Annotated in this window: 44 protein-coding genes and 2 pseudogenes (1 of these 46 cut by a window edge); 27 read left to right on the top strand and 19 right to left on the bottom strand. The window is 72.8% G+C overall.

Annotated elements, in window-relative coordinates; translation table 11 throughout:
• Window positions 1-434 precede the first annotated feature (434 nt).
• The 3 genes from AB0B01_RS06215 to AB0B01_RS06205 form a co-directional block, all read right to left on the bottom strand.
• A complete protein-coding gene (locus tag AB0B01_RS06215; protein ID WP_361713437.1) occupies window positions 435-578 on the bottom strand; it encodes a putative leader peptide in 144 nt (47 codons plus the stop codon).
• An 89-nt stretch (window positions 579-667) separates the two neighbouring features.
• Window positions 668-1,126 (bottom strand): Rrf2 family transcriptional regulator, encoded by a 459-nt coding sequence (locus tag AB0B01_RS06210; protein WP_361713435.1) that lies wholly within the window; start codon window positions 1,124-1,126, stop codon window positions 668-670.
• Between the two features lie 128 nt (window positions 1,127-1,254).
• Complete coding sequence (locus AB0B01_RS06205) at window positions 1,255-2,466, bottom strand: acyl-CoA dehydrogenase (protein WP_361713433.1); 1,212 nt, start codon at window positions 2,464-2,466, stop codon at window positions 1,255-1,257.
• Between the two features lie 582 nt (window positions 2,467-3,048).
• Here AB0B01_RS06205 and AB0B01_RS06200 point away from each other — a divergent pair.
• The 9 genes and pseudogenes from AB0B01_RS06200 to AB0B01_RS06160 all read left to right on the top strand — a co-directional run.
• Window positions 3,049-4,002 (top strand): amino acid ABC transporter permease, encoded by a 954-nt coding sequence (locus tag AB0B01_RS06200; protein WP_361713431.1) that lies wholly within the window; start codon window positions 3,049-3,051, stop codon window positions 4,000-4,002.
• A complete protein-coding gene (locus tag AB0B01_RS06195) occupies window positions 3,999-4,775 on the top strand; it encodes an amino acid ABC transporter ATP-binding protein (protein ID WP_361713429.1) in 777 nt (258 codons plus the stop codon). Before AB0B01_RS06200 ends, AB0B01_RS06195 begins: the two co-directional genes overlap by 4 nt.
• A gap of 49 nt (window positions 4,776-4,824) precedes the next feature.
• Window positions 4,825-5,841, top strand: coding sequence for a transporter substrate-binding domain-containing protein (locus AB0B01_RS06190; protein ID WP_361713427.1), 1,017 nt, complete (start codon window positions 4,825-4,827; stop codon window positions 5,839-5,841).
• A gap of 3 nt (window positions 5,842-5,844) precedes the next feature.
• A pseudogene (locus AB0B01_RS06185) lies at window positions 5,845-5,978 on the top strand (GNAT family N-acetyltransferase); the annotation flags it as partial.
• A 204-nt stretch (window positions 5,979-6,182) separates the two neighbouring features.
• Window positions 6,183-7,397, top strand: a complete 1,215-nt coding sequence (locus AB0B01_RS06180; protein ID WP_361713426.1) for an LLM class flavin-dependent oxidoreductase — start codon at window positions 6,183-6,185, stop codon at window positions 7,395-7,397.
• Window positions 7,398-7,420: 23 nt separating this feature from the next.
• Window positions 7,421-8,800 (top strand): NtaA/DmoA family FMN-dependent monooxygenase, encoded by a 1,380-nt coding sequence (locus AB0B01_RS06175; RefSeq protein WP_361713424.1) that lies wholly within the window; start codon window positions 7,421-7,423, stop codon window positions 8,798-8,800.
• Window positions 8,797-9,864 carry an LLM class flavin-dependent oxidoreductase gene (locus tag AB0B01_RS06170; RefSeq protein WP_361713422.1) on the top strand — a complete coding sequence of 356 codons (1,068 nt, stop codon included), beginning with the start codon at window positions 8,797-8,799 and terminating at the stop codon, window positions 9,862-9,864. The genes AB0B01_RS06175 and AB0B01_RS06170 overlap by 4 nt, the downstream gene beginning before the upstream one ends.
• Before the next feature lie 11 nt (window positions 9,865-9,875).
• A complete protein-coding gene (locus AB0B01_RS06165) occupies window positions 9,876-11,018 on the top strand; it encodes an LLM class flavin-dependent oxidoreductase (RefSeq protein ID WP_361713420.1) in 1,143 nt (380 codons plus the stop codon).
• 23 nt (window positions 11,019-11,041) lie between these two features.
• Window positions 11,042-11,296, top strand: a pseudogene (locus AB0B01_RS06160) (NPCBM/NEW2 domain-containing protein); the annotation flags it as partial.
• A gap of 73 nt (window positions 11,297-11,369) precedes the next feature.
• On the opposite strand, the gene AB0B01_RS06155 reads toward AB0B01_RS06160, so the two are convergent.
• Both AB0B01_RS06155 and AB0B01_RS06150 read right to left on the bottom strand, forming a co-directional pair.
• Entirely contained in the window at window positions 11,370-12,068 is a 699-nt protein-coding gene (locus tag AB0B01_RS06155; protein WP_361713418.1) for a sigma-70 family RNA polymerase sigma factor, read from the bottom strand.
• 144 nt (window positions 12,069-12,212) lie between these two features.
• Window positions 12,213-12,890, bottom strand: a complete 678-nt coding sequence (locus AB0B01_RS06150; protein WP_361713416.1) for a hypothetical protein — start codon at window positions 12,888-12,890, stop codon at window positions 12,213-12,215.
• A gap of 265 nt (window positions 12,891-13,155) precedes the next feature.
• Between AB0B01_RS06150 and AB0B01_RS06145 the strand changes: the two genes are divergently transcribed.
• Both AB0B01_RS06145 and AB0B01_RS06140 read left to right on the top strand, forming a co-directional pair.
• Window positions 13,156-14,355 (top strand): MFS transporter, encoded by a 1,200-nt coding sequence (locus AB0B01_RS06145; RefSeq protein ID WP_361713414.1) that lies wholly within the window; start codon window positions 13,156-13,158, stop codon window positions 14,353-14,355.
• Window positions 14,352-15,440 (top strand): sugar ABC transporter permease, encoded by a 1,089-nt coding sequence (locus AB0B01_RS06140; RefSeq protein ID WP_361713412.1) that lies wholly within the window; start codon window positions 14,352-14,354, stop codon window positions 15,438-15,440. Before AB0B01_RS06145 ends, AB0B01_RS06140 begins: the two co-directional genes overlap by 4 nt.
• Here AB0B01_RS06140 and AB0B01_RS06135 read toward each other — a convergent pair.
• Window positions 15,427-16,635 carry an acyl-CoA dehydrogenase family protein gene (locus AB0B01_RS06135; RefSeq protein ID WP_361713410.1) on the bottom strand — a complete coding sequence of 403 codons (1,209 nt, stop codon included), beginning with the start codon at window positions 16,633-16,635 and terminating at the stop codon, window positions 15,427-15,429. The genes AB0B01_RS06140 and AB0B01_RS06135 overlap by 14 nt on opposite strands.
• A 148-nt stretch (window positions 16,636-16,783) precedes the next feature.
• On the opposite strand from AB0B01_RS06135, the gene AB0B01_RS06130 reads away from it, so the two are divergent.
• Both AB0B01_RS06130 and AB0B01_RS06125 read left to right on the top strand, forming a co-directional pair.
• Window positions 16,784-18,562 (top strand): CoA transferase, encoded by a 1,779-nt coding sequence (locus AB0B01_RS06130; RefSeq protein WP_361713408.1) that lies wholly within the window; start codon window positions 16,784-16,786, stop codon window positions 18,560-18,562.
• Complete coding sequence (locus tag AB0B01_RS06125) at window positions 18,559-20,238, top strand: class I adenylate-forming enzyme family protein (protein WP_361713407.1); 1,680 nt, start codon at window positions 18,559-18,561, stop codon at window positions 20,236-20,238. The genes AB0B01_RS06130 and AB0B01_RS06125 overlap by 4 nt, the downstream gene beginning before the upstream one ends.
• A 61-nt stretch (window positions 20,239-20,299) precedes the next feature.
• Here AB0B01_RS06125 and AB0B01_RS06120 read toward each other — a convergent pair whose 3' ends face one another.
• The 3 genes from AB0B01_RS06120 to AB0B01_RS06110 are packed head-to-tail and all read right to left on the bottom strand — an operon-like array spanning window position 20,300 to window position 22,571.
• The gene (locus tag AB0B01_RS06120) at window positions 20,300-21,115 is read right to left on the bottom strand and encodes a zinc ABC transporter substrate-binding protein (RefSeq protein WP_361713405.1); all 816 of its coding nucleotides are present in this window, start codon (window positions 21,113-21,115) and stop codon (window positions 20,300-20,302) included.
• A complete protein-coding gene (locus AB0B01_RS06115; RefSeq protein WP_361713403.1) occupies window positions 21,073-21,939 on the bottom strand; it encodes a metal ABC transporter permease in 867 nt (288 codons plus the stop codon). Before AB0B01_RS06115 ends, AB0B01_RS06120 begins: the two co-directional genes overlap by 43 nt.
• Window positions 21,936-22,571, bottom strand: coding sequence for an ATP-binding cassette domain-containing protein (locus tag AB0B01_RS06110; protein WP_361713401.1), 636 nt, complete (start codon window positions 22,569-22,571; stop codon window positions 21,936-21,938). Before AB0B01_RS06110 ends, AB0B01_RS06115 begins: the two co-directional genes overlap by 4 nt.
• Before the next feature lie 205 nt (window positions 22,572-22,776).
• On the opposite strand from AB0B01_RS06110, the gene AB0B01_RS06105 reads away from it, so the two are divergent.
• The 4 genes from AB0B01_RS06105 to AB0B01_RS06090 all read left to right on the top strand — a co-directional run bounded on the left by AB0B01_RS06105 (window position 22,777) and on the right by AB0B01_RS06090 (window position 25,932).
• Window positions 22,777-23,205 (top strand): hypothetical protein, encoded by a 429-nt coding sequence (locus tag AB0B01_RS06105; protein WP_361713399.1) that lies wholly within the window; start codon window positions 22,777-22,779, stop codon window positions 23,203-23,205.
• Between the two features lie 3 nt (window positions 23,206-23,208).
• The gene (locus tag AB0B01_RS06100; RefSeq protein ID WP_361713397.1) at window positions 23,209-24,927 is read left to right on the top strand and encodes an alpha/beta hydrolase; all 1,719 of its coding nucleotides are present in this window, start codon (window positions 23,209-23,211) and stop codon (window positions 24,925-24,927) included.
• Window positions 24,924-25,538: a hypothetical protein gene (locus AB0B01_RS06095; RefSeq protein WP_361713395.1), complete on the top strand. Its 615-nt coding sequence runs from the start codon at window positions 24,924-24,926 to the stop codon at window positions 25,536-25,538. The genes AB0B01_RS06100 and AB0B01_RS06095 overlap by 4 nt, the downstream gene beginning before the upstream one ends.
• 211 nt (window positions 25,539-25,749) lie before the next feature.
• On the top strand, window positions 25,750-25,932 hold the full coding sequence (locus AB0B01_RS06090) for a hypothetical protein (protein ID WP_361713394.1): 183 nt from the start codon (window positions 25,750-25,752) through the stop codon (window positions 25,930-25,932).
• Here AB0B01_RS06090 and AB0B01_RS06085 read toward each other — a convergent pair.
• Together AB0B01_RS06085 and AB0B01_RS06080 are read right to left on the bottom strand one after the other, a co-directional pair.
• Window positions 25,926-26,387: an SAM-dependent methyltransferase gene (locus AB0B01_RS06085; RefSeq protein ID WP_361713392.1), complete on the bottom strand. Its 462-nt coding sequence runs from the start codon at window positions 26,385-26,387 to the stop codon at window positions 25,926-25,928. The genes AB0B01_RS06090 and AB0B01_RS06085 overlap by 7 nt on opposite strands.
• Before the next feature lie 15 nt (window positions 26,388-26,402).
• Window positions 26,403-27,191 carry a hypothetical protein gene (locus AB0B01_RS06080; protein ID WP_361713390.1) on the bottom strand — a complete coding sequence of 263 codons (789 nt, stop codon included), beginning with the start codon at window positions 27,189-27,191 and terminating at the stop codon, window positions 26,403-26,405.
• A gap of 136 nt (window positions 27,192-27,327) precedes the next feature.
• On the opposite strand from AB0B01_RS06080, the gene AB0B01_RS06075 reads away from it, so the two are divergent.
• Entirely contained in the window at window positions 27,328-28,242 is a 915-nt protein-coding gene (locus AB0B01_RS06075) for an oxygenase MpaB family protein (protein WP_361713388.1), read from the top strand.
• Window positions 28,243-28,261: 19 nt separating this feature from the next.
• Here the strand turns inward: AB0B01_RS06075 and AB0B01_RS06070 are convergent, their stop codons facing one another.
• The gene (locus AB0B01_RS06070) at window positions 28,262-28,861 is read right to left on the bottom strand and encodes a methyltransferase domain-containing protein (protein ID WP_361713386.1); all 600 of its coding nucleotides are present in this window, start codon (window positions 28,859-28,861) and stop codon (window positions 28,262-28,264) included.
• A 186-nt stretch (window positions 28,862-29,047) separates the two neighbouring features.
• Between AB0B01_RS06070 and AB0B01_RS06065 the strand changes: the two genes are divergently transcribed.
• The 7 genes from AB0B01_RS06065 to AB0B01_RS06035 all read left to right on the top strand — a co-directional run bounded on the left by AB0B01_RS06065 (window position 29,048) and on the right by AB0B01_RS06035 (window position 35,468).
• On the top strand, window positions 29,048-29,839 hold the full coding sequence (locus tag AB0B01_RS06065; RefSeq protein WP_361713384.1) for an MHYT domain-containing protein: 792 nt from the start codon (window positions 29,048-29,050) through the stop codon (window positions 29,837-29,839).
• Window positions 29,840-29,871: 32 nt separating this feature from the next.
• Entirely contained in the window at window positions 29,872-32,526 is a 2,655-nt protein-coding gene (locus tag AB0B01_RS06060) for a nitrate- and nitrite sensing domain-containing protein (RefSeq protein WP_361713382.1), read from the top strand.
• Window positions 32,523-32,969, top strand: coding sequence for a roadblock/LC7 domain-containing protein (locus tag AB0B01_RS06055; protein ID WP_361713381.1), 447 nt, complete (start codon window positions 32,523-32,525; stop codon window positions 32,967-32,969). Before AB0B01_RS06060 ends, AB0B01_RS06055 begins: the two co-directional genes overlap by 4 nt.
• Before the next feature lie 16 nt (window positions 32,970-32,985).
• The gene (locus AB0B01_RS06050) at window positions 32,986-33,366 is read left to right on the top strand and encodes a DUF742 domain-containing protein (protein ID WP_361713379.1); all 381 of its coding nucleotides are present in this window, start codon (window positions 32,986-32,988) and stop codon (window positions 33,364-33,366) included.
• On the top strand, window positions 33,366-33,995 hold the full coding sequence (locus AB0B01_RS06045) for an ATP/GTP-binding protein (RefSeq protein WP_361713377.1): 630 nt from the start codon (window positions 33,366-33,368) through the stop codon (window positions 33,993-33,995). Before AB0B01_RS06050 ends, AB0B01_RS06045 begins: the two co-directional genes overlap by 1 nt.
• A gap of 146 nt (window positions 33,996-34,141) precedes the next feature.
• The gene (locus AB0B01_RS06040; RefSeq protein WP_361713376.1) at window positions 34,142-34,540 is read left to right on the top strand and encodes a roadblock/LC7 domain-containing protein; all 399 of its coding nucleotides are present in this window, start codon (window positions 34,142-34,144) and stop codon (window positions 34,538-34,540) included.
• Between the two features lie 115 nt (window positions 34,541-34,655).
• A complete protein-coding gene (locus AB0B01_RS06035) occupies window positions 34,656-35,468 on the top strand; it encodes a DUF6397 family protein (protein WP_361713374.1) in 813 nt (270 codons plus the stop codon).
• On the opposite strand, the gene AB0B01_RS06030 is transcribed toward AB0B01_RS06035, so the two are convergent.
• The 3 genes from AB0B01_RS06030 to AB0B01_RS06020 all read right to left on the bottom strand — a co-directional run bounded on the left by AB0B01_RS06030 (window position 35,432) and on the right by AB0B01_RS06020 (window position 39,358).
• Entirely contained in the window at window positions 35,432-35,833 is a 402-nt protein-coding gene (locus tag AB0B01_RS06030) for a YchJ family protein (RefSeq protein WP_361713372.1), read from the bottom strand. The genes AB0B01_RS06035 and AB0B01_RS06030 overlap by 37 nt on opposite strands.
• 8 nt (window positions 35,834-35,841) lie before the next feature.
• Window positions 35,842-36,756 carry an acyl-CoA thioesterase II gene (locus AB0B01_RS06025; protein WP_361713370.1) on the bottom strand — a complete coding sequence of 305 codons (915 nt, stop codon included), beginning with the start codon at window positions 36,754-36,756 and terminating at the stop codon, window positions 35,842-35,844.
• A 79-nt stretch (window positions 36,757-36,835) separates the two neighbouring features.
• Entirely contained in the window at window positions 36,836-39,358 is a 2,523-nt protein-coding gene (locus tag AB0B01_RS06020) for a DUF3516 domain-containing protein (protein WP_361713368.1), read from the bottom strand.
• Window positions 39,359-39,502: 144 nt separating this feature from the next.
• Between AB0B01_RS06020 and AB0B01_RS06015 the strand changes: the two genes are divergently transcribed.
• Window positions 39,503-40,294 carry a metal-dependent hydrolase gene (locus AB0B01_RS06015; protein WP_361713366.1) on the top strand — a complete coding sequence of 264 codons (792 nt, stop codon included), beginning with the start codon at window positions 39,503-39,505 and terminating at the stop codon, window positions 40,292-40,294.
• 56 nt (window positions 40,295-40,350) lie between these two features.
• Here AB0B01_RS06015 and AB0B01_RS06010 read toward each other — a convergent pair whose 3' ends face one another.
• From AB0B01_RS06010 to AB0B01_RS05995, 4 genes are all read right to left on the bottom strand, one after another.
• A complete protein-coding gene (locus AB0B01_RS06010; protein ID WP_361713364.1) occupies window positions 40,351-42,132 on the bottom strand; it encodes an ABC transporter ATP-binding protein in 1,782 nt (593 codons plus the stop codon).
• Window positions 42,129-43,967: an ABC transporter ATP-binding protein gene (locus tag AB0B01_RS06005; RefSeq protein ID WP_361713362.1), complete on the bottom strand. Its 1,839-nt coding sequence runs from the start codon at window positions 43,965-43,967 to the stop codon at window positions 42,129-42,131. Before AB0B01_RS06005 ends, AB0B01_RS06010 begins: the two co-directional genes overlap by 4 nt.
• Window positions 43,968-44,070: 103 nt before the next feature.
• Window positions 44,071-47,094, bottom strand: a complete 3,024-nt coding sequence (locus tag AB0B01_RS06000; protein WP_361713360.1) for an FAD-binding and (Fe-S)-binding domain-containing protein — start codon at window positions 47,092-47,094, stop codon at window positions 44,071-44,073.
• A gap of 57 nt (window positions 47,095-47,151) precedes the next feature.
• Entirely contained in the window at window positions 47,152-47,613 is a 462-nt protein-coding gene (locus AB0B01_RS05995; RefSeq protein ID WP_361713358.1) for a MarR family transcriptional regulator, read from the bottom strand.
• Between the two features lie 86 nt (window positions 47,614-47,699).
• Between AB0B01_RS05995 and AB0B01_RS05990 the strand changes: the two genes are divergently transcribed.
• A protein-coding gene (locus AB0B01_RS05990; protein ID WP_361713356.1) for an ABC transporter ATP-binding protein crosses the window boundary here: on the top strand, window positions 47,700-48,994 show its 5' portion. It continues 577 nt past the right edge of the window; 1,295 of the gene's 1,872 nt are visible here — the first part of the coding sequence; its start codon is at window positions 47,700-47,702; the stop codon falls past the right edge of the window.

Here is a 48,994-nt window from a genome sequence, read left to right as displayed (position 1 = left end):
ATACGGACCTCGGAGGCGGAGAGCTTCCTGCCCTCGGCGGCGGGAACGGCGGACGCCTTCGAGTCGTCCTTCACGGCCTCGGAACCGTAGCCGCAGGCGGTGAGCAGCAGGGGAAGCGCTGCTGTGACGGCGATGGTGCGCAGGGTGGTGAGCGGTCTTGCGGCAAACACGGGGTGGCCTTTCACGGGATGGTGTTCAGGGAGGAACGGAGCGGGGCGACGCGAAGCCAATCGGCACACACGGCACACACGGCACCCGCTCGCGGCCTTCGGCGGCGGGACCGCGATCTGGCCGAGGAACGGAGAGGTGTAGGACGCCCGCGCTCGACGGCACGCGGTCGGTGAGGTCGGCCCAAGGGCCCGCTCGGCCGACGGAAAGCGGACCGGGACAGCGCTCAGTGGCGCACTACGCGGAGCCGGGCCCGGCGAAGGGTGTCAGCCGAGCTGACAGATGGCGCTGGACGTACGGACCAGGTCGATGTGGCGGCGGGAGGTCAGAGGCAGTATCCGGCCTGCGTGGTGCGGTGTTCGCACGGCCACCTCCCCGATTCCTAGTTTTCCCACCTGGTTGGTAGGCATCTTGGCAGAGGCGGACACTCGCCCCAAAGGACTGACCGCATGCTGGACGAGGATGTCTTGCTATGTAAGATCCCAGATGGGGGCAGGGATCAGGGATTGCTCCAGGCCCCGGGGGTATCCGCCAGTGCCGATACGGCAGAGGGCAGGCGGGAAGAAGCGACGTCGGCGAGTGATACGCCGTCGAGGATCTCGCGCACGTTGGCGCGCAGTGCGATCCACAGGGGGAGGAGCGACTCGGCGGGGCCGGTGTAGGACAGGTCCGGTGGGCGGACCCCGCGTACCGAGACGAGCGGGCCGTCCACGACGCGGATGACATCCGCGATGCTGATGGACTGGGCGGGCTTGGCCAGCCGGTAGCCGCCGTTGCCGCCGCGCTGGCTGAGCACGAGGCCGCCTCGGCGCATGTCGTTCAGGATGCCCTCAAGGAACTTGTGCGGGATGTCCTGAGCCTCGGCAATGGCTTCGGCCTTCACCGGCCCGCCATCCTGTGACGCGGCGAGCTGCAGCGCGGCACGTACCGCATAGTCCGCCCTGGCTGAGATCCGCATGGGGCCATTATCCGGCATGGATTCGGCCGGCGTCGGTCGTGGTGGCCGCAGGCTGCCGGGTGGGTGGCCGCGCCCGGCGGCCGAGGGGCTCAGGTCGCGGATCCGCGACCTGAGCGGTGCCCCGGGGGTCAGTGGAAGGTCGCCGCCACCGTGCGGTGGGAGCCGTTGAGGTAGTGCTCACCGATGGAGCGCAGGCGGTGCGCGGCCGGGCGGTGGGCTGTCAGGACCCGGGCGTTGCGCCAGAACCGGTCCAGGCCGGGGGCGTCGGCGAGTTCCAGCACCCGGGCGGTGATGTGCAGGGTGGCCTTCGACATCACGGCCTCGGCCGTGGCGACCAGGGCGGCGACGCCCGCGGGTACCTCGGCATCGAGCTGCGCACCCGTGGTGAGGGCCTGCGCCATCACCTCCGTCGCCCGGTCGACCACGGCGGTGGCCGTCTGGGCGGCGGAGGCGAGTTCCCCGTACGTCAGGAAGAGGTCCGGGTCCTCCCCGGGCAGCCGGTGTGCGCGGCCACCCCTGCTGAGATCGCGGGCTTCGGTGAGGGCGCCCTCGGCGATGCCGAGGCCGACGTGGCACAGGGCGAGTCGGAGCGCCGGCTCCGCGAGCGCGGTGAAGGGAGCCGTCGACTCCTCGTCCTGCGGCCGGCGGCCCAGGACCTGCACCGGCGTGAGGGTGACCCTGTCCAGGACGACCTCGCCCGCACCGGCGACCCGCTGTCCGAGGCGATCGCGGGCGGGTACGACGGTCACGCCCTGCGCGCCGGGTGGGATCCGTACGACCAGGGCGTCACCGGTCGCGGCGCAGACGGCGTCCACCACGATCTGGTCGGCTTCGGCCACCGCCGTGTCCAGGGACCGGCGCCCGTTCAGCAGGTAGCCGGTGGCGCGCGGCCTCAGTGTGAGGTCCGGTCCCTCGGTGTGGCCGTGGGGTGCGGGAGTGCGGACCGCCCCGGTCCACAGCCACCGCTCGCGCACCGACTCCTCTTCGAGGGCGGTCGCCTGCTCGTGACTCGCGTAGAAGCGTCCGCCCCAGGCGTGTACGTAGTGGCGGGCGAGTAGCTCGCCGACCGAGCTGTCCGCTGTGGCGATCTCCCGTATGACGGCGCATCCGGTACGCCAGTCCGCCCCGCGGCCGGGCCCGGGCGGGGTGAGGGCCGCCGGCAGGCCGGCTTCGCGCAGCCGGGCCGTCTCGTCGGTCGGCGGCCTGCCCGCCTGATCACGGACGATGGCGTCCGCGGCCAGGTCGTCCGCCACGTCGCGGGCGGTACGCAGGAGCGCGCGGCGCCGCTCGTCGGCGGATCGGAGTCCGGAGGGGCTGGGTGTCGTCCGCGTGGGCGTCACCGGCAGGTCCCGGTGCCGCTGTGGGGCGCGGGGGCTGGTCGGACAGCGGTGCCATGGGGCATGGCGGTGGTCATGTCGGCTACTCCGGAACGTCGTTGGGGTGGCTTCGGCCGGTTTACCGAATCCCCACCTTTCCTATCGGATTGATAGGGATACTCGCCCGAAGCGGCCTTCCCTGCAAGAGCGTGACCGGATGGTGGACCACCCGATCTCGGGATGAAAGACGCTGCAGGTGAGCGGCCGGTCTGGACGCGGATCCAGACTGACTCACCGTCAGAAGTGCGGCAGCGCGGCAGCTTCTACCTCCTGGCCCTCATCCGGAGGCGCGGGTGTGTACTCCGCCGACCCCTTTCCCCGGCTGTGCCCCGGCTGTGAACGAAAGCCGGTTCATTTCACCGGAAGGCGTTGTGTGTACGGCGGATGAAATTGCCGCAGGATTCTGCGCATACCGATATCAGGCCCGTTGACAGCCCTTCTTCGGGCTGCCTAGCTTACGCCGCAGATCACGACATCAGCGGCCCTCCACCCGGCATGACGGCTGCTTTTCGATTCCTCGATTCGTCGAATGCGGCTGGAGTTCCCATGACCGAATCGCTTGTCCTCACCGCGCCCCCGAGGCCGCCGACGGCGGCGGAGCGGGCCCTCCCGCTCCGTCGGCACGGGCGGTGGATCGCCACCGCCGTCGTGCTGGTGCTCGTCTCCCAGACCGCCCACGGGCTGCTGACCAATCCCTTCTACCAATGGGACCGTTTCGCCTACTGGTTCGTCCGGCCGGCCATCCTGGAGGGCCTGTTCATCACCCTCCAGGTGGCCGCGTACAGCGCGGTCCTGGGCCTCGCGGGAGGCATCCTGCTCGCCCTCGGCCGGCTTTCCGCGAACCCCGTACTCCGGTCGGTGAGCTGGACGTACATCTGGCTGCTGCGCTCCGTGCCGCTGATCGTGGTCCTGCTCTTCCTCTACAACCTCAGTGCCCTCTACCCCACCTTGAGCATCGGAGTGCCCTTCGGGCCCGCCTTCTTCACCTTCGACGAGTCGCGGCCGGCCAGCGACATCGTGGTGGCGGTCGTGGGACTGAGCCTGAGCGAAGCGGCGTACGCGGCCGAGGTGGTTCGGGCGGGGCTGCTCTCCGTCGACCAGGGCCAGCACGAGGCGGCGGCCGCGCTGGGACTGCCCAAGCGGTACCAGTTCGCCCGGATCGTCTTCCCCCAGGCGCTGCGCTCCATCGTCCCTGCCTACGTCAACCAGCTGATCGGGCTGGTCAAAGCCACCTCGCTGGTCTTCTACGTATCGCTGCTCGACCTCTTCGGCACGGTGCAGAGCCTCGGCAGCACCTACTCCGGCGACGTGGTGCCGCTGCTGCTGGTGGCCACCTTCTGGTACGTGGTCCTCACCAGCGTCCTCTCGGTCGTCCAGTTCTACGTCGAGCGGTACTGCGCGCGCGGCGCGCTGCGCACCGCGGCGCCCACCCCCCTGCAGCGGGCCCGGACGGGGCTGCGCGATCTCCGGGACCGCTTCCGGAAGGAGACGGCGCGATGACCACCTCCCTGCGGGCCGCCGCGATCGAGGTCCACGACGTGCACAAGTGGTACGGCCGACAGCAGGTACTCGACGGGGTGAGCCTGACCCTGCGACCGGGTACGGTCACCGCGATCCTCGGCCGCTCCGGCTCCGGCAAGTCCACCCTGCTGCGGGTCATCAACCGCCTGGAGAAGCCCGATGCCGGCTACGTCAGCGTGGGCGGCGAGCTGATCGGCGTCACGCGGCACCGGGGGCGGCTGAGGGAGCTGAGCGAACGAGCCATCCTCACCCAGCGGGGGCGGATCGGCTTCGTCTTCCAGAACTTCAACCTCTTCCCCCACCTGACCGTGCTGGACAACGTCGCAGCGGCCCCGGTGGCCACCGGCAGGATGCCGCAGCCGCAGGCCCGTGCCCTGGCACGCGAACTCCTGGCGCGTGTCGGGCTCGGCGACCGGACCGGCGCCTACCCGCGACAGCTGTCCGGCGGCCAGCAGCAGCGCGTGGCCATCGCCCGCGCCCTGGCGCTGCGGCCCGGAGTCATCCTCTTCGACGAACCCACCTCCGCGCTCGACCCCGAACTCGTCGGCGAGGTGCTGTCCGTGATCAAGGACCTGGCCACCGGCGGCACCACGCTGGTCATCGTCACGCACGAGATCGGCTTCGCCCGCGAGGTGGCCGACGAGGTCGTCTTCCTCGACGGCGGCCGCATCGTCGAACAGGGCCCGCCCGCGCACGTACTGGACCGGCCTGCCCATCCCCGTACGCGGGAGTTCCTGAGCAAGGTGCTCTGACTACGCCCTGCCCCGCCCCACCAGCCCTTCCGAACCGAAAAGGAACACCATGCAACGCCGACGCTCCCTGCGCACCAGATTCGTCCGCGGCCTCGGCGCCGCCACCGCCACCGTGGCGCTCGCCTCCGGCCTCACCGCGTGCGGGGGCGACGCCGAGGCCACCGGACCGGACTCGGGCAAGGTCACCGTCGGCGCGGTGTCCAACGGCGCCGCCCGGCAGACCGAGCTGTCCGTCCCGGTGGTCGAGTCCCTGCGCGCCCAGCTGCCCGCGGAAGTCCGCGGGCGCGGTGAACTCCTCATCGGGGTCGGCGCGCTGCCCGCCGGTTTCCCGCCGCTGGCGTACGTCGGCACCGACCAGAAGACCCTGACGGGCACGGAACCGGACCTCGGCCGCCTGGTGGCCGCGACGCTCGGGCTCAAGCCGGTGGTGAAGAACTCCACCTGGGAGAATCTCTTCGTCGGCATCGACGGCGGCAAGGTGGACGTGGCCTTCACGAACGTCACGGTCACGGAGGAGCGCAAGAAGAAGTACGAGTTCGCCTCCTACCGGCAGGACAACCTGGCCTTCGAGGCGCTGAAGGACAGCCCCTGGAACTTCGGCGGCGACTACCGCAACCTCGCCGGCAAGACGGTCGCGGTCAGCTCGGGCACCAACCAGGAGAAGATCCTGCTGGAGTGGCAGAGGAAGCTCCAGGCAGAGGGCAAGGACATCACCGTCAAGTACTTCCCGGACGCCAACAGCACCTACCTGGCCCTCAGCGGCAAGAAGATCGACCTCAGCTTCGGCCCGAACCCGTCCATCGCCTACCACATCACCCAGACGGCGAGCGGCAGTGCACCCACCCGCAACGCGGGCTCCTTCTCCGGCGCGGGCGAGTCGCTCCAGGGCCTGATCGCAGCGACCGCGAAGAAGGACAGCGGACTCGCCAGGCCGGTGGCAGAGGCGATCAACCATCTGATCAAGAACGGCCAGTACGCGCAGCTGCTCGCCGCCTGGAACCTGTCCAACGAGGCCGTCACCACCTCGGAGGTCAACCCGCCGGGCCTGCCGGTGACCAACTCCTGAAGCCGGCACCGGGGCCGGCTGATCGCGATGGCCGGGGAACGGCTGCGGCCGCCGGCCGGACCGGGACCAGCGCGGTGTGCACCCATCCGGACCACCGGGGGAGGGGGCTGGCGACGCGGCTGGTCCGCGCCGTCGCCCGTCCTTCATGGCGGTCCGCGTGCCCGGCAACACCGCTGCCAACTCCTCTTAATATTCCGGTCATTGTATGGCACCGCTATCGGGCGTAGCGTTTCGAGGAGAAATTGGTGACGGGCCTCTTCCCCACCCTCTCGTACGCCCTCACATTCGCGACGCGCATCGGCCTCCTTTTCGCCCGGCCGGTCAGGAAGGCGTAATTCGACGTGTCCTCATCCCCCTCCGCATCCACATTCACATCAGCGTCCTCCGAACCGCTGCACCTCGCCGTCGCGCTCGACGGCGCCGGCTGGCACCCTTCCGCCTGGCGCGAGCCGGGTGCCCGGCCCGGCGAACTCTTCACGGCCCGCTACTGGGCCGATGTCGTGGCCGAGGCCGAAGCCGGACTGCTCGACTTCGTCACCTTCGAGGACTCCCTCGCCCTCCAGTCGTCCTCGGCGGACGGACCCGACCGGCGCACGGACCAGGTCCGCGGGCGGCTGGACGCGGTACTCACCGCCGCCCGCGTCGCGCCGCTGACCCGGCACATCGGACTGGTCCCGACCGTGACCGCCAGCCACACGGAGCCCTTCCACATATCCAAGGCGATCGCCACCCTGGACCACGTCAGCCGCGGACGTGCGGGCCTGCGCATCCAGGTGTCGCAACTGGCCCACGAGACACGCCACTTCGGACGTCGGGCGGTCCCGCTTCCCGTGGCGGAGTCCTACGAGGAGGCCGCCGACCACATCGAGGTGATCCGGCGGCTGTGGGACAGCTGGGACGATGACGCCGAGATCCGGGACGTGGCCACCGGCCGGTTCGTCGACCGCGACAAGCTGCACTACATCGACTTCGAGGGCCGTCACTTCAGTGTCAGGGGCCCCTCGATCACTCCCCGCCCGCCGCAGGGGCAGCCCGTCGTCACCGCGGCCGGCGCGCACGGCGACGGCAGCGCGGCGTACGGCCTCATCGCCCGGTCCACCGATGTCGGGTACATCGCCGTGCGCGACGCAGAGGGCGCCCGCGCCGCGGTCACGGAGATCCGGCGGGCCCGGGAATCCGCCGGGCTCGCGGCGCAGCCGCTGCATCTCTTCGCGGACCTCACCGTGTTCCTGGACGAGGACGCCCCGGCGGCCGAAGCGCGCCGCAGCCGCCTGGACGCACGCGCGGGCGCCTCGTACAGCAGTGACACGGCGATCTTCACCGGGACCACGGCGCAGCTGGCGAACCTGCTCCAGGACTGGCGGACGGCCGGCCTGTCGGGGTTCCGGCTGCGGCCGGGCGCACTCGCCGACGACCTGCCCGCGATCACCCGCGGGCTCGTACCGGAACTCCAGCGACGCGGGGTCTTCCGCCGCGCGTACGAGGCGGACACCCTGCGCGGACTGCTGGGCCTGGAGCGCCCGGCCGGCCGCTATGCCGCCCACCCCGCCGCCTGATCCCGGACCCGTAAGGACCCGTCATGAGTAGCAAACCGCTCAAGCAGATCCATCTCGCGGCCCACTTCCCGGGCGTCAACAACACCACCGTGTGGAGCGATCCGGCGGCCGGCAGCCACATCGACTTCGACTCCTTCGTCCACTTCGCGCAGACCGCCGAACGCGCCAAGTTCGACTTCCTCTTCCTGGCCGAGGGGCTGCGGCTGCGCGAACAGGGCGGAAAAATATACGACTTGGATGTCGTCGGCCGTCCCGACACCTTTACGGTGCTCGCCGCTCTGGCGGCCGTCACCGAGCGCCTCGGGCTCACCGGAACGATCAACTCCACCTTCAACGAGCCCTACGAGGTGGCCCGCCAGTTCGCCTCGCTGGACCACCTGTCCGAGGGGCGGGCTGCCTGGAACGTGGTCACCTCCTGGGACGCGTTCACCGGCGAGAACTTCCGGCGCGGCGGATTCCTGCCGCGCGAGGAGCGCTACTCCCGCGCGAAGGAGTTCCTGGCCACCGCGACCGAGCTGTTCGACTCCTGGGACGGCACCGAGATCCTCGCCGCCCCCGATTCGGGCGCCTTCCTGCGGGACGCGCGGCCCGGGGCCTTCGCCCACCAGGGGCAGCACTTCGACATCGAGGGCCACTTCAACGTGCCGCGCAGCCCGCAAGGCCGGCCGGTGATCTTCCAGGCGGGCGACTCCGACGAGGGCCGCGAGTTCGCCGCCTCCTCCGCCGACGCGATCTTCGGCCGGTACGGGACGCTCGACGAGGGCCGGGCGTTCTACGCCGACGTCAAGCGCCGGCTGGCCGCTTACGGGCGCAGCCACGACGAGTTGAAGATCCTGCCTGCCGCCACCTTCGTCCTCGACGACACCGACGCCGAGGCACACGAGCTCGCCCACGAGGTGCGCCGCCTCCAGGTCAGCGGGCAGACCGCGATCAAGTACCTGGAGCACGTCTGGAACCGGGACCTGTCCGGCTACGACCCGGGCGGCCCGCTGCCCGACATCGATCCGGTGACCGGTGAGAACACCGTCGCCCTCGGGCGGGCGAGCGTCCGCCAGTTCCGCGACCCGCTCGAAACCGCCCGGCAGTGGCGCGCGCTCGCCGAGGCCAAGAACCTCTCGATCCGGGAGCTGGTCATCGCCACCACCTCCGGCCAGACCTTCGTGGGCTCCGCGGCCACCGTCGCCGAGCAGATCGACACGCTGGTGCAGGCGGACGCGGCCGACGGCTTCATCCTGGTCCCCCACATCACCCCGGGCGGACTGGACGTCTTCGCCGACACCGTCGTCCCGCTGCTGCAGGAACGGGGGGTCTTCCGCACCGAGTACGCCGGCACCACCCTGCGCGACCACCTCGGGCTCGCGGTGCCCCAGGTGCCTTCCGGCAGGCAGGCCGCGGCCTCGTGAAGTTCCTCGCCATCACCCTGATCACGGACTCCGCGGACCCGGTGACGGGGGCCCCCACACCCACCCGTGAGCGCTTCCGCGAGGTGGTCGCCGCCGCGCTGCTCGCGGAGGAGCTCGGCTTCGACGGCTTCGGGGTCGGCGAGCGCCACGAGCGGCCGTTCCTGTCGTCCTCGCCGCCCGTGGTGCTCAGCCACATCGCCGCGCTGACCCGCCGTATCCGGCTGTTCACCGCCGTGACCACCCTGAGCCTGCTGGACCCGGTGCGGGCGTACGAGGACTACGCGACGCTCGACCACCTCTCCGACGGCCGCCTGGAGCTGATGATCGGCAAGGGCAAGGGCAACGGCTCGGCCCAGCGCGAGCTGTTCCACGTGACCCCCGAGGACCAGTGGGAGCGCAACGCCGAGGGCTACGAGCTGTTCCGGCGCATCTGGCGCGAGGACAAAGTGAGCGCCGAGCCGCGCTTCCGCCCCCCGCTGGCCGGCGCCGAGGTACTGCCGAGACCCTTCCAGCCGGCCCTGCGGGTCTGGCACGGCAGTGCAACCAGCAGGGAGTCCGTCGATCTCGCCGCGCGCTACGGAGACCCGCTCTTCTCGGCGAACGTCACCCACCCGATCGGTCCGTACGCCGAACTGATCCGCCACTACCGGGAGCGCTGGGAGCACTACGGGCACGATCCGGCGCACGCCGTCGTCGGCGCGGGGACGGCCGGCTACCACGCGGCCCCCACCTCGCAGCAGGCAGTGGCGGCGTACCGGCCTGCGTTCGCCCGGTACCTCGCCTTGCACAAGCAGCAGGGGGTGGATCCCGTCTTCCCGACACTGGAGGACTTCGTCGAGCGGAGCTCGGCACTGATCGGCAGCCCCCAGCAGGTGATCGAGAAGGTCCACCGCTACCACGAGGCCTTCGGCCACACGGCGCTGCACCTCCAGGCGGAGCCGGGCGGCCTCACCCCCGCGGAGCACCGCGCCTCCCTCGAACTCTTCCAGTCCCGGATCGCCCCGGTGCTGCGCCGCGAGATACCCGACCCCTCCTTCCCCGACCCCTCCTTCCCCGACCTGTAAGGAGCCCGGCCATGTCCGGCATCCCCCTCGGGGTCCTCGACCTCGTCCCGGTCCCGTCCGGTTCGACCGCTGCCGAGGCCCTGCACCACAGCATCGATCTCGCCCGGCAGACGGAGGCGTTCGGGTACGCCCGCTACTGGTTCGCCGAGCACCACCTCAATCCGGGGGTGGCCGGGACCTCCCCGGCGGTCGTGCTCGCGCTGACCGCCTCCGCGACCTCGACCATCCGGCTCGGCTCCGGCGCCGTCCAGCTCGGGCACCGCACCGCGCTGTCCACGGTCGAGGAGTTCGGCCTGATCGACGCGCTGCACCCCGGGCGCCTGGACCTGGGCCTGGGCCGCTCGGCCGGCCGTCCGCAGCAGGGGACTTCGCAGACCCCTCCGTTCGAGGGGTACACCCCGAACGGGTTGCTCATTCCGGCCCGGTTCTCCTTCGCGCACCTGCTGGGTCATCCGCGGGTCGCGCTCCAGCAGAGGCTGCTGAACCTGCCCGGTGCCCAGCCGCAGGACTACGCCGAACAGGTCGACGACGTCCTCGCGCTGCTGCGGGGCGAGTACCGCTCCCCGGAGGGGGTGGAGGCCCATGCCGTCCCGGGCGAGGGGGCCGACGTACAAGTGTGGATCCTGGGCAGCAGCGGCGGTGTCAGCGCCGAGACAGCCGGCCGCAACGGGCTGCGGTTCGCAGCCAATTACCACGTCAGCCCCGCTTCGGTGCTGGAGGCGGCCGAGGGCTACCGGGCCGCCTTCAAACCGTCCGTCGAGCTCGACCGGCCGTACCTGACGGTGTCCGCCGACGTCGTCGTCGCCGAGGACGACGCGACCGCCCGCGAACTGGCCACCGGGTACGCCCCCTGGGTGCGCAGCATCCGTACCGCCGAGGGCGCCATCCCCTTCCCCACGCCCGCCGAGGCGCGCGCCCTGCCCTGGACCGAGGCGGACCGGAAACTGGTCGCCGACCGGGTGGAGACCCAGTTCGTCGGATCGCCGCGGACCGTCGCCGATCACCTGGACCGGCTCCAAGCGGCCACCGGGGCCGACGAGTTGCTGATCACCACCATGACGCACGACCATGCGGACCGGGTCCGCTCCTACCGCCTGCTGGCCGAGGAGTGGCAGCGCCGCTCAGGCACCGGCCGAGCCGTCACAGGCTTTTGATGCCACGTGCATGGACCTCCACGGTGCCGGCGGCGCCGGTCGCCGACGCCTACCTGAGCGATCTCGCGTGGGTCTCGGCCACCAACGGCTGGGGTCCGGTGGAACGCGACCGGTCCAACGGGTGAAGCGCGGCCGGGGACGGCACGCCGATCTGGTCCGGCGGAGTGACCTACGCCAAGGGCCTCGGCGTCCACGCACCCTCCGAGATCGTCTACCACCTCGGCGGAACGGCGGACCGTTTCACCGCGCTCGTCGGCATCGACGACTTCTCGACGAGCCCGGCCGCCGTGGAGGTGCCGCGCGGGAGGGGCCGGGGGACGGGCCGCCCCTCCCGCTGCGGGGACCGCCTCGTCAGGCGAGCAATGCGACGGGCCGGGGGGCCGGGCCTCCCTCGGATTCGGTGCACCGGCGCTGCGGCGGTGCCGGATGGTCCCCGTGGGCGGAAGCCTCCGTGTCCGTGAGGAGCGCCACGAGTGACGTGCGGGCGCGGGCGACCCGGGAGCGGACCGTGCCCACCGGGCAGCCGATGGCCTCGGCTGCTTCGGCGTAGGGCAGGCCGAGCAGCTGGGTGAGGACGAAGGCGTCCCGGCGTTCGGCCGGGATCGTCGCGAGGAGTTCTGCGAGGGCGATGCCGTCTTCGAAGCCGGGAACTCCCTGCGGCTGGGTCTGCTCGGCTGCGGTCTGCCAGTCGTGGCGGTCCGACAGCCGGGGCCGGGCGGCCGAGCGGCGGAGGCTGTCCACGACGGTGCGGCGGGCGATGGAGAGCAGCCAGGTGCGGGCGGAGGAGCGGCCCTCGAAGCGGGGCAGGGCGGCGAGGGCCCGGAGGAAGACGTCCTGGGCGAGGTCGTCGGCCGCCTGTGCGTCGGCGCTCAGGAAGGCGACGTACCGCCAGACGTCGCGGTGGAGGGCGCGTACGAAACGGTCCGTCTTCTCGGGGTCTCCGTCGCGGGCGGCCAGCGCGAGGCGGGTCACCGCCGCATCGCTGTCGGAGGTGTGCCGGGTCGACCGTCGGTCGGAGGCGGACTGCTGGGTGGTCAGGGCAGGGGTCATCGCCACAAGGTCCTTACGGAAGGGGTTTCCGGCGCAGCGCGAAGCGGTTCGGTGAGCCGGTGACGGGGTGTACGGCCTGCCGGAGGGCACGGCCGATGCCCGAGGCGTCGAAGAGGCTCCGGTGCGCGCTCGGGGAACCAGCTGTCAGAGGACAGCGGTTACCGCAGGCGGACCCCTTGAGGTGATGGCGTGGACGAGGAGCAGCTGCCGCAGCGGGTGGCTTCGACGCGCGCGGCGTACGGGGCCGGGCGGCCGGTGCGGGACCGGTGCAGGGGCGAAAAGCAGGCGCAGGGGCGTGCAGAACCACGCGGCGAGAACGCGCAGGAGCCGGAAGGCAGTCTGCTCGCCGTAGGCGAGCCACAGACCGGCGAGCACGGCCGCCAGCAAGTGGGCTGCCAGCATCCCGGACGGTGACATCCCGGACATCTCGTGGCCGCTCGGCAGGACGGCGCCGGCGGTACCGGCCGAGCCGTCCGTCATGCCGTGCATGCCGGTCATGTCGTGCATGCCGTGGTGGGCGTGAACTGCCGTGTCCGCCAAGGCGGTCGTCGCCGTGGTGCCGGGGGGCGGCTGGGACGCCGTTCCGTCCGGCAGGGCGGGGTGCGCGAGGGACTGGACCAGGGAGAAGGCCGCGTGCAGCGCGGCCTGGACGGTCACGGCCGCCGCCGTGACGGCGAGCAGGCCGCGCTCCCGGCCGGCGAGGGACCAGGCCGCTGCTCCCGCACACGGGAAGGCGACGGCCATGGCCCACCAGGGGACGGACATGCCCGACATGGCGATGTGGCCGAGGGACGCGAGCAGCACACAGACGGCTGCGAACATCGCAGCCCGAACGGCTCGGGAACATCGGCCTGGCGTCATGGCGGGGCTCATCCTCGCATCACCTTCGCGAGCAGAGCACGAGGGTGCGCACGATCTGAGCATTTCCGGCCGTCCCCTATGCCACGCCTGTATCGGCCGCCCCGTGTGGCGCAGAACACAGCTGGGGGCGGGGAACCGGACCGGGCCTCCGTCCGACTGACTGCTCGATCTGACGGGTGTTCAACACCAGGGAAACGAGGGAGCGGTGGCGGCGGTGGAGCGGCCTGTGACAGGTGAGGCGAGGAAGGCGGACTCCCGCGCGGACCGGGGGCTGACCGCGCTGCTCACCTGCGCGATGGCGTTCTCGATGCTGCAGTTGTTCCTGCTGGGCGCGCTCGGCCCGCGTCTCGTGGGGGAGTTGGGCATCTCGCCCACCGTGCTCGGGCTCACGACGGCGATCGGCTTCGGGACGGCCGCCGTGCTCTCACCTGCCGGTGGGCGGATCGTGGACCGGATGGGCCCGCGGCGCTCGCTGGTCGCTCTACTGTTCGTGTCTGCCGTGGCGCTCGCGCTGATAGGGGCCGCGCCCGGCGCCGGACTGCTGCTGGGTGCGGTCGCCCTGGGCGGCGTACCGCAGGCGCTGGCCAACCCGGCCACGAACAAGGCCGTCCTCGCCGCCGTCCCACCGGCCCGGCGGGGCGCGGTGACCGGCATGAAGCAGTCCGGCGTGCAGCTGGGGGCGTTCGCGGCCGGGCTGCCGCTCGTGGCACTCGCGGGCCGGCTGGGTTGGCGGGGCGCCGTGTGGACGGCCGCCGGAGCGGCGCTGGCGGCCGGCTGGTGGGCGCTGCGCTCGCTGCCGGCCGACCCTCCGCCCCCGCACGGTGCCGGGCCCCGCGCCTCGTTCGTCCCGCGCGGAGCGGTGGCCTGGCTCGCGGTCTTCTCGATGTTCCTGGGCTGCGGCATCGCCTCGGTGAACACCTATCTGGCCCTGTTCGGTGCGCAGGAGCTGGGGATGGGCCCGACGGCGGCCGGCGCCCTGGTGGCGGTGCTCGGTGTGACGGGCATCGCCGGCCGGGTCGGCTGGTCGAAGGCGGCCCGGCCCGGGCGTGCGGAGTGGCTGCCCGGGTGGCTCGCCTGCGGCGCCTTCGGTGCGGCGGTGCTGCTCCTGGCGGCGGTGGCGGCGAGCCCGCTGGTGTGGGTCGGTGCAGCCGCCGTCGGGGTGTTCGCCGTCTCCGGGAACGCCGTCACGATGGTGCTCGTCATGCAGCGGGCCGCGCCCGGCCGGGCGGGCCAGGACTCGGCGCTGACCGCCGCCGGCTTCTTCGCCGGTTTCGCGGTGGGGCCGCCGCTGTTCGGACTGCCGGCGGAGAGCGGCCGGTACGGGGCCGGCTGGGCGGTGGTGGCGGTGGAGTTCGCGGCGGCGGCCGCGATCGCGTTCGTCTGGGCCGTACGGGACCGCCGTGCACGGTCGGGGGCGGCGAAGTGACGTCGCAGGACTGGGCCGGCCGCGGTCTCGCGGCGGTCGTCGATCGGGTCGGAGTGACCGCGGCGGAGGTGGGCGCCCGATTTCCCTTGTACGCCGACCCCGGTGACGGGACGTGGACGACGACCGGCCGCGGCTCCTGGGCCGGAGGCTTCTGGGCCGGGCTGCTGTGGTTGCGGGCCCGGCGCACCGGCGAGGAGGCGGATCGGCAGGCGGCCGCCGCGTGCACGGCCCGGCTGGCGCCGTGGGTGGAGGCGGATACCGCCGCCCGAGGTCTGATCTTCTGGTACGGCACCGCGCTGGCCGAGGACGACACCGATGCCGTGGCCCTGCGGGAGCGCGCCGCCGGCGCCTGCCTGGCAGCCTACGAGCCCGAGCCCGGCATGGTGCCGTGGGGCGGCGCCTTCGGGGGGCCCCGCATGCTGGCCCGGGTGGACGGCGTGCCGGGGATGGTGCCCCTGCTGGCCGGAGCCGGATCCGAGGGAGCGGCTGTCGCCGCCGCCCATCTGCACCGGCACCTCGACTTCTGTCTCGGCGAGGGCCCCGTTCAGGGCCAGTGGTCGTACCCGGCCTGGAGTTTCGACAGCGCGACCGGATGGGAGCCCCGCGCGGACCCGCCCGAGGACTGGAGCCGAGGGCATGCCTGGCTGCTGCTGGCGGTGTCGGACGCGCTGCTCCGCCCCGAAGCCCTCGTGGGGCAGGAGTGGTTCGCGGAGGCGGCCGAGCGGATGCTCGCCGAGGGGGAGTTCCTGACCGGCCCACTGGTGGCGCCGGCCGAGACGGCCCGGCCGCAGGGGCCGCTCGACACCTCGGCCGCCGCGATCACCGCGGTCGCCCTGCTGAAGCTCGCCCGGGTGCCCGGGCCGAGGGCGGCGGCGTGCTCGGACCGGGCCGTGGCGATCCTGCGTCGCCTGGCCGAGGCGCATCTGTCCGGCGGGGAGGCGGGCCGGCCCGCCGGGATGCTGCTGGACGGCTGCTATGACGCCGGCCGGGGTCTGGCCGTGCGGCACGAGCTCGTCTGGGGCGACTTCTTTCTCGCGCTGGGACTGGCCGAGCTGGCCGGCGCCGTCGACCTCACCCGCGTGTAGCTGCCTGCGGACCGTACCCGCGCAGGACCCGGCGGGCCACGGAGGTGATGTGCAGCTCGTCCGGCCCGTCGAGGATGCGGGCCGCGCGCCCGGTGCGGAACAGGGCGGGCAGCGGCGTATCCGGTCCGAGTCCGGCGGCGCCGTGGACCTGGATGGCGGAGTCCGTGACCTGCTGCAGCATGCGTGCGGCGGCGACCTTGGCGAGACCGACCTCGACGCGGGCGTCCCGTCCCGCGTCGATCAGCGCGACCGCCTCGTGGACGAGGGGGCGGGTCGTACGCAGGGCGAGCAGGGCGTCGAAGACGTGCTGCTGGACCAGCTGGTGATCGGCGAGCGGCCCGCGGGAACCGGTTCGGGTGGCGGCGCGCTCGCCCATGATGTCGAAGGCGCGCTGGGCCTGCCCGAGCCAGCGCAGACAGCGCAGCGTCCGCCCGAGCTGCAGCCGCTCCGCGGCGATCGTGAGCGCGTGGCCCGGCTCGCCGACGATGTGGTCGGCCGGCACCGTGACCCGGTCGAGTGCGATCTCGTACTGACCCGTTGCGCCGAACACGGGGAGTGCGCGGACGACACGGAATCCGGTGGAGCAGGTGGGTACGAGCAGCAGGGACAGGCCCTCGCGGTCGCCTGCGGACCCGGAGGTCCGGGCCAGTACGGTGACCAGATCGGCGTCGGCGGCCCCCGAGGTGAACCACTTTCGGCCCGTGAGGCGCCACCTGCCGTCCGCCTGGCGCTCGGCCCTGGTGGCGGTCAGGAACGGGTCGGTGCCGGGCGCATCCGGCTCGGTCATGGCGTAGCAGGTGCGTATCTCGCCCGCGACCAGGGCCTTCAGATACGCGTCACGTATGCGCGGGGTGCCGTGGCGGGCCAGCATCGTCACGTCGAGCAGGGGAGCCGAGCCGAGCGCGGCCGGGCCGTGGTCGCTCGCGCCCTCGGCCTCGGCCACCTCCGCGTAGGCGCGCAGCGGCAGGCCGCCGCCGCCCAGCTCGGCCGGGAGGGGAAGGGCCCACAGGCCCGCGCCCTTCGCCTCCTCGCGCAAGCCGCCGAGCGCCGCGGCCGCGGCCTCGCCACCGGCGTCGAGGACCGTCTCGTACGGGATCACCCGGGACCGTACGAACTCCGTTACCGCTCCCCGCAACGCGGGCGCGACGGTGCCCTGTTGGGAGGTCCCCGGCTCGGTTCCGGTGTGCTGCACCACTGCTCATTCCTCCAGCTGCCCGGGAACCCGGGGGAACTCTTGTCCGACTGTCTGTCCGTAGAAGGGGTCGGGCGCCGAGGCTTCCGGGTTCCCGCCCTGTGAACACCACCCCGGCAGCGGCCACCGCCGCTCCAGGAGGAGGAGAGGCATGACGTCACCGCCCACCACACGGACGGTCGGGCCGCTCGACACGCTCCGGTTCCGCACCTCGGGACCCGAGGAGATCACCGGAGTCGTCGACGAGCACCTGCGGCTGCTCGGCGCCGAGGGGGAGGGGCACGGTCCTGCCGACGGCGGCCCCGCCGGACGCATTGCGCTGAGCGGAGGCGGTTTCCGGCCGGCGCAGGCGCACACCGCGTGGGCGGACCCGGCGAGCGCCCTCACCGACGAGGCGACCGTGCAGGCGGCCGTCGGCATCATGGCCGTCCACGGCCGCCGCGACGGCCGTCCGCGCGGCCTGGCCGCGGACTACGCGGCCACCGCCACCGGCGTGCTGACCGTACAAGGGCTCCTTGCGGGCCTGGTCGGACAGGCTCGCGGCGGCCCTGCGGCGCAGGTGACGACCCGCGCCGACCGGGCCGGGCTTCTCGCCGTGTCCCAATACCTGGCAGCGGCCGGGGCCGAGGAGGCGGAGGCGGCCGAACTCGCTCCCGGCGGACCGCCCTTCACCTCCGCCGACGGCGTCCTCTTCGAACTGGAGACTCTCGATCCCGGCGCCTGGGCCGCCTTCTGGCGGGAGCTCGAAGCCCCGGCCGAGGCGATACGGGCGGGCTGGCGCCCCTTCCAGTTCCGGTACGCCACCGCCTGCGCCCCCTTCCCGCAGGCCCTGCACACGGTGACCCTCGCCCACCCCTGGGAACGGCTCCGTCGGGCGGCCGACGCCTCCGGCGCCGAAGTCTGCGCCCTGCGTGCCCTGGCCGACCGTGTTGCGGAGCACGACGGCGCCGGCCCGTGGGCGCTGAGCCCGATGCGGCCCGGCCGCTCGGACTCCGCGCAGGCCCCGTCCGCCGACCGGCCGCTGGCCGGGCTGACCGTGTTGGAGGCCGGCCGCCGCATCCAGGCCCCGCTCGCCGCCCACCTGCTGGGGCTGCTCGGCGCCGAGGTGGTCCGGATCGAGCCGCCGGGCGGCGACCCGCTGCGCGGGATGCCGCCCACCTGCTCCGGGACCTCCGCCCGCTGGCTGGCCCTCAACCGGGGCAAGAAGGCGGTCGAGATCGACATCAAGGCCGCCGCGGACCGCCGCAGGCTCCGGGAGCTGGCAGCCGAGGCGGACGTCTTCCTGCACAACTGGGCGCCCGGCAAGGCCGCAGAGCTGGGCCTTGACGCCGATGATCTCGCCGCCGTCAACCCGGCGCTGGTGTACGCGTACACCAGCGGCTGGGCCGACCGGCTGGCCGACGCCCCCCTGGGTACGGACTTCATGGTCCAGGCCCGCACCGGCACCGGGGAGGCCGCACGCCCGGAGGGGGAGCCGCCCGCGCCGTCGCTGATGACCCTCCTCGACGTGCTCGGCGGACTCCTCGGCGCCGAGGCCGTGCTCGCCGGGCTGCTCCTGCGCGAGCGAAGCGGGCACGGCGTACGGGTGGACTCCTCCCTGCTCGGCGCGGCGGACACCCTCACCGCGCCGGCCCTGCGGAGGGTGCGCCAGGGGCGGAACCCCCGGCGGCCGGCGGGCTTTCGGCACCCGCTGCCCACCGCCGACGGCTGGGTCGCCCCCAGTGATGCCTGCGCGGCGGCCGCGGGCGCGTACGACCTGCGGGAGCTGCGCACCGAGGATGCCCTCGACCTGCTGCGCGGTCACGGCCTGACGGCGACCCGCGTCACCACCGACCTCTCCGACCTGCACCACGACCCGCGCTTCGCCGGCTCGATCAGCCGCGACGCGCACGGCGCCCCCGCAGTCCCCGACCCCTGGAGCTTTGCGTGACCGTCGCCCTGCACGACCTGCTGCCCGCCGACCTCCGCCGCTCCTGGGTGGTGGACGGAACCTGCCCCGACCTCGACCTGTACAGCCTGTACCGGGCCCGGCAGATCGCCGACCTGCACCGCACGGCCGTCCTCGATGCCAAGGGCGCCCTCTGTTACACCGCCCTGGACCGCAAGGTCCGCTGTCTGGCCGCCGGCCTGAGAGGGCTCGGCATAGGACCCGGTGACGTGGTCGGCGTACAGCTCCCCAACAACCGGGGCGCCGTCATCGCCGACCTGGCGCTCGCCGCCCTCGGCGCGGTCGCACTGCCCTTCCCGGTCGGGCGCGGCAGCCTGGAGGCCGAGCGCCTGCTGCGCCGTGCCGAGGCCGCGGCAGTCATCGCCGCCACCGAGCACCGCGGCGCCCACCCGGCGGCCGACCTGCGCACGCTCTCGGCGGCGCTGCCCGCGCTGCGGCACGTGGTGGCCGCCGGGCTGGGCACCGCGCCCGAAGGAACGATTCCGCTCGCGCAGCTGCTCCGCACCGAGCCGACGGGATTCGTACCAGCCCGCCCCGACCCCGACTCCGCCGCGCGCATCCTGGTCTCCTCCGGTTCCGAGGCGGAGCCGAAGATGGTCGCGTACTCGCACAACGCGCTCGCCGGCGGCCGGGGCAACTTCCTCGCCTCGCTCATCCCTGACGGCACCTCGCCGCGCTGCCTGTTCCTGGTCCCGCTCGCGTCGGCCTTCGGCTCGAACGGCACGGCGGTGACCCTGGCCCGGCACGGCGGAACCCTCGTCCTGCTCGACCACTTCACCCCGGAGGCGGCCATCGCCGCGATCCGCGAGCACGAGCCCACCCATGTCCTCGGTGTACCGACCATGGTCCGGATGATGCTCCAGCGGCTGGAGGAGACCGGGGAGAAGCTGCCCGCACCCACCGCCCTGGTCCTCGGAGGGGCGCCGCTCGACGAGACGACGGCGGCCGCGGCGGCGGAGGCGTTCGGCTGCCCGGTGGTCAACCTCTACGGCTCGGCCGACGGGGTCAACTGCCACACGGGCCTGGAGAACGTGCTTCCGCCCACGGACGCTTCGGGTGTCGTGGCCGGACGTCCGGACCCGCGGGTGGCCGAGATCCGCATCGCCGACCCGGACACGCACGAGGCCCTGCCGGACGGCGCGGTGGGGGAGATCCTCTCGCGCGGACCGATGACCCCGCTGTGCTACGTCGGCTCCCCGCACCTCGACGCCCGCTATCGGACCGTCGACGGCTGGGTGAGGACGGGCGACCTGGGGTACCTCGACGCGGACGGCATCCTGCACGTGGTCGGCCGCCTGAAGGACATCGTGATCCGCGGCGGCGCCAACATCAGCCCTGCCGAGGTGGAACGCGAACTCACCGCCCACCCGCAGATCCGGGACGTGGTCTGCGTCGGCGTCCCCGACCCGCTGATGGGCGAGCGGCTGGCCGTCTGCGTGGTACCCAGGGGCGGCGACGCACCCACCCTCGTCTCGCTCGGGCGCTTCCTCGCCGAGCGCGGGCTGGAGCCGCGCAAGCACCCCGAGCGGCTCCTGGTCGTCGACGCGCTGCCGCTCACGGCGGCGGGCAAGCCCGACCGGGCGGCCCTGGTCGAGCGGGTGACCGCGAGCCTCGCGCAGGGCGGGCCTCGACCGGCCCCGCTCGCCCAGGCCGGATGACGAACGGGGCCCGGGCAGCAGCTGCCCGGGCCCCGCAGCACGCCCCGCGGCGCCGCCCGGCTCAGGAGGCGCCCATGGCCTTCTTCAGCTCGGCGGCCGCGTTGCGGTACACCGGCAGCAGGTCGAGGTCCTCGCCCGGGTAGTTGACGATCTTCACCTGCTTCGCGCCCGCGTCGGGCAGCACGGTCCCGGTCGACATGTGGGCGTTGTCCAGGACGAACGCGGGCTTCTTCGCGGAGAGTCCGGCAAGCTGCGCCGGAGTGACGGGCTCGGGCCCGTAAGCGCCCACCACCGTGGCGCCGGCCAGCTTCGCCGACCAGGCGGTGAAGACCTGGGTCACCACGGAGGGGCTCTTGCCCCCGGGCCAGGCCGCCTGGAGCTCCTTGTTCAGCTTCGCGTACTCGGCGTCGAAGCCGGTCCTCCACTGCGCGGCGGCGTCCTCGGTGCCGAAGAGCTTGCCCAGCTTCGCGATCTCGGCGCCCACCTTCTCGGGGTCGTTGTCGAGGTTCACCTCGACCAGTTCGGCCTTGGATCCCGCGGCCTCCTTGATCTTGGCAGCGTACGGCTCGAAGGGCGCGTAGAGCACGAAGTCCGCTTTGGCCACGGCCGCGAGGTCGGAGGGCTTCGGGTCGTAGTCGGGAGCGTGGTGCACGGACTGCGGCACGATGACCTTGACGTCCTCGGCGCCGGCTGCCTTGGCGAAGGCGCCTTCCCAGGTCGTGGTCACGACCACGACGGGCTTTCCGTCGTGCGGCTGCTTGCCGTCGTGGCCGTCCTTGCCGGCGCCGGTCGACGCGTCGTTCCCGCAGCCGGCGGTCAGGAGCAGAGCCGCGCTCAGTGCGAAGAGGGAAGGGATGCGGACGCGGGTGCGCGCCATGAGCTGGTTCTCCGTTCGGGTGTGAAGTGCACGGCGAGGACAACGAGCCCCGCCGTCAGGACGAGGACCGGGCCGGGCGGCCAATCCAGCCACAGGGCCAGAAGGAATCCCGTCAGGTTGACGGTGATGCCGATGCCGACCGCCCAGAGGGTGATCGACTTGAGCGAGCTGCCGAGCCTGCGGGCCGCGAGCGCGGGCAGCAGGGTCAGGGCGTCGACCAGCAGGGCGCCGGTCAGCTTGATCGCCCCGGCGACCGCGATCGCGACCAGCACCAGGAGCGCTGCGGTCAGGGCCCGCACCGGCACCCCCGAGCACTGGGCCAGCTCGCGGTCGTACAGCAGCAGACCGATCTCGCGCCGCCGCCACCAGAACAGGCCCGGGACGACGGCGGCCAGGACCCCGAGGACGACCAGGTCCGCGGTGCCGACCGACAGGATCGACCCCCACAGCAGCGCGAAGGCGCCGGAGGCGTTGACCCCCGACACGGCGAGGAGGAGCAGCGCGGCCGCGATCGCCAGGCTCATCAGCAGGCCCATCGCGCCGGACAGGCCGTCCGGCGTCCGGGCCAGCGGGGCGACTCCCGCACCGGCGAGGGCGCACGCGACCAGGGCGCACAGCATCGGGTCGAGCCCGGTCAGCAGGCCGACCGCGATGCCGAGCAGGGCCACGTGCATCATCGCGAACCGCACCGGCATGATGTCCAGCCCGACGATGACCACCCCGATCACGGGCAGTCCGATCGCGGCCAGCAGCAGGGCGATGCCGGCCCGCTGCACCGGCACGAGCTGCAGGAGTGCGCCGAGGTCGGCGGTGGCGAGCGTCATCGGACCTCCCGCAATCGGCCCGCGGCCATCTCCAGTACGCGGTCGCAGCGTTCCGCGAGGATACGGTCGTGCGTCACCACCACCAGCGTCACCGGGAGCGAGGTGAGGACGTCCGCCGCCTCCGCCTGCCCGTCGAAGTCGAGGGCAGCGGTGGGCTCGTCGGCCAGCAGCACCTGCGCTCCGGCGGCCACGCAGCCGATCGCCCTGGCCAGGTACATCCGCTGCAACTGGCCGCCCGAGAGGGTGTGCAGGGGCCGTCCGGTCAGTGCCCCGACGCCCAGCCGCGCCGCCGCTTCAGCGGCTTCCCCGGGTGCGGTGCTGCCGGCCAGCAGCTCGGAACCGAGGAGCGGGAACCGTCCGGCCGCCGGCTTCTGCGGGATCCAGGCACAGGCCCGCCGCCGCCAGGCCCACTCCGCGGGCGACCGGGTGTCCCGTCCGCCGACCAGGATCGAGCCCGACACCTGCCGGTGGAGTCCCAGCACGGCCCGCAACAGCGTGGTCTTGCCCGAACCGTTGGTCCCGGTCAGGGCGACCCGCTCGCCGGCCGCGATCTCCAGATCCACGCCGGCGACCGCCTCCACCCGGCCGTGCCGGCAGGCCACCTCCCGCATGCGTACGTCCAGCCCGCCCATCACACGTTCCTCAATCGTCCGTAGCAGCTCGGAGCGGGCGCCGCGCCCGCCCCCCGCGTCGCAGTAGTCGGATGACGAGCCCGACGAGTTCCCCCGGATCACGGATCGGTTCGTGCTCCTGGATTGAGTACGCGTACTCATGGCCGGCCCGAATCCGCCTTGTAGCCTGCCGGAAAGAAGATCAGCAAGCGGAGGGGCGAACGGCATGTCCACACCGATCGGTGGTCCCACACGGGGCTTCTGGATCACGCCAGGCGAAGTCCAGAAGGCCGGCGACTCGGCCCGCAAGGTGGCCAAGGACATCCCCGACGAGATCAAGACCCTGTACAAGCCGACGGACGCGGCGGTGGCGGGTCTCGCCGGTTTCGAGACCGCCAAGGCGATCGACGACTGCCTGGAGGCGTGGGCGAAGGCGCTGCGCTCGCTGGCGGGCCTGGTGGAAGGGGCGGCGGACGCGGTCGGCTCGTCCGGTACGAGCTTCGCCCGGGAGGACCACGAGCGCGGGCGGTCCTTCCTGGGCCTCGCCCCGTACACGCCGTACGCGCCGGGCGTCACGGCCCCGGGGGCACATGGCCCGTACGCCCCGTACACCCCGGGGGTGACCCTCCCCCCGGTGTCGAACGGAGGGCACTGACAGATGCGGGTCTCGGAACTCCGCGACGCCAAACCGCTCCTGCTGACGGACGCGGGTGACGCCTGGGACAAGCTGGCGGAGAAGTTCGCCACGCACACCGCCGACTGCGGCAAATATCTGCACCAGCCCCTCCAGCAGGGCAACTGGGGCGGGATCGCCGCCGAGTCCGCCGCCGACCGGCTCGCCCGGATACAGCGCGACCTGATCGTGGCCAAACAGGAACTCGACGCCGTGGGTACGGTGTTGAGGGCCTGCGGCGAGGAGTTCGCGGCGCAGCAGGGCAAGCTCGCGGACGCCGTGGCGGACGCGACGGGGGCCGGGTACCACGTCGCGGACGACGGCAAGGTCACCGCGCCGAGCGTCGACACCGGCGGGATGAAGCCCGGCGACGTGGCGATGATGCAGCGCGACCAGGCGACCCGCGCGCAGGGGTACGCCGACCGCATCGGCGACGCCCTGGCGGCGGCGCAGAAGGCGGACAAGGAGTACGCGGCGGCGATCAAGCTCTTCACCGACGCGGCCAACCGCTGCGCGAAGGGCGACTGGAGCACGGGCATGCTGGAGCTGGCCAAGGCGGACGAGGTCAACCGCGAGCTGCTGCACGAGCTCGGCATGCCGGACAAGAACGGTTCCCCCGCCGCCGTACAGGCGTGGTGGACGCAGCTGTCCCCCAGCCTCCAGGCCGAGCTGATCCAGGACTACCCCCAGGAGATCGGCAACCGCGACGGCATCCCGGCCGCCGACCGAGACCGGGCCAACCGGACGTACCTGCCGATGCTGCTCAACAGGCTGGAGGCGGAGTACGCAGGAGCGGACGGGGACGAGGCGAAGGCGCTCAAGGACAAGATCGAAGGACTGCAGGGCATCAGGAAGCAGCTGTCGGCGGACGGCGAGCCGCGCCCGTACCTGCTGGGCATCGGCTCGGAGGGCAAGGGCCGGGCGATAGTCTCCTTCGGCAACCCGGACACCTCGAAGAACGTCTCCGCGTACGTGCCGGGGCTCAACACCAAGCTGAGCGGCCACTTCGCGTCGTCGGACGTGGACCGGGCCCGGAACGTGGCGACCATGGCGAACAAGATGTACCCCGACACCACGACCGCCTCGGTGGTGTGGCTCGGCTACGACTGCCCGCAGCTCGACAGCTTCTCGTGGTCGGCGACGGACGTGATGAGCAAGGACGATGCCAAGGCGGGAGCTCCGGCGTACGACAAGTTCCTGAGCGGCATCAGGGCCACTCACGAGTCCGGCTCGCCGCATGTGACGGCCATCGGCCACTCGTACGGCTCGCTCACGGTGGGCCAGGCGACGCAGCAGCCCGGCGGTATCCCGGCGGACGACGTGGTCCTGGTCGGCAGCCCCGGCGTGGGTGTGAACAAGGCGTCCGACCTGGGGGTGGGGGCGAACCACGTGTACGTGGGCGCGGCGGAGAACGACCAGGTCACCTACCTCCCGTCGCCGAACCTCCTGGAGTACGTGGCACCGGGAAGCGAGTACGGACCGAAGAAGAACTGGTTCGGTACGGACCCCGCGGACAACCACTTCGGCGGCCACCACTTCGCCGTGGCCCCGGGCAAGGACACGGGCCTGACGGGCCTGGCGACGGGTGACCTCCCCGCGCACTCGCTCTACTTCGACCCCGACGCGGGCGGCGACTCCCTCTCCAACATCGCGAGCGTGGTGACCGGCCACGGCGACCGCATCACGACGGCGAGGCCCCGATGAGGCGGGCACGGGTGGTGGCGTGCGCGGTGCTGATGACGGCGCTGGCGGCGTGCGGGTCTGGCGGGGCCGGGGGCGGGCAGACGAAGAGCGGCGACCAGCAGGTACGGCAGACGCAGAAGGCATCGAAGATGGACATGCAGCAGGCGGGCGAGGGCTCGGAAAAGATCCTGGACGACACGCTGGCGGCGATCCAGCCGCCTGTCGAGTGGGTGTACGGCGCTCCCCTGCAGGAGGCGTGCAGCACCGACCTCAACGAGCCGACGGGCAGGACGACGGTCACCCGCAGCCGCAACATCATGACCGTGGTCTCCCCGCACCGCCGCGGCAGCCTCCTGGGCGTGGTCCAGCGCCACTGGGAGCAGCAGGGCTTCAAGGTCACGAGCGTGCGGAACGACGAGTCGATGCCATGGGTCCGCGCGAGCCGCCCGGACGGCTTCACCGTGTCGCTGCAGGTGGGGAGTGTGGGGAACGTGTTCATCAGCGCGAGTTTTGCGTGCGCGCAGGACTCGGCCATGACGTATCCGGCGGGGACGCCGGGCCGGCCCGGGGGGCCTCGGGCGGAGGAGCTCCGGCCTCGGGAGCGGTCGGAGTTCTGGTCGGCGGAGGAGTGAGGCAGCCGCGTCAGACCTCGACGTCTCGACGTGGTGACGCGACTGCCTCACCGAGCGGCGGTGCAAGCGCGCGACGAGACGTCGGCCGGTCGGCGCCGGAACGCGCCCCGGCCCGGTGCGCGGGGCGGACCCGGTGGACGCGTCCGGGAACGCGGCGGAGCGCTCGCGCGTTGAGGGGGTAGCGGTCGACTAAGGGTGGAGGTGTCCGCAGATGTCCAAGCGCGGGAAGGTGGCGGTTGCCGGAGTCGCGGCAGCCATCGTGTTGTTCTGGGCGGTCGGTTTCTGGGCTGGTCTGCTGGTCCTCATCGGAGTGCCGCTGGGTGCCTATCTGCTGCTGGACTCCTCCCAGCGGCGCCGACTGCGGGGCATATCGAGGAAGCAGCTGGGTCAGTAGTAGTCGCGCATCAGCGCCGTCGCCCACTCCGGCTGGCGGTGTTCGCCCCGCGGGCCGAACTCGGCCATGTACGGCTTCAGGTCCAGGACCGGGGTGCCGTCGACTGCATCCAGACCCTCCACGTGCACGTCGAGGCCGTCCACCTTCACCACCCGGCACCGCGAGAGGCCCAGCCGGTTCGGCCGGTTCTTGCCGCGCTGGGCGAAGATCCCGACCAGCGGCCACTCCTCGTTCCCGCGGGGGTGGCGGGCGCCCGTCTCGATCTTCTCCACGGGCACCCGGTCGAAGTGGTACACCACCTCGACGTGCGAGAAGTCGGCCAGCCCGTACAGTGCCTCCGGGCCGAACCGCTCCCCGTCCAGGCGGATCACGGCCGTCTCCCGTCCCCAGTCGTCGTCGACGACCTCGGCGCGCCCTCCGACCACCACACCCACCGGCTCGGATTGCACCAGCATCACGTCCCCCTCGTGTCAGGCCGGGCGCACGGCGACGCGGTCCAGCGCCGCCAGCAGCTCCTGAAGTTCCGGTAGCCCATGATCCCCCACGCGGGGCACGGGGAGAACCTCCCCCGGCTCCTCGTCGAGCAGGACGAAGGCCGCGTCGTCGGTCCGGGCCACCAGCGACCATCCGGGCCCGTCCACCCGCAGCGTCCGCGCGCCCTCTGCCGCGAAGGAAGAACGCACCCGCCCGGGCGGCGGCGGGCTCTGCGTGTACTCCACCGCTTCCTTCAGCGCCCGCGCGAGCCCCGGGTGCGCCGCGGCCGCCGCCCCGCCGTCCGTCGCGACGCGCTCCCGCCAGTCGGACCACTCCCGGGCGATCTGATCCGCGCCCATCCGCCGCTGTACGGCACCCCACACCTCCGCGGAGGGCGGCGCCAGCGGCACCCGGCCGGTCCCGTCGGCACCCTGCTCGGGGTCGTGCGGTTCCGGGATGCCCGGCGTGGCCACCGACAGGTCCAGCGGCCAGCCCGCCAGCGAGACCACGATGGTCCGCTCGTCGGGGGACAGGTCGTAGTCCATTCCGCAGTCCCAGGAGGCGATCGCCGCGGCCACGAGCGAGACGTCGTCGACGACGACCGTCCAGCGCGCCCCCTCCTCGTCCTGGCCCAGCACCAGCCCGTAGCCGTCCGGCGCCGGCGGTACGCCCAGCAGCGCGCAGGCCTCGGGGAAGTCGTCACCGAGGATGCCCGGAAACTGGGCGGGGGTCAGCAGCACGGCGGTCAGCACGTAGAGCGAGCCGCCGCCCTCATCGTCGGACACGTAGCCTCCCGGTCGCTCTGTCGTCGGCGCACCCTAACCAGCGGGTAACCCCTGCGTCGAGAGCCTGCGGCCGGCGATTTCCAAGGCCGCTACCTGCACGTAGAGTTGGGGACCCGCCACAGAAAGGGACACCCCGGTGCAGCGTTACGACCGGCTGAGGGAGATCCTCCGGCTCGATCCCGACGAAGATTTCCTCACCATCTACCGGCTCACCGCCACCTGTGAATTCCCCTGGGACTTCACCCGGGCCCTGGAACTCGCACTCTTCCGGACCTATGCCGTCCCCAGCATCGGCCGCCTGCTGGCCGAGACCGCCGAGTTCACCGAGCGCCCGCAGAAGCGCTACGACGACACGGCGCTGCTGCTCGACGCCGTCGTGGAGCACGGCTTCGAGAGCGAGACCGCGCGGACGGCGATCCGCCGCATCAACCAGATGCACCGCAGCTACGACATCGGCAACGAGGACATGCGCTACGTCTTGTGCACGTTCGTGGTGATTCCGGCGCGCTGGCTGGATGCGTACGGCTGGCGTCCGATGACCCGCCACGAGCGCCGGGCCTCGGCGAACTACTACGCCACACTCGGCCGACACATGGGCATCAAGGACATTCCGGGCTCCTACGAGGAGTTCGAGGAGACGCTGAACGCCTACGAGCAGTCCCACTTCGGCTGGGACGAGGGCGGCCGCAAGGTCGCCGACTCCACCCTCGGCCTGATGGCCTCCTGGTACCCGGCCCCGCTCGCCCCCGCCGTCCGCGGCGCGAGCCTCGCCCTGCTCGACGAGCCGCTGCTGGACGCCTTCCGCTTCGAGCGCCCCCACCCGCAGGTCCGGCGGCTCGTCCGGGGAGCCCTGCGGCTGCGCGGCCGCGCGGTGCGGCTCCTGCCACCGCGCAGGGCCCCGCACTACGCCCGCCAGAACCCGGAGATCAAGGGTTACCCCCACGGCTACGACGTGGGCGAGCTCGGCACCTTCCCCGTGCCCGGCCCGGGGGGATGCCCCGTGCCGCACCCCCGCCGGCCTGCCGGGGCCGAGGCTCAGCCCCCGATGTGATCCGGGGGGCCGGCGCGCGTCAGGCCTGACGGACCGCGAGCGCCAGGAAGCGGGTGTCCTCGTCGGCGTACGAGGTCATCCGCCAGCCCGAACCGGCCAGCAACGGGCCGAGGTTGTGCTCCGCCCGCATGTCGTCCGGCGTCAGCGCGCGGCCGTGCCGGGCCGCCAGGGCCGCCCGCCCGATCGGATGGAACAGCGCGAGCCGGCCGCCCGGGCGCACCACGCGGGCCAGCTCCCCGAGGTTCGCCTCCGGGTCCGGCAGGTGGGCGATCAGACCCGCCGCGAACACCGCGTCGAGCACCCCGTCGCGCAGTGGCAGCCGGGCGACATCGGCCAGCAGCAGCGCGCCGTCGGCGCCGCGCCCGGCCTGCTGCGCGGCGGACAGCATCTGCGCGGTGAGGTCGGCGCCGAGCACCGTACCGGTCGGGCCGACGGCGGCCCGCAGGGCGGCCAGCGCCCGCCCGGTCCCGCACCCCGCGTCGAGCACCCGGTCCCCGGGCCGCAGCCCGAACTCGCCCACGGCGCGCTGGAAGGCCGGCCCGTCGTCGGGGAACTTCCGGTCCCAGTCGGCGGCGCGCGCCCCGAAGAAGTCCTGCACGTGCGTGTGGTCCTCGCTCATGTGGACATGATCCCCCACCGCGCCGCCGCTTCACCGGGCCCGTCCGCCCCACGCGTGGGGACCGTGGGCAAGGTGGCACGCGGCGTGATCGAAGGCGAACGTATCTCTGTCATATTCCAGCAGTTCCAGCGTCTTTCGAAATGCGCCCCTTGTTCGTGGCCTCACCCGGACTAGCGTCCCGGGGCCATGGGACACCTCGACCACGCGGCCTACGGCTGGCTGACCCCCGTACTCTCCTACGTGATGGCATCGATAGGTGCCGCCCTCGGCCTGCGCTGCACCGTACGCGCGCTCGCCGCCACCGGCTCCTCGCGCCGCAACTGGCTCCTCACGGCGGCCTCCGCCATCGGCACCGGCATCTGGACGATGCACTTCGTCGCCATGCTCGGCTTCGACGTCACCGGCACCGAGATCCACTACAACGTGCCGCTGACCATCCTCAGCCTGCTCGTCGCCGTACTGGTCGTCGGCTCCGGTGTCTTCGCCGTCGGCTACGGCAGGAACCGCGGCCGCGCCCTCTTCCTCGGCGGCCTCACCACGGGCCTCGGCGTCGCGAGCATGCACTACCTCGGCATGGCCGCCCTGCGCCTGCACGGCAGGATCACCTACGCACCGCTCACCGTCGGCCTCTCGGTCGCCATCGCGGTGGTCGCGGCCACCGCCGCCCTCTGGGCCGCGCTCAACATCAAGTCACCGGTCGCCGTCGCCGTGGCCTCCCTCGTCATGGGCGCCGCCGTCAGCAGCATGCACTACACCGGGATGATGGCCGTCGCGGTCCGCGTCACGCCGTCCGACCACGCACTGCCCGGCGCGACCGCCATGCAGTTCATCTTCCCGCTCGCGGTCGGGCTCGGCTCCTACCTCTTCATCACCTCGGCCTTCGTCGCGCTCTCCCCGACCGCCGACGAACGCGCCGCCTCCGCCTCGGCCGCCCGGCACCTGGGTGAGCAGGCCGCGCCGCCCCTGCCCGCCCGCTGACGCCCGACCAGGACCGCAGGAACGAGGAGCCCATGCGCATTCCCCGCAGACAACCGGCAGCGGCGGCGCCGCAACTGCCCGCGCCGCCGGTACGCGGGCGCCGGGCCCACGCCGGACCGCCCGCCGACGAAGCACGGGCGGCAGAGCAGGACACCGCGGCATGGGAGAGCGCGGTCGGGCAGGACGCGGCGCGGGGGAGCGGGCACGCGCCACCCGCGCCCGGCGGCGCCCCCGCACCCGGCCCGCGGCGGGGACTGCGTCCCCGGACCGTCCGCGCAAAGATCGTCTCCCTGCTGATGGTGCCGGTGGTCTCGCTGCTCGCCCTCTGGGGCTTCGCCACCGTCAGCACCGCCCAGGACATCGCCCGGCTCAGCCGGGTCCAGCGGGTCGACGCCCAGGTCCGCACCCCCGTCGTCGCCGCCGTCACCGAGCTCCAAGCCGAACGGCGCGCGGCCCTGCGCCACCTGGCCGACCCCGCTGCCGGCCAGGACGGCGCTCTGGATCAGCAGTCGCGCCGCACCGATGCGGCCGTGGCGCGGCTGCGCCTCGGCGACCGCCACACCGTGGCCGAATCCGGCGACTACCGCAGCGACGTCGTCGTCCGCCTCGACGCCTTCGTCGCCGCCGCCGAGGGGCTGGGATCCGCCCGCAAGGAGATCGCGGACCGCCGCGCCACCCCCGACGCGGCCTACGAGACGTACACGCACGTCCTCGACACCGCCCTGGCCGTCAGCGGCTCCCTCGCCGGCGGTGAGCGGGCCGAACTCGGCCCCGACGCCCGTGTCCTGCTCGAATTCGCCCGCGCCGGCGAACTGCTCGCGCGGGAGGACGCGCTGCTGACGGTACCGGGCCCGCGCACCGCCGAAACGCTTCGGCGTCTCACCGCGGTCATCGAGACCCGCCGCGCCCTCGTCGCGAGCTCCACCGCCGACCTGCCCACCGCCCAGCAGGACGCCTGGCAGTCCGTCGCCAAGAGCGCCGCCTATGCCGAGCTCACCGCCGCCGAGGACCGGGTGCAGGCCGCCGGAGCCGCCAAGGACGTCCGCGGTGCACCCGCGGGATGGGACGCCGCGTACACCGGCATCAGCAGCTCGATCCGGGAGATCGAGCAGGCGGCGCACACCGCGGCGGTCTCCCGCAGCGACTCCTTCGCCCGGGGCGCGCTCAGCCCGGCCGGAGCCGCCGTGCTGCTGGGCCTGGCCGCCGTCGCCGCCTCCCTCGTCATCTCCGTACGCATCGGGCGCGCCCTCCTCGTCGAGCTCGTCTCGCTGCGCAACACCGCGCTGGAGATCGCCCACCGCAAACTCCCGCACGCCATGGACCGGCTGCGCGCAGGCCAGGAGATCGACGTCGATGCCGAGACCCCGCCGGGACCGGCTGCCGACGACGAGATCACCCAGGTCGGCGAGGCGCTGGCGACCGTCCACCGGGCGGCCCTCGGCGCCGCCGTCGAGAGGGCCGAGCTGGCCAGCGGAGTCAGCGGGGTCTTCGTCAACCTCGCCCGGCGCAGCCAAGTCCTGGTGCACAAGCAGCTCACCCTGCTCGACTCGATGGAGCGGCGCGCCGACGACCCCGGCGAGCTCGGCGACCTGTTCCGCCTCGACCACCTCACGACGCGGATGCGCCGGCACGCCGAGAGCCTGATCATCCTGTCGGGCGCGGCCCCGGGGCGGGCCTGGCGGATGCCGGTGCCGCTGACCAATGTCGTACGCGCCGCCGTGTCGGAGATCGAGGACTATCCGCGGATCGAGGTCCGGCAACTGGCCGAGGCGGCGGTCATCGGCGGCGCCGTCGCCGACCTCACGCACCTGCTCGCCGAACTCATCGAGAACGGCGCCCAGTTCTCACCGCCGCACACCAAGGTCCACGTCAGCGGCGAGCCCGTCGGCGCCGGATACGTGCTGGAGGTCGAGGACCGGGGGCTCGGCATGGGCCCCGAATCCCTCCACGAGGCCAACCGGCGCATCGAACAGTCCGAGGCGCTCGACCTCTTCGACAGCGACCGGCTCGGACTGTTCGTGGTCAGCCGCCTCGCCGCCCGGCACGGGGTGAAGGTGCACCTGCGCCCGTCACCGTACGGGGGCACGACCGCGGTGGTGCTGCTGCCGAACTCCCTGCTCCAGGGCGTGTTGGCGGCCTCCTCCCCGGGAACCGCAGGCGCATCGGGCGCATCAGGCGCATCCGGCACGTTCGGCACGGTGGTCACACCGGGCGCAGCGGCGGCTCCGGCGCAGCCCCCTGAACCGGTCGCGACGCCGAAGCAGCAGCCGCGCGCGCCGGGAGCCGTACCTGCGCCCGCGCCCGTGCCCGCGCCGGCGCCCGTACCTGCGCCCGCGCCCGTGATGACGGTCGTACGGGAGGAGCAGCCCCGCCCGGCCTCCGTGGCACCGCTGCGGCCGCGCGGCTCAGGCGGCGCCGCTCCCCGTACCCCCTCGGGGCCGGCACGGGCACCGGCAGAGGCAGCGGCCGCCGAACTTCCGCGCCGCGTACGGCAGGCCAGTCTGGTCCCGCAGCTGCGCGAGGCTCCCGCCGCCGAAGAGCCGGCGGGCTCACACCTCCCCGGGGCCGACGCGCCGGGGCGCAGCCCGGAACAGGCCCGGGACCGTATGGCGGCCTACCGGGCCGGCTGGGTCCGCGGGGCCCAGGAGAACTCCGCCCACGCAGGCGGCGAAGGAGAGCAGCGATGATCGAACACCACAGAAGCAGCAGCCTCGACGGCGGGCGCCGGTCCGGCGAACTGGACTGGCTGCTGGACGACCTGGTGGTCCGGGTCCGCGAGGTCCGGCACGCCGTGGTCCTGTCCAACGACGGGCTGGCGGTGGGCGCGTCCAGCGCGCTCAGCCGTGAGGACGCGGAACACCTGGCGGCCGTCGCCTCCGGCTTCCACAGTCTGGCGAAGGGCGCGGGCCGGCACTTCCACGCCGGGGGCGTGCGCCAGACGATGGTGGAGATGGACGAGGGCTTCCTCTTCGTCGCGGCCGCCGGGGACGGTTCGTGCCTGGCCGTGCTCAGCGCAGCCAGCGCCGACATCGGGCTGATCGCCTATGAGATGGCCCGGCTGGTGAAGCGGGTCGGGGAGCACCTCTACACCCCGCCCCGGTTCGCGGCGCAGCCGCCGGCCGCGGGCTGAGGCGGCGGTCCGGCACATGGAAGGCCAGTGGTACGACGCCGACGCGGGCCCGCTCGTCCGCCCGTACGCGATGACGGGCGGACGGACGAAGCCGGGACCCCACGGTGTCCGGTTCGACCTGATCGCGCTGGTCGTCGTGGATCCGGGGGGCACGGACCCCGCGGCGGAGTCGCTGCTCGGCCCCGAGCACCGGGCGCTGCTCGGGCTCTGCCGGTCCGAGACCCAGTCGGTGGCGGAACTCGCCGCCGATGCGGACCTGCCCGTGGGCGTGGTGCGGGTGCTGCTCGGGGACCTGCTGGAGGCGGGGCACGTCAAGGTGAGCCGGCCGGTGCCGCCCGCCCGGTTGCCGGACGAGCGGATTCTGCGTGAAGTCATCGAGGGATTGCGAGCGCTGTGATGGGACACGAGGACGGAACCGGGGCCGGAGCGGACGGTGAACTGGCTTCTCTCGCGCTGAAGATTCTCGTGGCGGGCGGCTTCGGCGTCGGCAAGACCACGCTGGTCGGCGCGGTCAGCGAGATCCGGCCGCTGCGGACGGAGGAACTGCTCAGCGAGGCGGGCGAGACGGTCGACGACACGGACGGGGTGGCGCAGAAGACGACCACGACCGTGGCCATGGACTTCGGGCGGATCACCATCCGGTCCGGGCTGGCGCTCTACCTGTTCGGTACGCCGGGCCAGGACCGGTTCTGGTTCCTGTGGGACGAGCTGTCCCAGGGCGCGCTGGGGGCGGTCGTGCTCGCCGACACCCGGCGGCTGGAGGACTGCTTTCCGGCGGTGGACTACTTCGAGCACCGCCGGATCCCCTTCGTGGTCGCCGTCAACTGCTTCAGGGGCGCGCGCGGTTACGGCGCGCACGAGGTGGCGCGGGCGCTGGACCTGGAGCACGGGACACCGGTGGTGCTGTGCGACGCACGGGACAAGGACTCGGGGAAGGAAGTGCTGATCAGGCTGGTCGAGTACGCAGGCAGGGTGCACACGGCCCGACTTCTGGACTCGGTGGAGCCGCAGGCCGGTCCGGTGTGAACCGGGCCGCGCACGGCTCTTGCGCCATCTTCCTCGCCACGAGGACATCACCTTGCCCCAAAGCCGCTGGTGGGGAAGGCTGGCGGGCACTACTACGCGGGGTGGGGCGCGGCCACGGAGGCGGCGTCGACGGGGAGGGGCTCGACATGGCATTGGACAAGCAGCTCGACTGGCTCCTGGACGACCTCACGCGCCGGGTCCAGCAGGTCCGGCATGCGGTGGTGCTGTCCAACGACGGCCTGGTGACGGGCGCGAGCGCCGGGCTGGCCCGGGAGGACGCGGAGCATCTGGCGGCCGTGGCGGCGGGTCTGCAGAGCCTGGCGAAGGGATCGGGACGGCACTTCCGGGCCGGCGAGGTACGCCAGACCATGGTCGAGTACGACGAAGGCGTCCTGTTCGTCATGGCGGCGGGCGCGGGGAGCAGCCTGTGCGTCCTCAGCGCCGACGAGGCGGACATCGGGCAGGTCGCCTACGAGATGACGCTGCTGGTCAACCGGGTCGGCGAGCACCTGGGCGTGGCGGAACGACGGATCACCGGAGGCTGAGTCCAGGGTGCCCGGCAGAGTTATCCACAGGCCTGGCCGGCTGTCGTAGCACTGAGTTACGGTCTTTACACAGAGTGATCGCGATCGCGGTCGCCACGCGTGGGGGAGGACCGTCATGAAGGTTGCAGTCGAAGCCGCTCAGGCCGTACGGGTGGAAGTGCCATCGCAGCGGATCGTGGGCGGGGCCCGGGCCGCCGGGGAACTGGGGCTCAGCCGGAGCGAGTTCGCCCGGGCCGTTCAGTTGGGGCTCGTACGTCCCGAGCCGTCGGTGCGCGGCGCAGGCGCAGCCTATGCGCAGGCCGAGCTGGACCGGGTCACATCCGCCGAGGGCTTTCCGCAGGCACTGCGGGCGCAGGTCGAGACCGTCGCCGGAGCGGAGGCCGCGGGAGGTGTACTGGGCATCAGCCCCGGCCGGTTCACCCGGCTGGCCCGGTGCGGACACCTCACCCCGGTCGGCTACCGGATCAACCGGTACCGGGCGGTGGTGTGGCTCTATCTCGCCGAGGAGCTGAGGCAGTTCGCCGCCCGGGAGCCCGGCATGCTGCGGGGGAGTGCGCCCCCGGGGGACCGGGAGCTGATGGAGGCCAAGGCGGATCTGCGCCCGCGGGCGTGGCGCGCCCGGCATGTGGGGCTGTTGCTGAGACGAACCGCCGACCCCTGGGAGCGGGCTGCCGTTCTGGCCTCGGTGCTCCCGGAGGACGAGGTGTGCGAGGCAGTGCCCGACCCGGCGGAGCGGACCGTGCTCGCCGCGCTCGCTCCGCCCCCGCCGTACGGGCACCCGCAGATTCCGGCCGCGGCGGCCGTGGCGGTCCGGCTGCTGCGGGCCGGGCCGCCGGACGAGATCGACTGGTACCGCACCAGTCTGGACTTCGCGCTCAGCGGGGCCCGGGGTCAGTCGAAGTCGACGGGGGAGAGGGGGCCGACGTAGACCCAGGCCCCGCCCTCCCGCGTGAAGCTGCTGTGCTCGTGCAGGGAACCGGTGTGCCCGCCCTCGCGGTAGTGCGCCCGGAACTCCACCGAACCCTCCGTGTCGAACATCCCGCCGCGCTCGGCGGCGAGGATCTCCAGTCGCAGCCAGCGCTGTCCGGGATCCAGGTCGAGCCGGCCGGGCCGGGTGTCCGGGTGCCAGGAGCGCAGCAGGTAGGCGGTGTCGCCGACGGCGAAGGCGCTGAAGCGGGAGCGCATCAGCAGCTCGGCGGTGGGCGCCTGGCGCTCACCGGAGTGGAAGCGGCCGCAGCACTGCGGGTAGGCGGCGGGCAGCCCGCAGGGACAGGGGAGGGCCGGGGAGGTCATGGATGCGCTCAGTTCTCCGGGTTCGGTTCGGCCGACGGGGATGCGGCCGGGGGGTGGGGATACGGGCGGAAGAGGCCTTCCTGGACCACGGAGACCAGGAGCCTGCCCTCCAGGTCGTAGATGCGGCCCCGGGCCAGGCCCCGGCCGCCGTGCGCGATGGGTGACTCCTGGTCGTACAGGAACCACTCGTCCGCGCGGAACGGCCGGTGGAACCACATCGCGTGGTCCAGGGAGGCCATGTCGAAGCCGCGCACGCCCCACAGCGGTTCCACGGGGATGCGCACGGCGTCGAGGAGGGTCATGTCACTGGCGTAGGTGAGGGCGCAGGTGTGCACGAGCGGGTCGTCGCCCAGCGGCCCGACCGCTCGCATCCACACCGCGCTGCGCGGATCGGCGTCCTTGAGCTCCTCGGGGGTCCAGCGGAGCCGGTCCGCGTACCGGATGTCGAACGGCTGGCGGCGGGCCATCCGCTCCAGGGCCTCGGGCAGCGCGCCCAAGTGCTCGCGGATCTCGTCGACGACCTTCGGGAGCGTGTCCGGGTGGGGGAAGTCGAGGCGAGGAGGCAGCTGGTGTTCGATGCTGCCCTCCTCCGGATGGTGGAAGGAGGCGGTCAAATTGAAGATCGTTTTGCCCTGCTGGACCGCGGTGACGCGCCGGGTGGTGAAGGACCGCCCGTCGCGCACCCGTTCCACCTGGTACACGATCGGCACCCCGGGGATGCCGGGGCGCAGGAAGTACGCGTGCAGGGAGTGGACCGGGCGGTCGCTCTCGGTGGTGCGGCCGGCGGCCACCAGGGCCTGGCCGGCGACCTGCCCGCCGAAGACCCGCTGGAGGGATTCCTGCGGGCTGGCGCCGCGGAAGATGTTGACCTCGATCTGCTCCAGGTCGAGCAGATCGACCAGTCTCTCGGCGGGGTTCGTCATCAGGGGTTCTCCACTGTCGGGCCCGGCAGGGCGGGTCGCTGGCGGGTGGGGCGCTCTCCCGGACGGAGTCCGGGAGAGCTCAGAGCGCGCCGAGTTCGCCGACCGAGGTCAGCCGGATGACCGCCCGGCCCTCCTCGTCGGACGCGGCGAGGTCGACCTCGGCACTGATGCCCCAGCCATGGTCCCCGGCCGGGTCCGCGAAGGTCTGGCGGACGCGCCACAGACCGTGGGCCGGGTCCTCCTCGATCTGCAGCAGCTTCGGGCCGCGCGCGTCGGGGCCCGTGCCCAGGTCGTCGTACTCGTCCCAGTAGGCGTCCATGGCCTCGCCCCACGCGTCGGCGTCCCAGCCCGACTCGCCGTCCAGCTCGCCCAGCTCGTCGATGCGGTCCAGGGCGGCCAGTTCCACCCGGCGGAACATGGCGTTGCGGACCAGGACGCGGAAGGCGCGCGCGTTCGCGGTGACCGGCTTGACCTGGTCGGCCTTCTCCTGGGCTTCCTCCGCCGTCTCCACCTCCGGGTTCGCCAGCTGCTCCCACTCGTCGAGGAGGCTGGAGTCGACCTGGCGGACGAGCTCGCCCAGCCAGGCGATGAGGTCCTGGAGGTCCTCGGACTTCAAGTCGTCCGGGATGGTGTGGTCGAGCGCCTTGTACGCACTGGCCAGGTAGCGCAGCACGATGCCCTCGGTGCGGGCGAGCTCATAGAAGGAGGTGAACTCGGTGAAGGTCATCGCGCGTTCGTACATGTCGCGGATGATCGACTTCGGGGAGACCGGGTGGTCGCCGACCCACGGGTGGCTCTTGCGGTACACGTCGTAGGCGTGCAGGAGGAGCTCTTCGAGCGGCTTGGGATAGGTGACGTCCTGGAGCCGTTCCATCCGCTCCTCGTACTCGACGCCGTCGGCCTTCATCGCGCCCACGGCGATGCCGCGTTCCTTGTTCTGCTGGGCCGCCAGGATCTGGCGAGGGTCGTCCAGCGTGGACTCCACGACCGAGACCATGTCGAGCGCGTAGGAGGGGGACTCGGGGTCGAGCAGGTCGAAGGAGGCCAGGGCGAAGGTGGACAGCGGCTGGTTCAGTGCGAAGTCCTGCTGGAGGTCGACCGTGAGCCGGACGGTGCGGCCCTCCGCGTCCGGGGTGTCGAGCTTCTCCACCACGCCGCCGTCCAGCAGCGAGCGGTAGATGGCGATCGCCCGGCGGATGTGGCGCAGCTGTGCCTTGCGCGGCTCGTGGTTGTCCTCAAGCAGGTGCCGCATCGCCTGGAAGGCATCGCCCGGCCGGGCGATGACCGACAGCAGCATGATGTTGGTGACCTTGAAGCGGGAGGTGAGCGGCTCCGGGTCGGCGGCGATCAGCTTCTCGAAGGTGGTGTCCGACCAGGCGACGAAGCCCTCGGGAGCCTTCTTGCGCACCACCTTGCGGCGCTTCTTCGGGTCGTCACCCGCCTTCGCGAGCGCCTTCTCGTTCTCGATGACGTGCTCGGGTGCCTGGGCGACCACGAAGCCCGCCGTGTCGAAGCCGGCGCGTCCGGCCCGGCCGGCGATCTGGTGGAACTCACGGGCGCGCAGCGTCCGCACCCGGTTGCCGTCGTACTTGGTGAGCGCGGTGAACAGCACCGTGCGGATCGGGACGTTGACGCCGACGCCGAGGGTGTCGGTACCGCAGATCACCTTCAGCAGCCCCGCCTGGGCCAGCTTCTCCACCAACCGCCGGTACTTGGGCAGCATGCCCGCGTGGTGCACGCCGATACCGTGCCGCACGTAGCGCGAGAGGTTCTGGCCGAACTTGGTGGTGAAACGGAAGTTGCCGATCAGCTCCGCGATCTTGTCCTTCTCCTCGCGGGTGCACATGTTGATGCTCATCAGCGACTGCGCCCGTTCGACCGCTTGGGCCTGGGTGAAGTGCACGATGTAGACCGGAGCCTGCCGGGTCTCCAGCAGCTCGGTGATGGTGTCCGTAATGGGCGTGGTGACGTACTCGTACGACAGCGGGACGGGCCGGGTCGCGGAGCGGACCACCGAGGTCGGGCGGCCGGTGCGCCGGGTCAGGTCCTCCTCGAACCGCTTCACGTCGCCGAGGGTCGCGGACATCAGGACGAACTGTGCCTGCGGGAGCTCCAGCAGCGGGATCTGCCAGGCCCAGCCGCGGTCCGGCTCCGCATAGAAGTGGAACTCGTCCATCACGACCTGGCCGATGTCGGCGTACTTGCCGTCGCGCAGGGCGATGGAGGCCAGCACCTCCGCGGTGCAGCAGATCACCGGGGCGTCGGCATTGACCGAGGCGTCGCCGGTCAGCATGCCGACGTTCTCCGTGCCGAACAGCTTGCACAGGTCGAAGAACTTCTCCGAGACCAGCGCCTTGATCGGCGCGGTGTAGAAGGTGACCTTGTCCTGGGCGAGCGCGGTGAAGTGCGCGCCGGCCGCGACCAGGCTCTTGCCGGAGCCGGTCGGAGTGGACAGGATCACGTTCGCTCCGGAGACGACCTCGATCAGCGCCTCCTCCTGAGCCGGGTACAGGGTGATGCCCTGATCCTCCGCCCACGAGGAGAAAGCCTCGAAGAGGGCGTCGGGGTCGGCGTCGGGCGGGAGCTGATCAATGAGGGTCACACCCCCCATCTTGCCTGGCTTCCCCCCGGATGAGGGAACCGGCGGAAGGATCGAAGATCATCGCCGGTACGCTGTGCCGTTGACCGGGCCCGATCGACACCGTCAACGGGGCCCGAACACCACATGACTGGGCGGGGAACGACCATGATGGGTCCGGCGCACTCACTGTCCGGGGCGGCAGCCTGGCTGGGGGTCGGAGCGGCCGCCGCGGCCGCCGGGCACCCGATGCCCTGGCCGGTCCTCGTCGTCGGCGCGCTCATCTGCGCCGGCGCGGCCCTCGCGCCCGACCTCGACCACAAGTCGGCGACGATCTCGCGCGCCTTCGGGCCGCTGTCCCGCGGACTGTGCGAGGTGGTCGACAAGATCTCCTACGCCGTCTACAAGGCCACCCGGGCCCCGAAGGACGCCCGCCGCAGCGGCGGCCACCGCACGCTGACGCACACCTGGCTATGGGCCGTCCTCATCGGTGCCGGCTCCTCCGTGCTCGCGGCCACCACCGACCGCTGGGGCGTGCTCGTCCTGCTCTTCGTGCACCTGGTGCTCGCCGTCGAAGGCCTGCTGTGGCGGGCCGCCCGGATGTCCAGCGACGTGCTCGTCTGGCTGCTCGGCGCCACCAGCGCCTGGATCCTGGCCGGCGTCCTCGACCAGCCGGGCAACGGCGCCGGCTGGCTCTTCACCGGTCCCGGCCAGGAGTACCTGTGGCTGGGCCTGCCCGTCGTCCTCGGCGCCCTGGTCCACGACATCGGCGACGCCCTGACGGTTTCCGGCTGCCCGATCCTGTGGCCCGTACCGATCGCGGGGAAGCGCTGGTACCCCATCGGTCCGCCGAAGGGAATGCGCTTCCGCGCGGGCAGCTGGGTGGAGCTCAAGCTCCTGATGCCCGTGTTCATGCTGCTCGGCGGCGTGGGCGGCGCCTCCGCCCTCGGGTTCATCTAGCCCGGGGGAATCCAGGCGCCGCCCGCGTCCCGCCCGCCCGACCGCCGGTCCTGCCGTCAGCCGTGCCAGGACCGCCACAGGGCCGCGTACGCCCCGTCCGCGGCGACCAGCTCGTCGTGCGAGCCCAGCTCGCTGATCCGGCCGCCCTCGACGACCGCGATCACGTCCGCGTCGTGCGCCGTGTGCAGGCGGTGGGCGATGGCGATGACCGTACGGCCGTCGAGCACCCGGGCCAGCGAGCGCTCCAGGTGCCGGGCGGCGCGCGGGTCCAGCAGCGAGGTGGCCTCGTCCAGCACCAACGTGTGCGGATCGGCCAGCACCAGCCGCGCCAGCGCGATCTGCTGGGCCTGCGCCGGGGTCAGCGCCGTCCCGCCGGAGCCGACCTCGGTGTCCAGGCCCGCTTCCAGGGCCCGGGCCCAGCCGTCCGCGTCGACCGCGCCGAGCGCGGCCCACAGCTCCGCGTCCCCTGCTCCGGTACGTGCCAGCCGCAGGTTGTCCCGCAGCGTGCCCACGAACACGTGGTGCTCCTGGTTGACCAGCGCCACCTGCTCCCGGACCCGCTCCGCCGGCATGTGCGAGAGCCGGGCCCCGCCCAGGGTCACCTCGCCGGTCCGCGGAGCATAGATGCCCGCCAGCAGCCGGCCCAGGGTGGACTTGCCCGCACCCGAGGGCCCCACCAGCGCCATCCGCGTCCCCGAGGGCACCGACATCGACACCTCGTGCAGAACGTCCACGCCCTCCCGGTAGCCGAACCGGACCCCGTCGGCCCGCACCTCCCGCCCGGCCGGGGACACTGCCGCGTCGCCCGCGTCCGGCTCGATCTCCCGTACGCCCACCAGCCGGGCCAGCGAGACCTGGGCCACCTGGAGCTCGTCGTACCAGCGCAGGATCAGGCCGATCGGGTCGACCAGCATCTGAGCCAGCAGCGCACCCGTGGTCAGCTGCCCGACCGACATCCAGCCGTGCAGCACGCAGTAGCCGCCGATCATGAGCACGGCCCCGAGGATCGTCACGAAGGTGACGTTGACGACGGGGAAGAGGACCGACCGCAGGAACAGCGTGTACCGCTCCCATGCCGTCCACTCCTTGATCCGCCGTTCCGACAGCGCGATCCGGCCCGGCCCCAGGCGGTGCGCCTCGACCGTGCGGCCCGCGTCCACCGTCTCGGTGAGCGCCGCCGCGACGGCCGCGTACCCCGCCGCCTCCGACCGGTACGCCGAGGGCGCCCGCCGGAAGTACCAGCGGCAGCCGCCCACCAGTACGGGAAGCGCCACCAGCACGGCCAGCGCCAGCTGCGGCGCCGTCACCGTGAGCGCCCCGAAGAGCAGTCCGGCCCAGACCACCCCGACGGCCAGCTGCGGCACGGCTTCCCGCATCGCGTTGGCCAGCCGGTCGATGTCGGTGGTGATCCGGGACAGCAGGTCACCGGTGCCCGCCCGCTCCAGTACGCCCGGCGGCAGCCCCACCGACCGCACGAGGAAGTCCTCGCGCAGGTCCGCGAGCATCTCCTCGCCGAGCATCGCCCCGCGCAGCCGCACCAGCCGGACGAACAGGGTCTGCACGGCGAGCGCCAGCGCGAACAACAGCGCCACGCGCTCCAGATGCAGTTCGCGCGCCCCCGCCGCGAGCTCGTCCACGACCCGGCCCAGCAGAGAGGGGCCGACCATGGAGGCGATCACCGCGACCGCGTTGACGGTCACCAGCACCGCGAAGGCCCGCCGGTGCCGCCGCAGCAGGCCGCGCACATAGCCCCGTACGGTCGCCGGCGTGCCCACGGGCAGGGTGGCGGCCGATTCGGGGGCCGCCGGATCGTGTTCCGGTGGCGCCACGCCGATCATGCCGATTCCTCGATCTCTGTGAGTTCTTCTTCCAGCCGGACGATCTCCACGCGGGCGAGCCGCTGCTCCTCGTCGGTCTCGCGGGTGACGACCGCCCGGTAGAGCGGCTCCGCCTGGAGCAGCGCCCGGTGCGTACCGCTCGCCGCGACCGCGCCCTCGTGGATCAGGACGACCCGGTCCGCGCGGTCCAGCAGCAGCGGCGAGGAGGCCAGGACCACCGTGGTGCGCCCGGCCCGCAGGGCGGCGATCCCGTCGGCGATCCGTGCCTCGGTGTGCGAGTCCACCGCCGAGGTCGGCTCGTCCAGGACCAGCACCTCCGGATCGGTCGACAGGGACCGGGCCAGGGCCAGCCGCTGGCGCTGGCCGCCGGACAGTGACCGGCCGCGCTCGGTGATCCGTGCGTCCATCGGATCGTCCACGCCGTCCGGCGCCGACTGCAGCAGCGCGTCCAGGACGTCCGCGCACTGCGCGGCGGCGAGCGCCGCCGCGGGCTCCACCGCCCCGGACGCCGGTACGTCGAACAGCTCGCGCAGCGTCCCCGACAGCAGCACCGGATCCTTGTCCTGTACGAGGACCAGCGTGCGCGCCGTGTCCAGCGCGAGGTCGTCCAGCGCGACCCCGCCGAGCAGCACCGACGCTCCCTCGGCCGGACCGCTGCCGTCGGCGGGATGGCCGCCGAGGCGTTCGGCGAGCCGGCCCGCCAGGTCCGGGTCCCCGCACACCACGGCGGTGAACAGCCCCGACGGGGCCAGCAGCCCGGTCACCGGGTCGTACAGGTCACCGCCCGCCGCCGGGGCCTGCGCGGCCCGCGCGGGAGCCGTCGGTCGCGCGGAGGCCTCCGTCCGCGACAGCGCCAGCACCCGGGCGGCCCGCTGGGCGGAGGGCCGGGAGAAGGAGTACGCCATCGCGATCTCCTCGAAGTGCCGCAGCGGGTAGAGCATCGTGGCCACCGCGCTGAAGGCGGCGACGAGTTCACCGACCGCCAGCCGGCCGTCCAGCACGAGCGCCGAGCCGTACCAGACCACCGTGATCAGCAGCGCTCCCGGCAGCAGCACCTGGATCGCCGAGATCAGCGCCCACATCCGGGCGCTGCGCACGGCGGCCTCGCGCACGTCCTGCGAGGCCTCGCGGTAGCGGCCGAGGAAGAGTTCCTCACCGCCGATGCCCCGCAGGACCCGCAGGCCCGCCACGGTGTCGGACGCCAGTTCGGTGGCCTTGCCCGCCTTCTCGCGCTGCACGTCGGCACGCCGGGTGGCGCGCGGCAGCAGCGGCAGCACGGACAGGGCCAGTACGGGGACGCCGATCGCTACCACGACGCCGATCGCGGGCGCGTAGAACAGCAGGCCGACGCAGATGGCGACGACGGCGAAGGCGGCGGCGAGGAAGCGCGAGACCGCCTCGACGAACCAGCCGATCTTCTCCACGTCACCCGTGGAGACCGCCACCACCTCGCCGGCCGCCACGCGCCGGGTCAGGGCCGAGCCGAGCTCCGCGGTCTTGCGGGCGAGCAGCTGCTGCACGCGGGCCGCGGCGGTGATCCAGTTGGTGACGGCGGTCCGGTGCAGCATGGTGTCGCCCACCGAGATCGCGGTGCCGATCACGAGCAGCAGCCCGCCGACCAGCAGCAGCCGGGAGCCGTCGGGCTCCACGACCGCGTCGACCCCCAGGCCCACCGTGTACGGCAGTCCGGCGACACCGCAGAAGTGCACCAGCCCCCAGCACAGGCTCTTGACCTGTGCGCCGAGTTGGCCGCGCCCGAGCCACACCAGGAAGCGCGGACCGGAGCGGGCGTCGGGTACCCCGGGATCCGGATAGGGAAGATCGCTGATCTGCATGACGCCCCATGACGGTCGAGTGGTTCAAACCGTGCAAGGTTCGCGTTCCGGGCCGGTCCCCGGCAATCGATTTTGCGTTGGCCAAGGGCTGACGCAACGGGGTTTACCGCGGGCCGTCGGCGGGGCGCGGGCTCCCGCGCCGGGTGGCGCGCTCCAGAGCCAGCAGCGCCGAGTGGTAGGCGCGGCCGGTGGCCCGGACCATCGCGACCTCGCACATCCGGTTCGCCGACAAGTGCAGGTCGAACTCCCGTTCCCCGACCTCCGCGGCCTCTTGGGCGGTCGCCGCGCGCGTCAACTCCGGGTGGAGCATGCCCCGGTCGCCCGCGAAACCGCAGCAGCCCGCGTCGAGCGGAACCACCACCTCGCCCGCGCACGCGCCGGCCACCGCCCGCAGGTCGCCCTCATCGCCCAAGTGGCGCATCGAGCAGGTGGGATGGAGCACCGCCGAGTCCGCGACCTGCCGGATCTCCAGCTCCGGCAGCAGTTCCCGCGCCGCCCACACGACGGAGTCGACGATCCGCAGTTCGTCGTGCAGCACCCGGTTGTCGTCGGTGAGGTACGGGACCACCTCGTGCGCGAGGCCCAGCGTGCAGGACGACGCGTCGACCACGAGCGGCAGCCGCCCGCCCGCCGTCCAGCCCCAGGCCGCCTCCACGATCCGGTTGGCCATCACCCGGTTCCCGGCCTCGTACCCCTTCGAGTGCCAGATGGTCGCGCAGCAGGTGCCGGTGACGTCCGGGGGGATCCACACCGGCTTCCCGGCCCGCTCCGAGACGGCCACCACGGCCTCCGGCAGGGAGGGTTCGCCACGGCCGCCGTGTTCGCCGTTGCCGGCATGGCCGCCATGTCCGCCGTGGCCGCCGTGTTTTCCGCCCGGTCCGCCGAAGATCCGGTTGACGCAGGCCGGGTAGTACACGGCCGCAGCCCCCACCCGCCGCGTCACGGGGAGCCCAGCTGCGGCCGCGCCCGGGAGCTGCGGCAGCCACCGCGGAACCAGGTCGGGCCGTACGGCCCTGCGCACCGCCTCCGTCAGCGCCTCCACCGCACGGTCCCCGACCCGGTCGCGGATCCGGTCGGCGGCGGCCACGGCCAGCCGCGCGGCGCCCTCGACGGCCTTGAACCGCCGGGCGGCGAGTTCGGCGGCACGCTCCTCGCGCGCACTGTGCCGGCGGCGGCGCAGGTCCCTCACCAGTGCACCGGTGTCGATGCCGACGGGGCAGGCCAGGGAGCAGCCGCCGTCGGCCGCGCAGGTGTCCACCGCGTCGTACCCGTACGCGTCGAGCAGCCCGTCCAGCACCCGGGAGCCGGGCCGCTGGCGCATCATCTCCCGCCGCAGCACGATCCGTTGGCGGGGGGTGGTGGTCAGGTCCTTGCTGGGGCAGACCGGTTCGCAGAAGCCGCACTCGATGCAGGGGTCGGCCACCGCCTCCACCTGCGGAATGGTCTTCAGCCCGCGCAGGTGGGCCTTCGGATCCCGGTCCAGCAGGATGCGCGGGGCGAGCACCCCGTCCGGGTCGACGACCCGCTTGGTGCGCCACATCAGCCCGGTGGCCTTCGGCCCCCATTCCAGTTCCAGGAAGGGGGCGATGTTGCGCCCGGTGGAGTGCTCGGCCTTCAGCGAGCCGTCGAACCGCTCGACGGTCAGGCGGCAGAAGTCGTCCATGAAGGCCGCGTACCGCTCCACCTCGGCGGGCCGCGCCGCGTCGAAGGCGAGCAGGAAGTGCAGGTTGCCGTGGGCCGCGTGCCCGGCGACGGCCGCGTCGAAGCCGTGCTCGGCCTGGAGCGCGAGCAGCGCCTCGCAGGCCTCGGCCAGCCGGGACGGCGGTACCGCGAAGTCCTCGGTGATCAGGGTGGTGCCGCGGGCGCGGGATCCGCCGACGGCGGTGACGAAGGCCTTGCGGGCCTTCCAGTAGCCCTCGATGGTGTGCGGGTCCCGGGTGAGGGCGTTGGTGACCGAGGGCACCGGAGCCACCAGGTCCAGTCGGCCGAGGATCTCGGTGGCCCGCCGCTCGTACGCGGCGCGGCCCGCCTCGTCCGCGGCGCGGAACTCGACCAGCAGGGCGGTGGTGTCCTTCGGCAGGTCCGCCCAGTCGCCGGGGACGCCCGCGACGGCGACGGAGGCGCGCAGCGTGTTGCCGTCCATCACCTCCACGGCGCGGGCTCCCGCCTCGCTGAACAGCGGTACGGCGGCGGCCGCGGCGGGCAGCGAGGGGAAGAACAGCAGGGCGCTGGTGCGTTCGCGCTCCAGCGGCAGGGTGTCGAGGACGACCTCGGCGATGAAGCCGAGGGTCCCCTCCGAGCCGACCATCAGCCCGCGCAGGATCTCCACGGGCGTGGTGCCGTCCAGGTATGCGTCCAGCCGGTAGCCGGTGGTGTTCTTGATCTCGTACTTGGTCCGGATCCGGGCCACCAGCTCCGGATCGGCCTCGATCTCCGCCTTGATCTCCATCAGGCCGCGGCACAGCGCCGGCTCCGCGCGCAGGAGTTCCTCGTCGGCGAGCGGGTCGGCGGTGTCCACGACGGTGCCGCCGGGCAGTACGAGGGTGAGGGAGGAGAGCGTGCGGTACGCGTTCCTCGTGGTCCCCGCCGTCATGCCGGACGCGTTGTTGGCGACAACACCGCCGAGGGTGCAGGCGAGGGCGCTGGCCGGGTCGGGGCCGAGCACGCGGCCGTGGCGGGCGAGCGCGGCATTGGCCCGCGCCACGGTGGTCCCGGGCCGGATCCGGGCGCGCCGGCCGTCCTCCAGGACCTCGATCCCGGCCCAGTGGCGGCGTACGTCGACCAGGATGTCCTCGCCCTGAGCCTGCCCGTTGAGGGAGGTGCCGGCGGCGCGGAAGACCACCTCGCGCCCGCGGCCGTGGGCGTACGACAGCACGGCGGAGATGTCGTCCAGGTCCTCGGCGATCACCACGGCCTGCGGGACGAACCGGTACGGGGAGGCGTCGGAGGCGTAGCGGACCAGGTCGGAGACCTTCCACAGCACCTTGTCGGCGCCGAGCAGCTGCATGAGCTCGCTCCGCAGCGGCTCGGGGGTGCCGGCGGCCCGGTGTTCGGGGACCCGGTCGGGGGCGGGGCCGGCGACGCGGTGCGGCCGCAGCGCTCCGGGCTTCGGTTCCAGCAGCGGCATGCGCGACCTCTCGCTACTCGTTCGGCCCAGTCCGGGCGAGCCGACTCGTGGCGACGCTCAGCAGCGGCGCCCCGTCGGGGCGTCCGTGAGGGCGTCCAGCAGGCCGCCGAGCACCTCGCGCTGCCCGGTGGTCAACGGAGCCAGGATCTCCTCTGCAGCGTCCGTTCGCGCGTTGCGCAGTTGCCGCAGCGTGGCGCGGCCCGTGTCGGTGAGCTCGATCCGTATCACGCGCCGGTTCGCCGGGTCGGGGGAGCGGCGCACGCATTGGGCGGCCTCCAGGCCGTCCACCAGCGTGGTCACGGCGCGGGGGACCACTTCGAGGCGGGCGGCGAGATCCGCCATCCGGGGCGGCTGCTCCCCGTCGTAGTGCGAGACGAGGCGCAGGAGCCGACTCTGGGCAGGCGTGATGCCGAGCGGTTCCAGATGGCGCTTCTGGATCCGGTGGAGCCGGCGGGTGAGCCGCAGCAGCTGTTCGGCGAGCACGCCGTCTGTGCTGTCGGTTTCGGAAGCGGTGCTCATACTGGGGAACAGTACCAGGACCAGGCTCATTGTGAGTATAGGTAACAATGAGCTATGCTCGTGCGAGTCTCGTCAGAAGGAGGCCCATGCGCCCCGAGGAACCGAACTGGACCCCATCGAAGGAATCCCTCGACCCCGATCGCCCCGCCCCGGCCGAGCAGCCCCGGCAGCTGCGCCGGATCGTGGGCCTCTTCCGCCCCTACCGCGGCCGCCTCGCCGTCGTGGGGCTGCTCGTCTGCGCCTCCTCGCTGGTCGCCGTCGCCTCGCCCTTCCTGCTGAAGGAGATCCTGGACGTCGCCATCCCCGAGGGGCGCACCGGGCTGCTCAGCCTGCTCGCGCTGGGCATGATCCTCACCGCCGTCGTCACCAGCGTCTTCGGCGTGCTCCAGACCCTGATATCCACCACCGTGGGCCAGCGCGTCATGCACGACCTGCGCACCGCGGTGTACGCCCAGCTCCAGCGGATGCCGCTGGCCTTCTTCACCCGCACCCGCACCGGCGAGGTGCAGTCCCGCATCGCCAATGACATCGGCGGCATGCAGGCCACGGTCACCTCCACCGCGACCTCCCTGGTCTCGAACCTGACGGCCGTGATCGCCTCCATCGTCGCGATGCTCGCGCTCGACTGGCGCCTCACGCTCGTCTCGCTGCTCCTGCTGCCCCTGTTCGTGTGGATCAGCCGACGGGTCGGCCGCGAGCGGAAAAAGATCACCCTCCAGCGGCAGAAGCAGATGGCCGCCATGGCCGCGACGGTCACCGAGTCCCTGTCGGTGAGCGGCATCCTCCTGGGCCGCACCATGGGCCGCGCCGACTCGCTCACCCGCTCCTTCTCCGAGGAGTCCGAGAAGCTGGTCGGCCTCGAAGTGCGCTCCAGCATGGCGGGGAGGTGGCGGATGTCGACCATCGGCATCGTCATGGCCGCCATGCCCGCGCTCATCTACTGGGCCGCCGGCATCGCCCTCCAGTCCGGCGCCCCCTCGCTCTCGGTCGGCACCCTCGTCGCCTTCGTCACCCTCCAGCAGGGCCTGTTCCGGCCCGCGGTGAGCCTGCTGTCGACCGGCGTGCAGATACAGACGTCCCTCGCCCTCTTCTCGCGGATCTTCGAGTACCTCGACCTGCCGGTGGACATCACCGAGCGCCCGGACCCGGTGCGGCTGGACCGGGCCAAGGGCGAGGTGTCCTTCGAGGACGTGTACTTCGCCTACGACGCCAAGCACGGACCGACGCTGACGGGCATCGACATCACCGTCCCGGCGGGCGGGTCCCTCGCCGTGGTCGGCCCGACGGGCTCGGGCAAGAGCACCCTGAGCTACCTGGTGCCCCGGCTCTACGACGTGACCGGCGGGCGGGTCGCCCTCGACGGGGTGGACGTGCGCGACCT

It is taken from the genome of Streptomyces sp. NPDC044571 (assembly GCF_040647115.1).
Taxonomy (GTDB): Bacteria; Actinomycetota; Actinomycetes; order Streptomycetales; family Streptomycetaceae; genus Streptomyces.
This window is presented reverse-complemented; position numbering and strand designations above follow the sequence as displayed.

Excerpts from the sequence above, each read along its gene's own strand:
- AB0B01_RS06040 (WP_361713376.1), top strand. The coding sequence starts at position 34,142 with ATGGCATTGGACAAGCAGCTCGACTGGCTCCTGGACGACCTCACGCGC.
- AB0B01_RS06000 (WP_361713360.1), bottom strand. The coding sequence starts at position 47,094 with ATGCCGCTGCTGGAACCGAAGCCCGGAGCGCTGCGGCCGCACCGCGTC.
- AB0B01_RS06035 (WP_361713374.1), top strand. The coding sequence starts at position 34,656 with ATGAAGGTTGCAGTCGAAGCCGCTCAGGCCGTACGGGTGGAAGTGCCA.
- AB0B01_RS06100 (WP_361713397.1), top strand. The coding sequence starts at position 23,209 with ATGCGGGTCTCGGAACTCCGCGACGCCAAACCGCTCCTGCTGACGGAC.
- AB0B01_RS06200 (WP_361713431.1), top strand. The coding sequence starts at position 3,049 with ATGACCGAATCGCTTGTCCTCACCGCGCCCCCGAGGCCGCCGACGGCG.
- AB0B01_RS06155 (WP_361713418.1), bottom strand. The coding sequence starts at position 12,068 with ATGACCCCTGCCCTGACCACCCAGCAGTCCGCCTCCGACCGACGGTCG.
- AB0B01_RS06210 (WP_361713435.1), bottom strand. The coding sequence starts at position 1,126 with ATGCGGATCTCAGCCAGGGCGGACTATGCGGTACGTGCCGCGCTGCAG.
- AB0B01_RS06060 (WP_361713382.1), top strand. The coding sequence starts at position 29,872 with ATGCGCATTCCCCGCAGACAACCGGCAGCGGCGGCGCCGCAACTGCCC.
- AB0B01_RS06175 (WP_361713424.1), top strand. The coding sequence starts at position 7,421 with ATGAGTAGCAAACCGCTCAAGCAGATCCATCTCGCGGCCCACTTCCCG.
- AB0B01_RS06150 (WP_361713416.1), bottom strand. The coding sequence starts at position 12,890 with ATGTTCGCAGCCGTCTGTGTGCTGCTCGCGTCCCTCGGCCACATCGCC.
- AB0B01_RS06015 (WP_361713366.1), top strand. The coding sequence starts at position 39,503 with ATGATGGGTCCGGCGCACTCACTGTCCGGGGCGGCAGCCTGGCTGGGG.
- AB0B01_RS06095 (WP_361713395.1), top strand. The coding sequence starts at position 24,924 with ATGAGGCGGGCACGGGTGGTGGCGTGCGCGGTGCTGATGACGGCGCTG.
- AB0B01_RS06110 (WP_361713401.1), bottom strand. The coding sequence starts at position 22,571 with ATGGGCGGGCTGGACGTACGCATGCGGGAGGTGGCCTGCCGGCACGGC.
- AB0B01_RS06055 (WP_361713381.1), top strand. The coding sequence starts at position 32,523 with ATGATCGAACACCACAGAAGCAGCAGCCTCGACGGCGGGCGCCGGTCC.
- AB0B01_RS06115 (WP_361713403.1), bottom strand. The coding sequence starts at position 21,939 with ATGACGCTCGCCACCGCCGACCTCGGCGCACTCCTGCAGCTCGTGCCG.
- AB0B01_RS06030 (WP_361713372.1), bottom strand. The coding sequence starts at position 35,833 with ATGACCTCCCCGGCCCTCCCCTGTCCCTGCGGGCTGCCCGCCGCCTAC.
- AB0B01_RS06215 (WP_361713437.1), bottom strand. The coding sequence starts at position 578 with ATGCCTACCAACCAGGTGGGAAAACTAGGAATCGGGGAGGTGGCCGTG.
- AB0B01_RS06195 (WP_361713429.1), top strand. The coding sequence starts at position 3,999 with ATGACCACCTCCCTGCGGGCCGCCGCGATCGAGGTCCACGACGTGCAC.
- AB0B01_RS06105 (WP_361713399.1), top strand. The coding sequence starts at position 22,777 with ATGTCCACACCGATCGGTGGTCCCACACGGGGCTTCTGGATCACGCCA.
- AB0B01_RS06085 (WP_361713392.1), bottom strand. The coding sequence starts at position 26,387 with ATGCTGGTGCAATCCGAGCCGGTGGGTGTGGTGGTCGGAGGGCGCGCC.
- AB0B01_RS06025 (WP_361713370.1), bottom strand. The coding sequence starts at position 36,756 with ATGACGAACCCCGCCGAGAGACTGGTCGATCTGCTCGACCTGGAGCAG.
- AB0B01_RS06045 (WP_361713377.1), top strand. The coding sequence starts at position 33,366 with ATGGGACACGAGGACGGAACCGGGGCCGGAGCGGACGGTGAACTGGCT.
- AB0B01_RS06120 (WP_361713405.1), bottom strand. The coding sequence starts at position 21,115 with ATGGCGCGCACCCGCGTCCGCATCCCTTCCCTCTTCGCACTGAGCGCG.
- AB0B01_RS06165 (WP_361713420.1), top strand. The coding sequence starts at position 9,876 with ATGTCCGGCATCCCCCTCGGGGTCCTCGACCTCGTCCCGGTCCCGTCC.
- AB0B01_RS06090 (WP_361713394.1), top strand. The coding sequence starts at position 25,750 with ATGTCCAAGCGCGGGAAGGTGGCGGTTGCCGGAGTCGCGGCAGCCATC.
- AB0B01_RS06190 (WP_361713427.1), top strand. The coding sequence starts at position 4,825 with ATGCAACGCCGACGCTCCCTGCGCACCAGATTCGTCCGCGGCCTCGGC.
- AB0B01_RS05995 (WP_361713358.1), bottom strand. The coding sequence starts at position 47,613 with ATGAGCACCGCTTCCGAAACCGACAGCACAGACGGCGTGCTCGCCGAA.
- AB0B01_RS06050 (WP_361713379.1), top strand. The coding sequence starts at position 32,986 with ATGGAAGGCCAGTGGTACGACGCCGACGCGGGCCCGCTCGTCCGCCCG.
- AB0B01_RS06010 (WP_361713364.1), bottom strand. The coding sequence starts at position 42,132 with ATGATCGGCGTGGCGCCACCGGAACACGATCCGGCGGCCCCCGAATCG.
- AB0B01_RS06005 (WP_361713362.1), bottom strand. The coding sequence starts at position 43,967 with ATGCAGATCAGCGATCTTCCCTATCCGGATCCCGGGGTACCCGACGCC.
- AB0B01_RS06070 (WP_361713386.1), bottom strand. The coding sequence starts at position 28,861 with ATGAGCGAGGACCACACGCACGTGCAGGACTTCTTCGGGGCGCGCGCC.
- AB0B01_RS06130 (WP_361713408.1), top strand. The coding sequence starts at position 16,784 with ATGACGTCACCGCCCACCACACGGACGGTCGGGCCGCTCGACACGCTC.
- AB0B01_RS06065 (WP_361713384.1), top strand. The coding sequence starts at position 29,048 with ATGGGACACCTCGACCACGCGGCCTACGGCTGGCTGACCCCCGTACTC.